61 protein-coding genes are annotated in these 53,240 nt (G+C 67.2%); 27 read left to right on the forward strand and 34 right to left on the reverse strand.

Translation table 11 applies throughout. The features are described from left to right. Positions 1-101: 101 nt before the first annotated feature. Positions 102-887, reverse strand: coding sequence for a hypothetical protein (locus ACFX59_RS11480; protein ID WP_387432400.1), 786 nt, complete (start codon positions 885-887; stop codon positions 102-104). An 82-nt stretch (positions 888-969) separates the two neighbouring features. Here ACFX59_RS11480 and ACFX59_RS11485 point away from each other — a divergent pair, with 82 nt between their 5' ends. After that, positions 970-1,848 carry a tyrosine recombinase XerC gene (locus tag ACFX59_RS11485; RefSeq protein ID WP_387432401.1) on the forward strand — a complete coding sequence of 293 codons (879 nt, stop codon included), beginning with the start codon at positions 970-972 and terminating at the stop codon, positions 1,846-1,848. A gap of 12 nt (positions 1,849-1,860) precedes the next feature. Here ACFX59_RS11485 and ACFX59_RS11490 read toward each other — a convergent pair whose 3' ends face one another. Further along, on the reverse strand, positions 1,861-2,466 hold the full coding sequence (locus tag ACFX59_RS11490; protein ID WP_309692871.1) for a DedA family protein: 606 nt from the start codon (positions 2,464-2,466) through the stop codon (positions 1,861-1,863). 113 nt (positions 2,467-2,579) lie between these two features. On the opposite strand from ACFX59_RS11490, the gene lepB reads away from it, so the two are divergent. Further along, positions 2,580-3,389, forward strand: coding sequence for a signal peptidase I (lepB, locus tag ACFX59_RS11495; RefSeq protein ID WP_387432402.1), 810 nt, complete (start codon positions 2,580-2,582; stop codon positions 3,387-3,389). After that, on the forward strand, positions 3,344-4,051 hold the full coding sequence (gene rnc, locus ACFX59_RS11500) for a ribonuclease III (RefSeq protein WP_387432541.1): 708 nt from the start codon (positions 3,344-3,346) through the stop codon (positions 4,049-4,051). The genes lepB and rnc overlap by 46 nt, the downstream gene beginning before the upstream one ends. 138 nt (positions 4,052-4,189) lie before the next feature. Here rnc and ACFX59_RS11505 read toward each other — a convergent pair whose 3' ends face one another. Further along, on the reverse strand, positions 4,190-4,411 hold the full coding sequence (locus tag ACFX59_RS11505; protein ID WP_307103021.1) for a hypothetical protein: 222 nt from the start codon (positions 4,409-4,411) through the stop codon (positions 4,190-4,192). A 134-nt stretch (positions 4,412-4,545) separates the two neighbouring features. Here ACFX59_RS11505 and era point away from each other — a divergent pair, with 134 nt between their 5' ends. Next, on the forward strand, positions 4,546-5,442 hold the full coding sequence (gene era, locus ACFX59_RS11510; RefSeq protein ID WP_387432404.1) for a GTPase Era: 897 nt from the start codon (positions 4,546-4,548) through the stop codon (positions 5,440-5,442). Between the two features lie 182 nt (positions 5,443-5,624). Here the strand turns inward: era and queG are convergent, their stop codons facing one another. Then, complete coding sequence (gene queG / locus ACFX59_RS11515) at positions 5,625-6,674, reverse strand: tRNA epoxyqueuosine(34) reductase QueG (RefSeq protein WP_387432405.1); 1,050 nt, start codon at positions 6,672-6,674, stop codon at positions 5,625-5,627. 40 nt (positions 6,675-6,714) lie between these two features. On the opposite strand from queG, the gene ACFX59_RS11520 reads away from it, so the two are divergent. From ACFX59_RS11520 to msrB, 3 genes are read left to right on the forward strand one after another with little or no spacing between them, the layout of a single operon-like run. Next, a complete protein-coding gene (locus ACFX59_RS11520) occupies positions 6,715-7,632 on the forward strand; it encodes an ATP-binding cassette domain-containing protein (RefSeq protein WP_309692885.1) in 918 nt (305 codons plus the stop codon). Next, entirely contained in the window at positions 7,629-8,852 is a 1,224-nt protein-coding gene (locus ACFX59_RS11525) for an ABC transporter permease (protein ID WP_387432408.1), read from the forward strand. Before ACFX59_RS11520 ends, ACFX59_RS11525 begins: the two co-directional genes overlap by 4 nt. Before the next feature lie 39 nt (positions 8,853-8,891). Then, positions 8,892-9,386 carry a peptide-methionine (R)-S-oxide reductase MsrB gene (gene msrB, locus ACFX59_RS11530; protein WP_387432409.1) on the forward strand — a complete coding sequence of 165 codons (495 nt, stop codon included), beginning with the start codon at positions 8,892-8,894 and terminating at the stop codon, positions 9,384-9,386. Positions 9,387-9,616: 230 nt separating this feature from the next. Here the strand turns inward: msrB and ACFX59_RS11535 are convergent, their stop codons facing one another. Then, positions 9,617-10,126 carry a CHAP domain-containing protein gene (locus tag ACFX59_RS11535; RefSeq protein WP_387432542.1) on the reverse strand — a complete coding sequence of 170 codons (510 nt, stop codon included), beginning with the start codon at positions 10,124-10,126 and terminating at the stop codon, positions 9,617-9,619. Between the two features lie 206 nt (positions 10,127-10,332). Then, entirely contained in the window at positions 10,333-12,195 is a 1,863-nt protein-coding gene (locus ACFX59_RS11540; RefSeq protein WP_387432410.1) for a M1 family metallopeptidase, read from the reverse strand. 99 nt (positions 12,196-12,294) lie between these two features. Between ACFX59_RS11540 and ACFX59_RS11545 the strand changes: the two genes are divergently transcribed. Then, the gene (locus ACFX59_RS11545; RefSeq protein WP_387432412.1) at positions 12,295-12,693 is read left to right on the forward strand and encodes an HIRAN domain-containing protein; all 399 of its coding nucleotides are present in this window, start codon (positions 12,295-12,297) and stop codon (positions 12,691-12,693) included. A 104-nt stretch (positions 12,694-12,797) separates the two neighbouring features. Here ACFX59_RS11545 and ACFX59_RS11550 read toward each other — a convergent pair whose 3' ends face one another. The 3 genes from ACFX59_RS11550 to ACFX59_RS11560 all read right to left on the reverse strand — a co-directional run bounded on the left by ACFX59_RS11550 (position 12,798) and on the right by ACFX59_RS11560 (position 14,338). Beyond that, positions 12,798-13,034, reverse strand: coding sequence for a hypothetical protein (locus ACFX59_RS11550; RefSeq protein ID WP_307103037.1), 237 nt, complete (start codon positions 13,032-13,034; stop codon positions 12,798-12,800). A gap of 249 nt (positions 13,035-13,283) precedes the next feature. Next, positions 13,284-13,664, reverse strand: coding sequence for a hypothetical protein (locus tag ACFX59_RS11555; protein WP_309692901.1), 381 nt, complete (start codon positions 13,662-13,664; stop codon positions 13,284-13,286). After that, positions 13,661-14,338, reverse strand: coding sequence for an EI24 domain-containing protein (locus ACFX59_RS11560; RefSeq protein WP_387432414.1), 678 nt, complete (start codon positions 14,336-14,338; stop codon positions 13,661-13,663). Before ACFX59_RS11560 ends, ACFX59_RS11555 begins: the two co-directional genes overlap by 4 nt. Positions 14,339-14,462: 124 nt before the next feature. On the opposite strand from ACFX59_RS11560, the gene ACFX59_RS11565 reads away from it, so the two are divergent. Beyond that, the gene (locus ACFX59_RS11565) at positions 14,463-15,455 is read left to right on the forward strand and encodes an adenosine kinase (protein ID WP_387432416.1); all 993 of its coding nucleotides are present in this window, start codon (positions 14,463-14,465) and stop codon (positions 15,453-15,455) included. 104 nt (positions 15,456-15,559) lie between these two features. On the opposite strand, the gene ACFX59_RS11570 is transcribed toward ACFX59_RS11565, so the two are convergent. The 8 genes from ACFX59_RS11570 to hisB all read right to left on the reverse strand — a co-directional run bounded on the left by ACFX59_RS11570 (position 15,560) and on the right by hisB (position 21,662). Further along, positions 15,560-17,098: an amino acid permease gene (locus tag ACFX59_RS11570; protein WP_307103046.1), complete on the reverse strand. Its 1,539-nt coding sequence runs from the start codon at positions 17,096-17,098 to the stop codon at positions 15,560-15,562. Between the two features lie 189 nt (positions 17,099-17,287). After that, on the reverse strand, positions 17,288-17,665 hold the full coding sequence (locus ACFX59_RS11575; RefSeq protein ID WP_387432417.1) for a histidine triad nucleotide-binding protein: 378 nt from the start codon (positions 17,663-17,665) through the stop codon (positions 17,288-17,290). Between the two features lie 16 nt (positions 17,666-17,681). Further along, the gene (locus tag ACFX59_RS11580) at positions 17,682-17,996 is read right to left on the reverse strand and encodes a phosphoribosyl-ATP diphosphatase (protein ID WP_307104744.1); all 315 of its coding nucleotides are present in this window, start codon (positions 17,994-17,996) and stop codon (positions 17,682-17,684) included. 32 nt (positions 17,997-18,028) lie between these two features. Next, complete coding sequence (locus ACFX59_RS11585) at positions 18,029-18,184, reverse strand: hypothetical protein (RefSeq protein ID WP_261269242.1); 156 nt, start codon at positions 18,182-18,184, stop codon at positions 18,029-18,031. Positions 18,185-18,983: 799 nt separating this feature from the next. After that, positions 18,984-19,745, reverse strand: coding sequence for an imidazole glycerol phosphate synthase subunit HisF (gene hisF / locus ACFX59_RS11590; RefSeq protein ID WP_387432419.1), 762 nt, complete (start codon positions 19,743-19,745; stop codon positions 18,984-18,986). Further along, complete coding sequence (hisA, locus tag ACFX59_RS11595) at positions 19,742-20,476, reverse strand: 1-(5-phosphoribosyl)-5-[(5-phosphoribosylamino)methylideneamino]imidazole-4-carboxamide isomerase (RefSeq protein WP_261269241.1); 735 nt, start codon at positions 20,474-20,476, stop codon at positions 19,742-19,744. Before hisA ends, hisF begins: the two co-directional genes overlap by 4 nt. Next, positions 20,473-21,078, reverse strand: a complete 606-nt coding sequence (hisH, locus tag ACFX59_RS11600; protein ID WP_387432422.1) for an imidazole glycerol phosphate synthase subunit HisH — start codon at positions 21,076-21,078, stop codon at positions 20,473-20,475. The genes hisA and hisH overlap by 4 nt, the downstream gene beginning before the upstream one ends. Continuing rightward, positions 21,075-21,662 (reverse strand): imidazoleglycerol-phosphate dehydratase HisB, encoded by a 588-nt coding sequence (hisB, locus tag ACFX59_RS11605; protein ID WP_309692922.1) that lies wholly within the window; start codon positions 21,660-21,662, stop codon positions 21,075-21,077. Before hisB ends, hisH begins: the two co-directional genes overlap by 4 nt. Before the next feature lie 72 nt (positions 21,663-21,734). Between hisB and ACFX59_RS11610 the strand changes: the two genes are divergently transcribed. Both ACFX59_RS11610 and fumC read left to right on the forward strand, forming a co-directional pair. After that, positions 21,735-22,220, forward strand: coding sequence for an SspB family protein (locus tag ACFX59_RS11610; protein ID WP_261269238.1), 486 nt, complete (start codon positions 21,735-21,737; stop codon positions 22,218-22,220). A 191-nt stretch (positions 22,221-22,411) separates the two neighbouring features. Beyond that, a complete protein-coding gene (fumC, locus tag ACFX59_RS11615) occupies positions 22,412-23,815 on the forward strand; it encodes a class II fumarate hydratase (RefSeq protein ID WP_387432424.1) in 1,404 nt (467 codons plus the stop codon). A gap of 73 nt (positions 23,816-23,888) precedes the next feature. Here the strand turns inward: fumC and ACFX59_RS11620 are convergent, their stop codons facing one another. After that, positions 23,889-24,515 (reverse strand): trimeric intracellular cation channel family protein, encoded by a 627-nt coding sequence (locus ACFX59_RS11620; RefSeq protein WP_354294292.1) that lies wholly within the window; start codon positions 24,513-24,515, stop codon positions 23,889-23,891. Between the two features lie 134 nt (positions 24,516-24,649). Here ACFX59_RS11620 and ACFX59_RS11625 point away from each other — a divergent pair, with 134 nt between their 5' ends. Both ACFX59_RS11625 and ACFX59_RS11630 read left to right on the forward strand, forming a co-directional pair. Continuing rightward, entirely contained in the window at positions 24,650-24,958 is a 309-nt protein-coding gene (locus tag ACFX59_RS11625) for a glycine zipper 2TM domain-containing protein (protein WP_058715332.1), read from the forward strand. 169 nt (positions 24,959-25,127) lie between these two features. Beyond that, the gene (locus tag ACFX59_RS11630; protein WP_387432426.1) at positions 25,128-25,691 is read left to right on the forward strand and encodes a glycine zipper 2TM domain-containing protein; all 564 of its coding nucleotides are present in this window, start codon (positions 25,128-25,130) and stop codon (positions 25,689-25,691) included. 58 nt (positions 25,692-25,749) lie between these two features. Here the strand turns inward: ACFX59_RS11630 and ACFX59_RS11635 are convergent, their stop codons facing one another. Further along, a complete protein-coding gene (locus tag ACFX59_RS11635) occupies positions 25,750-25,995 on the reverse strand; it encodes a hypothetical protein (protein WP_307103069.1) in 246 nt (81 codons plus the stop codon). Between the two features lie 96 nt (positions 25,996-26,091). Here ACFX59_RS11635 and ACFX59_RS11640 point away from each other — a divergent pair, with 96 nt between their 5' ends. Genes ACFX59_RS11640 through ACFX59_RS11650 form a run of 3 tightly spaced genes read left to right on the forward strand, consistent with a single transcriptional unit; the run spans position 26,092 to position 28,347 of the window. Then, the gene (locus ACFX59_RS11640) at positions 26,092-26,829 is read left to right on the forward strand and encodes a hypothetical protein (RefSeq protein WP_387432428.1); all 738 of its coding nucleotides are present in this window, start codon (positions 26,092-26,094) and stop codon (positions 26,827-26,829) included. A gap of 49 nt (positions 26,830-26,878) precedes the next feature. Next, entirely contained in the window at positions 26,879-27,253 is a 375-nt protein-coding gene (crcB, locus tag ACFX59_RS11645) for a fluoride efflux transporter CrcB (RefSeq protein ID WP_307103073.1), read from the forward strand. Next, positions 27,250-28,347, forward strand: a complete 1,098-nt coding sequence (locus ACFX59_RS11650; RefSeq protein ID WP_309692944.1) for an RluA family pseudouridine synthase — start codon at positions 27,250-27,252, stop codon at positions 28,345-28,347. Before crcB ends, ACFX59_RS11650 begins: the two co-directional genes overlap by 4 nt. A 110-nt stretch (positions 28,348-28,457) precedes the next feature. Here ACFX59_RS11650 and ACFX59_RS11655 read toward each other — a convergent pair whose 3' ends face one another. Then, on the reverse strand, positions 28,458-28,850 hold the full coding sequence (locus ACFX59_RS11655) for a glycine zipper 2TM domain-containing protein (protein ID WP_307103081.1): 393 nt from the start codon (positions 28,848-28,850) through the stop codon (positions 28,458-28,460). A gap of 164 nt (positions 28,851-29,014) precedes the next feature. On the opposite strand from ACFX59_RS11655, the gene ACFX59_RS11660 reads away from it, so the two are divergent. From ACFX59_RS11660 to ACFX59_RS11670, 3 genes are read left to right on the forward strand one after another with little or no spacing between them, the layout of a single operon-like run. Then, on the forward strand, positions 29,015-29,680 hold the full coding sequence (locus tag ACFX59_RS11660) for an HAD-IA family hydrolase (RefSeq protein ID WP_387432429.1): 666 nt from the start codon (positions 29,015-29,017) through the stop codon (positions 29,678-29,680). Next, positions 29,677-29,892, forward strand: a complete 216-nt coding sequence (locus ACFX59_RS11665; RefSeq protein WP_309699075.1) for a hypothetical protein — start codon at positions 29,677-29,679, stop codon at positions 29,890-29,892. Before ACFX59_RS11660 ends, ACFX59_RS11665 begins: the two co-directional genes overlap by 4 nt. Beyond that, entirely contained in the window at positions 29,889-30,572 is a 684-nt protein-coding gene (locus ACFX59_RS11670) for an ATP12 family chaperone protein (protein ID WP_387432430.1), read from the forward strand. Before ACFX59_RS11665 ends, ACFX59_RS11670 begins: the two co-directional genes overlap by 4 nt. 258 nt (positions 30,573-30,830) lie before the next feature. On the opposite strand, the gene gmk is transcribed toward ACFX59_RS11670, so the two are convergent. The 7 genes from gmk to rsmI all read right to left on the reverse strand — a co-directional run bounded on the left by gmk (position 30,831) and on the right by rsmI (position 34,819). Beyond that, positions 30,831-31,490, reverse strand: coding sequence for a guanylate kinase (gmk, locus tag ACFX59_RS11675; RefSeq protein WP_307103088.1), 660 nt, complete (start codon positions 31,488-31,490; stop codon positions 30,831-30,833). Between the two features lie 79 nt (positions 31,491-31,569). Further along, the gene (locus tag ACFX59_RS11680) at positions 31,570-31,779 is read right to left on the reverse strand and encodes a hypothetical protein (RefSeq protein WP_309699073.1); all 210 of its coding nucleotides are present in this window, start codon (positions 31,777-31,779) and stop codon (positions 31,570-31,572) included. Further along, positions 31,776-31,985, reverse strand: coding sequence for a hypothetical protein (locus ACFX59_RS11685; protein ID WP_387432431.1), 210 nt, complete (start codon positions 31,983-31,985; stop codon positions 31,776-31,778). Before ACFX59_RS11685 ends, ACFX59_RS11680 begins: the two co-directional genes overlap by 4 nt. Positions 31,986-32,074: 89 nt before the next feature. Then, entirely contained in the window at positions 32,075-33,037 is a 963-nt protein-coding gene (gene gshB / locus ACFX59_RS11690) for a glutathione synthase (protein WP_387432432.1), read from the reverse strand. Positions 33,038-33,111: 74 nt separating this feature from the next. Further along, the gene (locus tag ACFX59_RS11695; RefSeq protein ID WP_387432434.1) at positions 33,112-33,489 is read right to left on the reverse strand and encodes a YraN family protein; all 378 of its coding nucleotides are present in this window, start codon (positions 33,487-33,489) and stop codon (positions 33,112-33,114) included. 28 nt (positions 33,490-33,517) lie between these two features. After that, positions 33,518-33,886: an STAS/SEC14 domain-containing protein gene (locus ACFX59_RS11700; protein ID WP_387432436.1), complete on the reverse strand. Its 369-nt coding sequence runs from the start codon at positions 33,884-33,886 to the stop codon at positions 33,518-33,520. A 63-nt stretch (positions 33,887-33,949) separates the two neighbouring features. Continuing rightward, positions 33,950-34,819, reverse strand: a complete 870-nt coding sequence (rsmI, locus tag ACFX59_RS11705) for a 16S rRNA (cytidine(1402)-2'-O)-methyltransferase (RefSeq protein ID WP_387432438.1) — start codon at positions 34,817-34,819, stop codon at positions 33,950-33,952. Here rsmI and ACFX59_RS11710 point away from each other — a divergent pair. Then, the gene (locus tag ACFX59_RS11710) at positions 34,818-36,050 is read left to right on the forward strand and encodes a penicillin-binding protein activator (RefSeq protein WP_373424675.1); all 1,233 of its coding nucleotides are present in this window, start codon (positions 34,818-34,820) and stop codon (positions 36,048-36,050) included. The genes rsmI and ACFX59_RS11710 overlap by 2 nt on opposite strands. 98 nt (positions 36,051-36,148) lie before the next feature. On the opposite strand, the gene ACFX59_RS11715 is transcribed toward ACFX59_RS11710, so the two are convergent. Both ACFX59_RS11715 and hemW read right to left on the reverse strand, forming a co-directional pair. Next, positions 36,149-39,220 (reverse strand): carboxypeptidase regulatory-like domain-containing protein, encoded by a 3,072-nt coding sequence (locus ACFX59_RS11715; RefSeq protein WP_387432440.1) that lies wholly within the window; start codon positions 39,218-39,220, stop codon positions 36,149-36,151. A 379-nt stretch (positions 39,221-39,599) separates the two neighbouring features. Continuing rightward, on the reverse strand, positions 39,600-40,754 hold the full coding sequence (hemW, locus tag ACFX59_RS11720) for a radical SAM family heme chaperone HemW (RefSeq protein WP_387432441.1): 1,155 nt from the start codon (positions 40,752-40,754) through the stop codon (positions 39,600-39,602). Here hemW and ACFX59_RS11725 point away from each other — a divergent pair. After that, complete coding sequence (locus ACFX59_RS11725; RefSeq protein ID WP_387432443.1) at positions 40,753-41,376, forward strand: CAP domain-containing protein; 624 nt, start codon at positions 40,753-40,755, stop codon at positions 41,374-41,376. The genes hemW and ACFX59_RS11725 overlap by 2 nt on opposite strands. A 30-nt stretch (positions 41,377-41,406) precedes the next feature. Beyond that, positions 41,407-41,793, forward strand: a complete 387-nt coding sequence (locus ACFX59_RS11730) for a hypothetical protein (RefSeq protein ID WP_354294316.1) — start codon at positions 41,407-41,409, stop codon at positions 41,791-41,793. 132 nt (positions 41,794-41,925) lie between these two features. Here the strand turns inward: ACFX59_RS11730 and rdgB are convergent, their stop codons facing one another. Beyond that, positions 41,926-42,552 (reverse strand): RdgB/HAM1 family non-canonical purine NTP pyrophosphatase, encoded by a 627-nt coding sequence (gene rdgB, locus ACFX59_RS11735; RefSeq protein ID WP_387432444.1) that lies wholly within the window; start codon positions 42,550-42,552, stop codon positions 41,926-41,928. Beyond that, positions 42,549-43,265: a ribonuclease PH gene (gene rph, locus ACFX59_RS11740; protein ID WP_261269213.1), complete on the reverse strand. Its 717-nt coding sequence runs from the start codon at positions 43,263-43,265 to the stop codon at positions 42,549-42,551. Before rph ends, rdgB begins: the two co-directional genes overlap by 4 nt. A 289-nt stretch (positions 43,266-43,554) precedes the next feature. Between rph and hrcA the strand changes: the two genes are divergently transcribed. Continuing rightward, on the forward strand, positions 43,555-44,595 hold the full coding sequence (gene hrcA, locus ACFX59_RS11745; protein ID WP_387432445.1) for a heat-inducible transcriptional repressor HrcA: 1,041 nt from the start codon (positions 43,555-43,557) through the stop codon (positions 44,593-44,595). Between the two features lie 12 nt (positions 44,596-44,607). Continuing rightward, positions 44,608-45,153, forward strand: coding sequence for a nucleotide exchange factor GrpE (gene grpE / locus ACFX59_RS11750; protein WP_387432447.1), 546 nt, complete (start codon positions 44,608-44,610; stop codon positions 45,151-45,153). Positions 45,154-45,376: 223 nt separating this feature from the next. Here grpE and ACFX59_RS11755 read toward each other — a convergent pair whose 3' ends face one another. From ACFX59_RS11755 to ACFX59_RS11765, 3 genes are all read right to left on the reverse strand, one after another. Beyond that, entirely contained in the window at positions 45,377-45,835 is a 459-nt protein-coding gene (locus ACFX59_RS11755) for a vgr related protein (protein WP_387432448.1), read from the reverse strand. A gap of 70 nt (positions 45,836-45,905) precedes the next feature. Beyond that, a complete protein-coding gene (locus ACFX59_RS11760) occupies positions 45,906-47,987 on the reverse strand; it encodes a LamG-like jellyroll fold domain-containing protein (RefSeq protein WP_387432450.1) in 2,082 nt (693 codons plus the stop codon). 430 nt (positions 47,988-48,417) lie between these two features. After that, positions 48,418-48,849 (reverse strand): copper chaperone PCu(A)C, encoded by a 432-nt coding sequence (locus ACFX59_RS11765; protein WP_387432451.1) that lies wholly within the window; start codon positions 48,847-48,849, stop codon positions 48,418-48,420. A 179-nt stretch (positions 48,850-49,028) separates the two neighbouring features. Here ACFX59_RS11765 and dnaK point away from each other — a divergent pair, with 179 nt between their 5' ends. The 3 genes from dnaK to ACFX59_RS11780 all read left to right on the forward strand — a co-directional run bounded on the left by dnaK (position 49,029) and on the right by ACFX59_RS11780 (position 53,177). Further along, complete coding sequence (gene dnaK / locus ACFX59_RS11770) at positions 49,029-50,927, forward strand: molecular chaperone DnaK (RefSeq protein WP_354294323.1); 1,899 nt, start codon at positions 49,029-49,031, stop codon at positions 50,925-50,927. Between the two features lie 165 nt (positions 50,928-51,092). Beyond that, on the forward strand, positions 51,093-52,226 hold the full coding sequence (gene dnaJ, locus ACFX59_RS11775; RefSeq protein ID WP_387432453.1) for a molecular chaperone DnaJ: 1,134 nt from the start codon (positions 51,093-51,095) through the stop codon (positions 52,224-52,226). A 129-nt stretch (positions 52,227-52,355) separates the two neighbouring features. Continuing rightward, complete coding sequence (locus ACFX59_RS11780) at positions 52,356-53,177, forward strand: hypothetical protein (RefSeq protein ID WP_387432454.1); 822 nt, start codon at positions 52,356-52,358, stop codon at positions 53,175-53,177. Positions 53,178-53,240: the final 63 nt, after the last annotated feature.

The raw sequence follows: 53,240 nt of genomic DNA on the forward strand, positions 1-53,240 counted from the left end.
CTCACCCAAGCTGCGCTAGCCAGCAGGCTGGCAAGCTCCGCTAACCCTCTCCCCTGTCCAGGGGAGAGGGAAGAAGACGCCATCCCGAACGTCCATCGGCCTTATGCCGAGACGGGGGCGCTGGCGTCACGGGGCAGGAGTTTTTGGAAGTCCTGCCAGGAGTCCGTCATTTCCGTCAGTTCGTGGCGTTGCCGGTCGGTCAGCATATTTTGACGACCGGCATCCAAGGACTTGTTCACCAGCGCGACGATCTGCGAAACGCGTGTGTCCGCATCCTCGCCGCTGCGGGCGATGGTGAGGGTCGATGCGGCGAGGTCGGCCCGGATCGGGGTGGCGTCGGCCATCCTGTCGAACACCCGGCCGAGGATCGCGGTGGCCTCCTCCTTATGCTCGGGGGCGATCAGGCGGTCGGCGATCGCGGTCATCTTCATGTGCTTCAGCGCGAATTCGGCCGCATTGGTGGTGTCGCTGCGCTGCCCCTGCTGCGGCAGGACGCTCGTCAGCGCGGCGGTGAGGGCCTCTTTCGCTGATGCGCCGTCCTTCAGCATCCCATAGAGCGGAGCGACATCGGCCGCGAAGGGCGCGGTATAGGGATTGGTGACGAGCGTGTTGCCGGTATCGCCCAGATCGATACCCCCGCCGCGCCCGATTACGTCCTGGCGGGCGGCGAGCAGCGCCTTGACCGTCTTGTCATAGGTCACGGGGGCCTGGGGTTTCGCGACGGACCCCTTCTCCAAGGTCTCCAGGGCCTCGAACGCCTCGCGGGAGATCGAGATGGTGGTCGGTCCCTTCGGCTTGTCGAAAGGCGATGGCGGCGACGCCGGGGCGTCCTGGCCCGACAACGGGCTGAAGCGGATCGGAGAGGCGGACGAAACGGGCGAGATCATGGCCTTTATGACGGCCGTTTCATCTGAATCCTAACCGATTTATCTTTGCCGCCGCGTCGCCGCCTGCCATCGTTTCGCGCCTATGACCGCGCTGATCGCCGATTATTACCGCCATCTCACAGTCGACCTGCGACGGTCCGACCATACGGTGCGGGCCTATGTCGCCACGGCCGGGCGGCTGTGCGGCTTCCTGGGCGAACATTGGGGGGAGGCCCTGGACGGCGGGGCGCTCGCCCGCCTGACCGCCGCCGACCTGCGCGCCTATCTCGCGCGGCGTCGCGGGGAGGGGCTGACATCGGCCTCGACGGCGCGGGAATTGTCGGCGGTGCGCCATTTCCTGCGCTGGGCGGGGGCCGAGCCGCCGCCGATGAAGGGCCCGCGCCGCAAGCGGACGATCCCCCGCCCACAGGCCCCCGCCGACATCATGGCGCTGGGCGAGGATGTCGCTGAAAACGCCGCCGAGCCCTGGATCGCGGCACGCGACTGGGCGGTATTGATGCTGCTCTATGGCGCGGGGCTGCGGATCGGGGAGGCGCTGTCGCTGCCGGCGGGCATCTTGCCGCTGGGCGAGACGATCCGTGTCACCGGCAAGCGCAACAAGACGCGGATCGTGCCGCTGCTGCCCGAGTTGCGCGCCGCGATCGAGGCCTATGCCGCGCAGATGCCCTTTGCGGTGGCGGGCGACGAGCCGCTGTTCCGGGGTGCCAAGGGCGGGCCGCTGTCGCCCACGATCATCCGGCGCGCGGTCCAGGCGGCGCGGGAGCGGCTGGGGCTGGCGGCGCGGACGACACCGCACGCGCTGCGGCACAGTTTCGCCACCCATTTGCTGGGCCGGGGCGCCGATCTGCGCCAGCTTCAGGAACTGCTCGGCCATGCCAGCCTGAGTTCGACGCAAATCTATACCGAGGTCGATGCCGCAAGGCTGCTCGACATCTATCGAACCGCGCATCCTCGCGCCTGAGGCGCGGGCGGATCATCGCTCGCCGCGTGGCTTCCAGGTGAAGACCCGCCAGAGATAGCCGACTGCGATCGCCCCCGTCATCACGATGGCGGCGGGGCCGACATAGCGGTCGATCGCCTCGAAATTGGCGCCCAGCCAAAGCCCCGCATAGGCCAGGATGGCGTTCCAGATCGTGCTGCCTGCAAAGGTCCAGATCAGGAACTTGGCCAGCGGCATCCGCGTGATCCCGGCGGGAAGCGAGATCAGGGTGCGGAAGGCGGGCATGAAGCGGAACACGAACACCACCCAGCCGCCATGCCGAACGAAGAATTCGTGCAGCCGCTCGACATCGCGCCATTCCATCGTCAGCCAGCGGCCATGGCGATCGATAAAGGGGCGGAACCGCTCATAGCCGATATAGCGGCCGACCGCGTACCAGGCATAATTGCCCGCCGTGGTCCCCGCCGTGCCCCACAGGATCAGCGGAATCATCTCCATCTGCCCGCGCGCGACCGCCATGCCGCCCAGGCCCATGATGACCTCGGACGGGATGGGGGGCAGGATATTTTCCAGCGCCATCAGCAGGAAGATGCCGAAATAGCCGCCCCAGGCGATCAGGTTGAGGATGAAATCGGTCATGCTTGATGGACTGTACCGCCGAACGCAGGGGCGGTTCCCGTATCGCTGCGGCGAACGCGGCGAAAGGGGGAAGCCGCTTGACGAGGCGAGCGGGTTGCGCGAACCCGACGACCATGGCCGACACGTCCCCCTCATCGCCCAAATCGTCGGAAGCGAAGGATACGCTGCGCTTCTTCCTGAAGCTGGCGCTGTTCGTCTTCATCCTGCGCAGCTTCATCGTCACGTCCTTCGTGATCCCGTCGGAATCGATGCTGCCACGGCTGTTGATCGGCGATTACCTGTTCGTGACGAAGTGGAATTACGGCTATTCGCGCTGGTCCCTTCCGTTCGGCGTGCCGTTGCTGCCGGGGCGGATATTGGGCCGCGATCCGGCGCGCGGCGATGTGGTGGTGTTCCGCTCGCCGGGGCCCGATGATCATGACGTCATCAAGCGGGTGATCGGCCTGCCCGGCGATACGATCCAGGTGACGAACGGGCAGGTGATCCTGAACGGCCGTCCTGTGCCCAAGCAGCGCGTCGCCGATTTCGTCCTGCCGCTGACCCCCAATTTCGGGCCGACCGAGTGCGGCGCGGCCTATCTCGACTCGGTCGGCGGCCGGTCGGTCTGCCGCTATCCCCGGTTCCGCGAGACGCTCCCGGGCGGCAAGAGCTATGACGTGATCGACCAGGGCAATTTCCCCGATCGCGACGATACCGGCGTCTATACCGTGCCCGCCGGGCGGGTCTTCCTGATGGGCGACAATCGCGACGATTCGGCCGACAGCCGCTTCGCGCCGCCGATGGGCATGGGGGTGATCCCGATGGACCGGCTGGAGGGGCGCGCCGCCGTCACCTTCTTCTCGACCGATGGTTCGGCCGAATGGATCAAGCCATGGACCTGGGTGACCGCCGCGCGCTGGAGCCGGATCGGAGAAGGGTTTTGAGCGCGGTCGATGACTGGCTGAAGGCGATCTTCGGCCGCGCGCCCGCCGACACCGCGCCGTTCCAGCGTGCGCTGACCCATGGCAGCCAGGCGGCGGAGAATTACGAGCGGCTGGAGTTTCTCGGCGACCGGGTGCTGGGGCTGGTCATGGCCGAATGGCTGTGGGAGCAATTCCCGAACGAGCCCGAGGGGCAACTGTCGCGGCGTCTCAATTCGCTGGTGACGGGCGCCGTCTGCGCCGATGTCGCGCGCGACCTGGGGGTGCGCGAGCATCTGCGGCTGGGCAAGCAGGCGCGCGATGACGGCGCGTCGGACAGCGACAATGTGCTGGGCGACGTGATGGAGGCGCTGATCGGTGCCTGGTATCGCGAGGCGGGGCTGGACGCGGCGCGCGGCTTCATCCGCAAGGCCTGGGGCGATCGGGTGCATGCGCAGGGCAAGGCGCCGCAGCATCCCAAGTCGGCGCTGCAGGAATGGGCCGCCGCGCATAATCGCAAGGCGCCCGAATATGTGGTGACGGATCGCTCGGGACCGCACCATGCGCCGCGCTTTACCGTGGCCGTCCGGATCGGCCGCACAGCGGAGGCCAGCGCGAGCGGCGCGAACAAGCAGGAAGCGGAGACGGCCGCCGCCAAGGCGTTGCTGGCGAAGCTGAAGGCCTGAGTCGGGGGAAGGGCCGGGGCGTGGGCTTCGACTTCGCTCAGCCTGAACGGAGGTTGGGGAAGAAGGCCGTTTTAAACAACAGCCGTTCAGCCTGAGCGAAGTCGAAGGCCAAGCCCCGACCCCGCCCAAGCACCGAAATCAACGCCCCCTGGCGGCCGCCGCTTCCTTTCTGGCCTGAACCTTCGCGCGGTGGTGTCCGATCGCGCAGCCCGCGACCGCGCCCAGCACGGCATGGCCCTTGCCGACGAAATGCCCGGCAACGCCGCCGACCGCCGCGCCCTTGAGGCAGCCCTTGGCCGAGGCCGGGCCCGCCGCCGTCAGCAGGATCGCGGCCGACAGGGTGGTCATCAGGGTCTTCATGACACGCACTCCTTTGCGAAAACGGAGCGGGGATATGGCCGGTGACGAATGGCCGGGTACTGATCGCGATGTGACGATCCGTCCATGCGGGCTTTTCCTTGCAGGCAGGGCCGCTTCGCCTGTACCGCTGGGGCATGACTGAACAACGTTGCGGCCTCGTGGCCGTCGTCGGCGCGCCCAATGCCGGCAAATCCACCCTCGTCAATGCGCTGGTCGGCCAGAAGGTGGCGATCGTCAGCCCCAAGGCGCAGACGACTCGCGCTAAGCTGCTCGGCGTGGCGATCGAGGGGGATGCGCAGATCCTGCTGGTCGACACCCCCGGCATCTTCGAGCCCAAGCGCCGCCTGGACCGCGCGATGGTCGCCGCCGCCTGGGAAGGCGCGGAAGGGGCCGACATCCTGGCGCTGGTCGTCGACGGCAAGGGCGGGATCGGGCCGAAGGTGACCGCCATCGCCGAGTCGATTGCGCACCGGCCCGAGCCCAAGCACCTGATCCTCAACAAGGTCGACATCGCCGACAAGGCGCGGTTGCTGGGCCATGCCGAAAAGCTGAACGCGGTCGTGGCGTTCGACGAGATCTGGTTCGTCTCGGCGCAGACCGGCGACGGACTGCCCGAGTTGAAGGGGCATCTGGCGAAGCTGATGCCCGAGGGGCCCTGGCATTATCCCGAGGACCAGGTCTCCGACGCGACCGAGCGCGCGCTGGCCGCCGAGGTGACGCGCGAGCAGATCTATCTCCAGCTCCATGCCGAACTGCCCTATGCCAGCGCGGTCGAGACCGAGGCCTATAAGGAGCGCGAGGACGGATCGGTCGAGATCCACCAGCAGATCCTGGTCGAACGTCCCACCCAGCGCGCGATCGTGCTGGGCAAGAACGGCGTGCGGATCAAGGAGATCGGCGCCAAGGCCCGCGAGGAACTGTCGCGCATTTTGGGGCACAAGGTGCACCTGTATCTGCACGTGAAGGTGAAGCCGGGCTGGGACGAGGATCGCTCGGTTTACAAGGATATTGGGTTGGATTGGGTGGATTGATTGTTTGGGGTGGGGTCTCGGTGAGACACCAGGCCCTCCCCCATCCCCCCCGCTTGCGGGAGGGGCGTGCTTTAAGACTGATGGAGCGCATAAGCCACGAGCGTATCGCTTCTTGAAGCGCTGCCTAGTTGGGCTAGGCACGCCCCTCCCGCAAGCGGGAGGGGATGGGGGAGGGCCGGGGGCTAGGCACCAACCTCACCCAACCGCCCCAAGGCCCATTCTGCGGCTTCGACGACAACCGGATCGGCATCCCCCAACAACCCCCGCAACACCGGCACCAGCTCCGCCGCCCCGCTATTCCCCGCCGCGATCGCCGCATTGCGCACCATCCGGTTCCGCCCGATCCGCTTGATCGGCGACCCCGCGAAGACCTGCCGAAACTCGGCATCGTCCAGCGAGAGGATATCCCCCAGCTCCGGCGCGGTCAGTTCGGCGCGCGGATGGAACGCCATATTCGCCTGCGCCGCCGCCGCGAACTTGTTCCACGGGCACACCGCCAGGCAATCGTCGCAGCCATAGATGCGGTTGCCCATCGCCGCCCGGAATTCCTCCGGGATCGGCCCCGCATGTTCGATGGTCAGATAGGAGATGCACCGCCTGGCATCGAGCTGATAGGGCGCCGGAAACGCGTCGGTCGGGCACGCCCGCTGGCACGCATCGCACCGCCCGCAGGTGTCGCGCGCCACCGCGTCGGGCTCCAGTTCCAGCGTGGTGTAGATCGCCCCCAGGAACAGCCAGCTGCCATGCTCGCGACTGACGAGGTTGGTATGCTTGCCCTGCCAGCCCAGCCCCGCCGCTTCGGCCAGCGGCTTTTCCATGACCGGCGCGGTGTCGACAAAGACTTTGAGGTCGCAAGCCCCCTCCTGCGCCAGCCAGCGGCCCAGCGCCTTCAGCTGCCGCTTCACCACGTCGTGATAATCGGCACCCTGCGCATAGACCGAGATGCGCCCGATCCGCCCATGATCGGCCAGCCGCATCGGGTCCTCGGCGGGGGCATAGCTGACGCCCAGCGAGATGATGCTCTTCACCTCGGGCCACAGGCTGGCGGGGCTCTGCCGCTGGTGCGCGCGGTCGGCCATCCAGATCATCGATCCGTGCCGCCCCTCGGCCAGCCACTGGTGCAGCCGCTCGACGGTCCTGGGCGCGGCATCGGCATGGGTGATGCCGATCGCGGCAAAGCCCAGTTCGGCCGCCTTCGCCTTGATCCGGGTTTCCAGCTTGTCTTGCGCCACGCAGGCCCGCTACCACAGGCGATCAGGGAGGAACAGTTGCGTGGATAATCAGTGGGCGGTCACCGCCTCGGGCCTCGCCAAACGTTTCGGGGATCGCCGGGTGGTCGACGGGGTCGACATCGCGGTGCCGACCGGGGCGGTGTACGGCGTGCTGGGCCCCAACGGCGCCGGCAAGACGACCACGCTTCGGATGCTGCTCGGCATCATCGAACCCGATGAGGGGCAGCGCACGCTGCTGGGCCATGCCCATCCGCGCGATGCCAGCGACATGGTCGGCTATCTGCCCGAGGAGCGCGGGCTGTACCCGGCGATGAAGGCGCGCGAGGCGATCGCCTTCATGGGCGCGCTGCGCGGGCTCGACTGGGCAACCGGCCGTGCGCGCGCGGTCGAACTGCTGGAGCAGGCCGGGCTCGGCCATGCCGCCGACAACAAGATCCGCAAATTGTCCAAGGGCATGGCGCAGCTGGTCCAGCTGCTCGGCTCGGTCGTGCATCGCCCGAAACTGCTGGTGCTGGACGAGCCGTTCTCGGGGCTCGATCCGGTCAACCAGGAACGGCTGGAGGCGCTGATCCTGGGCGAGCGCGACCGGGGGGCGACGATCCTGTTCTCCACCCATGTCATGGCGCATGCCGAGCGGCTGTGCGACCGGCTGGCGATCATCGCAGGCGGACAGCGGCGGTTCGAGGGGACGGTGGACGAGGCGCGCGGCACGCTGCGTTCCTGGGTCCGGTATCGTCCGCGCGATCCCGCGCAGGTCCTGCCGCCGCTCTTGCCCGCCGATGCGGTGCGCGACGGCGAGGATTGGCGATTCCCGTTGCCCGATGAGGGGATCGAGCCGGTGCTCGGACGGCTGCTCGCGGCCGGGGCTGGGGTACTGAACCTGTCGATCGAGCGCCCCAGCCTGCACGAAGCCTTTGTCCGCATCGTCGGTGCGCCCGCCGAGGAGATCGCGGCATGAATTCCACCCGCCGCCTGATCCGCCAGACGATGACGATCGCGCGCCGCGATTTCATCGCGACCGTCTTCACGCCGATCTTCCTCCTGTTCCTGTTCGCGCCGCTCATCATGGTCGCGTTCAGCACCATCGGCGCGATGGGCGCCGCCCAGGCCGCCGATCACGGCGCCGACCATGTCCGCATCGTCGCGATCGTCCCTGACGCCCTGGCGGGCAGCTTCGTGGAGGCCGACCGGCGGTCGCGCGCCATCTTCCGCCGCGACGAGGAGCCGCCCGCGCTGGTCACCCTTGCCCCGGCACGCGATCCGGCGGCCCAGGCGCGCGCCGCGTTCGAATCGCGGGATTATGACGCGACCGCGGTGCTCTATGGCCCGCTCGACCGGCCGACCCTGCTCTATGGCGCACGCGGCTCGCGCGCGGCGGATTATCTGGCCGTGCTGGCGGGCAGCGCGCTGGCGGCCGAGCGGCTGGGCGGAGAATTGCCGCGCGTCACGCCGACCAAGATCAGCTTTTCGCGCCAGCGCGCGACGCTGGGCGGGCAGAACCAGACCGCGTTCCTGGCGGTGTTCGGCGTGTTCTTCCTGACCCTGTTCCTGGCGGGGCAGGTCGTCGGCACCATGGCGGAGGAACGCTCGAACAAGGTGATCGAGGTGCTGGCCGCCGCCGTGCCGCTGGAGGCGGTGTTCCTGGGCAAGCTGCTGGGCATGTTCGGGGTGGCGGTGCTGTTCGTCGGCTTCTGGGGCACGGTGCTGGGCCAGGTGACGAGCGTCCTGCCCCCGGCGTTCAGCGGGGTGGTCGGCGAATTGTCTCCTGCGGTTGGCCTGCCGATATTCGCGATCCTGTTCGTCAGCTATTTCACCATGGCCTATCTGTTGCTGGGATCGGTATTCCTGACGATCGGCGCGCAGGCGACGACGATGCGCGAGATCCAGATGCTCTCGCTGCCCATCACCATCGTCCAGGTCGGCATGTTCACCCTGACGCTGAGCGGCCTGTCCAAGCCCGACAGCTGGCTGGCACGGGTGGCGGAGATATTCCCGCTATCCTCGCCCTTCGCGATGGCGGGCATGGCGGCGGCGAGCCCCTCGCTCTGGCCGCATGCGCTGGCGCTGGCGTGGCAGGCGCTATGGGTGGCGATCTTCGTGACGCTGGGAGCACGGCTGTTTCGGCGCGGCGTGCTGCAATCGAGCAGCACGCGGCCCTTCTGGCGGCGCAAGGGCTGACCCCCTGTCATCGGGCGGCGGCCTTCCTATCTTGGGGGCATGAGCACGCAACCTGCTGATCGCCGCGCCTTTCTCTCGCTTGCCGGTCTGGGGCTGGCGGGGATGGGGCTGTCCGCCTGCGGCCGCGAGGCGGTGGCCGCCGAGCGCTATCCGGTGGCGATGAGCGACGCGGCATGGCGGCAGAAGCTCGGCCCGGCGGCCTATGCGGTGTTGCGGAAGGAAGGGACCGAGCGGCCCTATAGCAGCCCGCTCAATGACGAGCATCGCAGCGGCGTCTTCGGGTGCAAGGGCTGTGGCCAGCCGCTCTTTTCGTCCAGGACGAAGTTCGACAGCGGCACCGGCTGGCCGAGCTTCTGGGCATCCCTGCCCCGCGCGGTCGGCACCACGTCCGACCGGTCGCTGATGATGGAGCGCGTGGAGGTGCATTGCAGCCGCTGCGGCGGGCATCTCGGCCATGTCTTCGACGACGGGCCCAAGCCGACGGGTAAGCGTTATTGCATGAACGGCGTGGCGATGACGTTTCGGGCGGGGTGAGGGGGCGAACGGCCCTTCACACTGAGCGCAATCGAAGCATAGGCGCGCTGGGTGAGGTGTTCCCTTGGCCTTCGACTTCGCTCAGGCTGAACGGGGGTTTGGAAGAGGAATGGGGGCAGCTTCCGCCCCGTTCGACCTTATCCGGTCACGCTGTGCGACGTCGAAGCGTATGTCCCGCGTGATACGCCGGGCTTTCCCGGCCATCGCCGACGCGGGCCGGGCGGAAAATCTTACTGGGTCGGGGCCGCGAAGGTCAGGATGCCCGAGACCCGGCTGTCGGTGCGCGAGGCGATCTCGTTGGCGGGCATGGCGCTGCTCGGTGCATGGTCCGCATAGATGAAGCCCTTGGTCGGATAGGCCGACGTGCCTAGGTCGCCATTGGGGCCGTACCACACCTTGACCATCGACCAGTCATTGTCGGGCGAGACGTCGATCGCGCGGACATCGCGCTCGATGCCGCCGCGGCGCGACCAGTTGGCATGGGTGAGCAGGACTTCGCGGTTGCTGATGACCCGGCTGACCATCGCGACATGGCCGACGCGCATCCGGTGGGTCGCTTCGAAGGCGAGGACCGATCCTTCCTTCGGGGTGTGGCCGCGCTCGTAACGGCCCTCGGCCTGGCCCCACCAGGTGTTGGCGTTGCCGTGAAGATCGATGCCCGAAATCTCGCGGGCATAGGGTGCGCACTGCCAGAACTGCGCCGCAGCAGGGGTGGCCATCATCAGGCCGCACGATGCCATCAGCGCGAATCGCACTGCAAATGCCTTGAACTTCACATGACCCCCCGGTCGGAATGTCGGTGTGAGTGTCGATTAACCGGGGCTAAACGGGTTGGAAAGCGCAGGCGCAACCATATCCGGTGAACGGTGTTGCGGCGGCGATGACCTGAGAATCCGGCGGCGAAACGAGTTTTTCGTTCCTCGTTTCGCCGCGCGGCAGGCTCGTTTTATCGTCCGAGCAGGCGGTCGACCGTAACCTGGGTCACCGAATGATAGCCGGGACGCGCCTTGTCATAGATTCGCCTGGCCAGCGCCTGGCCCCATTCGCCCTGTCCCTGAAGCTGCTGGAACAGCGGCGCGACGAACTTGCGGCGGCCCTGTGCGGTCAGGAACTGCTCGGCCGACGCCTCGGCGGGCGGATAGCGGTTGGCGAGCGCGAGGCGCAGCCAGGCGAAGCGGATCTCGCTATTGCCCGTCCCGTTCCAGTGGAAACGGCCATCGAGCGCGGCGAGCCGTTCGGCGGACAGCTGGCGGGGCAGCTGGTCGAGGAAGCGGACATATTCCTGCGTCGTGACCTTGTCCGGCACCGCCGAGACCGGGCCGCCCGCCGCGAAGGCCTTGGCCGCCGCGTCGATCGCGGGGAAGGCGTCGGAGCGGACATGGACCGCATTGGCGGGAATGCCGGGCTGATAGACCCATTGGTCGACGCCGATCCTCGCGTCCTCGCCGGGCTTGAGCAGGTTCTGGCGCAAGTCGGCCAGGAAGCCGGCGCTCGTCTGCGGCTGGAAGGCATGGCGGTCGAAATAGCCGCGCAGATACGCGTCCCAGCGTGCGCGCCCGACGACGGACTCGATCGTCCGCAGGAAGGTCGCGCCCTTGTCATAGGCGATCTGGGTCATGCCGTCATCGGGGTCGCGCGCGGCATTCAGGTCGAGATGCAGCTTGGTGTCGGGCGACTGAGGGCCACCGGCTTCCTTCACCGCATTCTGCATGTCGGTCCAGGCCAGGTCCGCCTCCATCGCGGCGCGGCGCTTGCCGTACATCGACTCCATGATCCGGTTCTCGAAATAGCTGGTGAAGCCCTCGTTCAGCCAGAAATCGTCCCAGGTCGCGTTGGTGACGAGATTGCCCGACCAGCTATGCGCCAGCTCATGCGCGATCAGGCTGACGAGGCTGCGGTCGCCCGCCAGCACGGTCGGCGTGGCGAAGGTCAGCATCGGGTTTTCCATGCCGCCGAACGGAAAGCTGGGCGGCAGGACCAGCACGTCATAGCGGCCCCAGCGATAGGGGCCGTACAGCCCCTCGGCGGCGGTGACGAACTTGTCGAGCCCGGCAAACTCCCATGCCGCCTTGTCGAGCATCGCGGGCTCGGTCCAGATGCCGGTATGGGCGCTGAGCGGCTTGAACTTCAGGTCGCCGATGGCAAGCGCGATCAGATAGGGAGCGACCGGCTTGTCCATGCGATAGCTGGCGGTGTGGCGGCCATCGTTGCAGGACGTCTCGCCGGTCCGCTCGCCGCTCATCACTACGGTCAGCGCGCAGGGGGCGTTGACGGTAGCGTCCCAGGTCTGGCGGATGCCGGGCGAATCCTGGGTCGGAATCCAGCTGCGGTTGAGGATCGCCTCGCCCTGGCTGAACAGATAGGGCTGTTTCTTGCCCGCCGTCTGCTCGGGCGACAGCCATTGCAGCGCCTTGGCCCCCGGTGCGGAGGCATAGGCGATCTTGACCGTACGCTGGCCGTTCAGCGTGATGGTCAGCGGCGCGCCGTGCACCTTGTCGACCGTGCCGACCGTATAGGGCAGGGGCCGGTTCTGCGCATCGGTGACGGTGACGATGCGCAGGCCGTTGTCGTCGACGACCAGCTGCCGGGCATCCGGCCTGGCATCGACCGACAGGGTCGCGATGCCGCGCATCACATGGGTGTCGAAATCGGCATAGAGGTTCAGCGAGACATGCGTGACCCGCGCCTCCAGCGGTCGGGCATAGCTGTGCACGTCGCGCGCGTCGGGGCTGGCCAGGACAGGCGCGACGGTCGGGGCGGGGGCGGGGCTTTGGGCGGCGAGCAGCATCGCCAGGGCGGCAACGGACATGGATACTCCGGATGGGACAGGATGATTGCACTATAGCCCGCCCGGCCCGGATTGGGAGGGCTCTGGACCCGGGCGGCCGGGATACCCAGTTAGAAGCGCATGGATGAATTGACGCTGGCCGTGGTCGGGATCGACTTTCCCAATGAGGACAAGGCGGGGAGCAACCGGCGCTTCGAGCTGCTGGCATCGGCCGTCGGCGATCCCGTGACGCTGCGGCCCGAGCCGCGCAACCGGCACGATCCCCATGCGGTCGCGGTGTTCAGCGCGCGGGATGTCCAGGTCGGCTATCTCTCCGCCGAACGCGCGCCGCTGATCGGCGCCCGGATCCGGCGTGGTGAGGTGGTGCGCGCCGTCTTTCAGGGGCTGAGCGGATCGGTCGCCTATATCCGGGTCCGCTTCGGTGGCGAACCGCCAAGCCTGCCGCCTTTGCGCCCGGACGCGCCCTCACGGGGCGATGATTTCTTCCCCGACCCGGACGGCCCCGACTGGGGCGCCTGAGCCTCTGTCCCCGGGCAACAAAAAAGGGAGCCAAAACGGCCCCCTTTTCCGTGCATGTCACCATGCGATGATGGCCGGAGCGGGCCTAGACCCGCCCCCGACGATCAGTTGCTGTCCGAGTTGTCGTCCTTGACGATCGCGACGACGCCGATGGCGACCACGCCAGCAGCGATCAGCGCGGCGAGGATGCCGCCGCCGGCCAGCTTGTTACCCTTGGCGGTCGGAGCCGACGCGCGGACCGACTTGGCGACCGACAGGCTCGAAGCGGCGTTGGTCGGCGCAGCGGCGACCGGAGCAGCGACGAGGGCGGTGGCAGCAACGGCAGACAGGAACTTCATCATATATAATCTCCCATGGCGAACTACAGCCAAGACGCGGCGTTGTTCTTCGTCCCGATAGCGCATACGCTTCGATCCGCAAAATTGTTCCTGCAGCGCATCAATTTTTTGCAAATGCACGGAACCCTTTTGCAACACCCATAAATCATGAAGATTTGTTAACCACTTGGCGTCCCGGTCATGGGCAGGTCACGGCCATCGCCGGACCTGTGGTGCATTTCATCCACACCGGGAGCCGGTGCCGCCTGCCGGTCAGCGTCCGCCGTCACGCCTGGTCAGCGCCGCGACACAACTGGCACGGTCGATCGCGCTGCCATCGGGTTCGCGCGCGTCGATATAGGTGACGCGCGGCTCGGCCCCGTCCTTGGGGTAGAGATAGGCGTCGAGGACGCAGAAGCGGCCCTGATATTGCAGCTTGCGCGCGGTCCCCTCGCGCACATCGGCATCGGCCGTGCCGAACAGCTTGGTCAGCCCGGCGGCGTCCTGCCCCAGCACCCGCTCCAGCCCGACGCTGGTATAGGGCACCGGCACCGGGACCATGCCGCCGGTGCGGACCGGCGCGGCGGTCTGCGGTACGGTACAGCCCGCCAGCGCGATCGGGGGCAGCAGCATCAGCGCGAATGGGCGGTTCATGCCTTACGTCTCATGTGAAAGAAATGGGTCGCCATGCTCGCCCCCAGGACGGGGGCCAGCAGGTTCACCCCCGGAACCACGAACAGGGCGGCGGCGGCAAGCCCCAACAGGAAGCGCGCGGGTCCGGTCGCCTTGCGCCAGCGACGCATGGCGGCCCGGTCCATGTGCCGCGCCGCCACCATGTCGCCCAGATCACGCGCAAGCAGCCAGCCATTGACGACCAGAAAGGCCGCCGCCGTACCCACCCCGGTCGCCAGCAGGACGATATAGAGCGGCAGGAGGATCAGGTTGATCGCGATCACGCGCCCCGCCGACCCCAGGCCCATGGCGACCCCGCGCGCGAAGGGCACCGGCCGCGCGCTTGCCAGCCGGTCGGGATAATGGCGGGCCTCGACCGCGGCGACGATGTCGTCGGCGAACAGGCCGACCACCGCGACCGCCACCGCCCGAAAGGCGAGCCAGAAGGCCAGCAGTTCGACCACCACGATCAGCGCCGCCGACCATTCGCCCGCCTGCGCCCCCAGCCACCCGCTCAGCGCCGCGCGCACGCCCCACCACAAAGCGATCCCGGCGCCCGCGAACAGGGCGAGCGTGACCGCCAGCGAGCGAAACAGCACGCGGCGGATCGCAGGATCGCCAAGCTGGGCCAGCGACAGGAAAAAGGCGCGGATCATGGCGTCGGGAATGGCGCGGGGCCAAGGCTCGAGTCAATGCGCGGCGGCGTCCGCGCCTCCCTTGCGCGGGGGTAGCGCGCTGACTAGGGCGGCGGCATCACAGCTTTTTCCCGGAGTCCCTTTCTTGACCAACCCCACTTACGACGTGGTGGCGATCGGCAATGCCATCGTCGACATCCTCAGCCCGGCCGAAGATGACTTCATCGCCGAAAACGGCATGACCAAGGGCGCGATGCAACTGGTCTTCTCCCCCGAAGAGGCCGATGCGCTTTATGCCAAGATGGGGCCGGGGCGCGAGATTTCGGGCGGCTCGGCGGCCAATACGCTGGCGGGGATCGCGGCGCTGGGCGGCAAGACCGCGTTCATCGGCCAGGTCGCCGACGACCAGCTGGGTGAGGTCTTCGCGCATGACATCCGGGCGGCGGGCGTCCGCTACGACACGCCGGTCCGCGCCGGACAGCCGACGACGGGCCGCTGCATGATCTTTGTCAGCCCCGACGGGCAGCGGACGATGAACACCTTCCTGGGCGCGTCGCATTACCTGCCTGCCCAGGCGCTTGACCGCGCGCTGATCGCCGATGCCGCCTATCTCTATATCGAGGGCTATCTCTGGGATCCCGAAGAGCCGCGCGCCGCGATGCGCGCCGCGATCCAGGTCGCGCGCGAGGCGGGTCGCAAGATCGCCTTCACCGCCTCGGCCGAGTTCGTCATCGACCGTCATCGCGCCGATTTCCATGCGCTGATCGATGCCGGGCTGATCGACGTGATCTTCGCCAACGAGACCGAGATCGTCGCGCTGACCGAGACGGCGGATGTCGAGGCGGCGATCGCCTTCCTGAAGGACAAGGTCGAGACGCTGGTCGTCACGCTTGCCGAAAAGGGCGCGCTGGCGGTGCGCGGCGACGAGCGCGTGACCGTGCCCGCCCAGTCGGTGGACAAGGTGGTCGACACGACGGGCGCGGGCGACCTGTTCGCGGCGGGCTTCCTCCATGGGCAGACGCATGGCCGCGACCTGCAGGCCTCGCTGACCCTGGGCGCCGTCTGCGCGGCCGAGATCATCAGCCATTTCGGCGCGCGGCCGCAGGTCGATCTGAAGGCGCTCGCCGCCAGCCTGTAATCCGCCATCCGCCCCCGGGCCTTGGCCTGGGGGAATGGCAGCACCCCAAACAGAAAGGGCCGGAGGATCGCTCCTCCGGCCCTTTTCCATGGTCGTGAAACCGATCAGCGATCGAGCGGCCGGGCGACCTCCGGCTGCATAGCGGGGTCCTCGACCACGTCGATGATGCCGCGCCCGACATGGCTGCGCTTGCGGCTGTAGAGGAAGTAGATCAGCAGGCCGACCGCACCCCAGCCCGGCAGGACCAGGATCGCGATCAGCGGCAGCGAGAAGTACAGATAGGCGCACCCGATCATCGCGGCGGGGGCGACGATCCACACGGCGGGGGTGCGGAAGGGGCGCTTGCGGCCCGGATCGGTCCGGCGCAGCACCATCACCGACAGCGCCACCATGAAGAAGGCGAACAGCGTGCCCGAGTTGGAATAGTCGGCCAGCTTGCCGACCGGCAGGAAGGCCGAGGCGATGGTCGCGGCGATGCCGGTGACGATCGTCACGACGTGCGGGGTCCGATAGCGCGGATGCACCGAGGCGAGCTTTTCGGGCAGCAGGCCGTCGCGCGCCATGGTGAAGAACACGCGGGTCTGGCCGAACATCATCATAAGCACGACCGAGGGCAGCGCCAGCGTGGCGGCCAGGCCGATCAGGTTGCCGATCTTTTCCCAGCCGATGGTGCGCAGCACATGCGCCAGCGCCTCGCGCGAGCAGGACAGCGGCTCGGCCGCGCCGCCCGCGACGATCGCCTTGCAGCGATCGGCCAGTTCCGAGGTACCCGGCGACAGCAGGACGCCCGCGGCGTCCCGCACCGGCTGCGCGCCCAGCGGCGATCCGATCGCGCCCGCCGATACCAGCAGGTAGAAGATGGTGCAGAACAGCAGCGAGGCGATCAGGCCGATCGGCACGTTGCGCTGCGGATTCTTGGTTTCCTCGGCGGCGGTGGATACCGCGTCGAAGCCGACATAGGCGAAGAAGATCGACGCCGCCGCCCCCGCGACGCCGGTCAGTCCGGTCGGCATGAAGGGTTCGAAATGCGCGCCGTTCATGACCGGCACCGACAGCGCGATGAACAGGGTCAGCGCGGCGACCTTGATCGCGACCAGGATCGCGTTGACGCGCGCGCTCTCGGTCGTGCCGACGACGAGCAGCCAGGTGACCAGCAGCGAGATGATGACGGCGGGCAGGTTGATGTAACCGCCCGAGGAGGGGCCGTTGACCCATTCCATCGGTATGTCGATGCCCAGCAGGTTGCGGATCTGCCCCACCACATAACCCGACCAGCCGACCGCGACGGCGGACGCGCCGACCGCATATTCCAGGATCAGCGCCCAGCCGACCATCCAGGCGAGCAATTCGCCCATGACCGCATAGGTATAGGTATAGGCCGACCCCGCGACCGGCACCATCGAGGCCAGCTCAGAATAGCACAGCGCCGCCACCGCGCAGACGAAACCCGCCAGCACGAAGGACAGCATCATGCCCGGCCCCGCCTTTTGCGCGGCTTCGGAGGTGAGGACGAAGATGCCCGTGCCGATGACGGCGCCGATGCCCAGCATGGTCAGCTGGAACGCGCCTAGCGATCGTTGCAGCCCCTTCTTCTCAGCGGTCGCCAGAATGGCGTCCAGAGGCTTAACGCGCCCGAAAATCATGAATGTCCAATCCCCCCAAGGGAAGGGCCGCCCCGACAGGGGGCGCACCCGGCGTTCGGTGAATGATCCGGGAAGTTAGCTGCAATTTTATTACGCGCAATCCCTAAGACGCAGCCGATGCGGTCAGGGGAGGAGAAAGGCGTGCGTTTAAAGCCCCTGTCCCGGCAGGAGGAGGGGCAAGTGGCCCGGTCAGCGGGCCAGCATCGGGCCGAGCGGCTTGCCCGCCAGGATATGGACGTGGAGGTGGGGCACTTCCTGCCCGGCGTCCGGGCCGATATTCGCCAGCAGGCGGTAACCCGGCGCCACCGCGCCCGCCTCGCGTGCGACATGGCCGACCGCGCGGACGAAGCCCGTAATCTCCGCCTCGCTGGCGCGCGCCGAGAAATCGTTCCACGACACATAGGGGCCGCGCGGGATCACCAGAATATGCGTCGGGGCGTGCGGCGCGATGTCGTGGAATGCGACCGCCCATTCATCCTCATAGACGCGCTTCGAGGGGATTTCGTCGCGTAGGATCTTCGCGAAGATATTCTGGTCGTCATAGGGAAGCGTGGCGTCGATCGGCATGATAATCTCCGGGGGATCAGCGCGCGCGCGCGGCCTTTTCGTCGTGACCCGATATGCCCTCGCGCCGCGCGAGTTCGGCCCGGACATCGTCCAGCGACAGCCCCGCATCGGTCAGCAGCACGATCAGGTGGAAGAGCAGGTCGGCGGCCTCGGACACGATCTTGTCGGGCTGCGCCATGGCGGCGATGACGGTTTCCACCGCTTCCTCGCCCAGCTTCTGCGCGATTTTGGGCCGCCCCTTGGCGAACAGGCTGGCGGCGTAGGAAGTGGCGGCGTCGCCCTCGTCCCGGCGCGCGCGGATCGTGGCTTCGAGGCGGTCGAGCATGTCCATGGCGGCGTGGGTGGCGCAGGCGGCGGGCGGCGTCAATCCTTGCGATTCCGGCGACGCAGCGCACGCCGCAAAAACCAGATCGCGCCGATCGCAAAGACGAACAGCGCGATGTCCGACAACTCGGGATGGCTGCGCGGGCGGACGACGCCGCTATGGCCATTGGCCGAGGTCATGATGACGAGTGGCATGGGGGATGTTTAGCAGCCCGCTCGGCGGCGGTCATCGGGGGAGATTCCCACGCGAGGCTGCGAAGGTTTTTGGTTCGCGCGGAGGCGCGGAGGCGCGGAGGGTTTCGATTTGGGGCGGGCGCTGGCCCGTGCCCCCGATGTGGGAAGGTCTCCCGCCCGAAAGCGATGGCTCCGCAACCCCACCTCCGTTCAGCCTGAGCGAAGTCGAAGGCCACGGGAGTCCGGCGTGCCAAAGGGCAAAGCGGGGCTGCCGCGTGACCAATCTCTCCGCGCCTCCGCGCGAACCAAAAAACCTTCGCGGCTTCGCGGCTTCGCGTGAACCTCATGAACCCAGACCTGTGAACCTGCTTCGCGCAAGCGGTTGGTCCGCATCCTCCTACGGTTCGGAATGGCTGTGCGGGCGGACGCCGCCGTTAGGGGCGTTGGCCGGGGTCAGGATGGCAAGTGGCCTGGGGGCGCAGCTCTGTTCGGCGGCGGTCATCGGAGAGAGATTTTCACGCGAAGACGCGAAGCCGCGAAGATTTTTTTGGTTCGCGCAGAGGCGCGGAGGCGCGGAGGGTTTCGATTTGGGGCGGGCGCTGGCCCGCGCTTCGAATGTGGGAAGGTCTCCCGATCGAAAGCGATGACTCCGCAACCCCTCCGTTCAGCCTGAGCGAAGTCGAAGGCCACGGGAATCCGGCGCGGCAAAGGGCAGGACGTGCGCTTCGACTTCGCTCAGCGCGAACGGGAGACGGGATCGGTCGAAGGTGCACCAAGCCGACCGCCCGGAAACCAAATCTTCCGCGTCGTCGCGCGAACCTCAATGCGCCCGAACCGGCACCCCCGCCGCCGCGAGCGCGCGGTGGGCGTCCGCGATCGACGCATCGCCGAAATGGAAGATCGATGCCGCCAGCACCGCCGAGGCATGGCCGTCGCGCACGCCCGCGACCAGATCGTCCAGCCCGCCGACGCCGCCCGACGCCACGACCGGCACGCTGGTCCGGTCGGCGATGGTGCGGATCAGGTCGAGGTCGTAGCCGCCCCGCGTTCCGTCGCGGTCCATGGAGGTGACGAGCAACTCGCCCGCGCCCAGTTCTGCCAGGCGCAGCGCGTGCTCCACCGCATCGATGCCGGTCGCGCGCCGTCCGCCATGAGTGAACACCTCCCAGCCATCGGCCGTCCGCCGCGCATCGACGCTGGCGACGCAGCACTGGCTGCCGAATCGCTCGGCAATGTCCGAGACGACTTCTGGGCGGCTGACTGCGGCGGAGTTGACCGCCACCTTGTCTGCGCCTGCCAGCAGCAGCGCCCGCGCATCCTCCGTCGTGCGCACCCCGCCGCCGACGGTCAACGGCATGAAGCACACCGCCGCCGTCCGCCGCACCACGTCCAATATGGTGCCGCGCGCCTCATGGCTGGCGGTGATGTCGAGGAAGCACAGCTCGTCCGCCCCGGCCGCGTCATAGGCGCGTGCCTGCTCGACGGGATCGCCCGCATCGATCAGGTCGACGAAGTTGACGCCCTTGACCACGCGCCCGTTGGCGACGTCGAGGCAGGGGATGACGCGCGCCCGGACGGTCATGCGGCCGCCGCCACCGACAGCGCCGCCGCCAGATCGAGCCGCCCGTCATAGAGCGCGCGGCCGGTGATGACGCCTTCGACCCCGTCCTGATGATGAAGCGCCAGCATATGGATATCGCCGATCCCCGCCACGCCGCCGCTGGCGATCACCGGGATGCGCACTGCGCGGGCCAGATCGACGGTCGCGGGCACGTTGCAGCCCTTGAGCAGACCGTCACGGCCCACATCGGTAAAGAGCAGCGACGCGACGCCCGCATCCTCGAACCGGCGCGCCAGATCCTCGACCGACACGTCCGACACGTCCGCCCAGCCGCGCGTCGCGACCATGCCGTCCTTGGCATCGACCGCGACGACGATGCCGCCCGGATAGGCCCTGGCCATGTCGCGCACGAAGTCGGGATTCTCCAGCGCCGCGGTGCCGATCACCACGCGCGAGACGCCCAGGTCGAACCAGCGCTCGACATTCTGAGGGTTACGGATGCCGCCGCCCAGCTGGACGTGACCGGGAAAGGCTTTGACGATCGCCTGCACCGCCTCGCCATTGACCGACTCGCCTGCAAAGGCGCCGTCGAGGTCGACGACGTGCAAATGCTGCGCCCCCGCCTCGGCGAACAGCATCGCCTGATGGGTGGGATCGTCGCCGTACACGGTCGCGCGGTCCATATCGCCCTCGGCCAGACGCACCACTTGGCCGCCCTTCAGGTCGATGGCGGGGAAGACGATCAGGCTCACGGATGCCACTCCAGGAAACGTGTGAGGAAGGAGAGGCCATAACGCTGGCTCTTCTCGGGGTGGAATTGCGCGCCGACCACCGTGTCGCGACCAATCGCGGCGGTGACGGGGCCTGCGTGGTCGGTGGTCGCCAGCACATGCTCGCCGGTAAAGGCAAAACTGTGGAGGAAATAGGCCTCGCCCGGCACGATTAGCGGGTGGTCGCGCAAGGGGCGGACATCGTTCCAGCCCATATGCGGGACCTTCGCCGCCGGATCGGCCGGGGTGAGTCGCGCGACCCGGCCGGGAATCCAGCCCAGGCCGCGATGCTCGCCCATCTCCTCGCCCGTGTCGGCGAGCAGCTGCATACCAACGCAAATGCCCAGAAAGGGGCGGGCGCGGGTAAGGGCGGCCTCGCGCAGCACCTCTTCCAGCCCGTCGACCGCGCGCAGATTGGCCGCGCATGCGCCGAATGCGCCGACGCCCGGCAGCACGATCCGGTCGGCCTTGGCGATCACATCGGGGTCGGCGGTGATGACGACATCGCTCGCCCCCGCCGCGCGCAGGGCATTGTCGACCGAGTGGAGATTGCCCGACTCGATGTCGATCAGCGCCAGCGTCACAACATGCCCTTGGTCGAGGGGATGGCGTCGGCCTTGCGCGGGTCGATCTCGACCGCCATCCGCAGCGCACGGGCCAGGCCCTTGAACACGCTCTCGGCGATGTGATGGTTGTTGTGGCCGTGCAGCAGCTCGACGTGCAGCGTGATGCCCGCCTCCTGCGCGAAGCTGTGGAACCAGTGCTCGATCATCTCGGTCTGGAGCGTGCCCAGCATCGGGTTCGTGAACGGCACCTTCCACACCAGCCAGGGCCGCCCCGAAATGTCGAGCGCGGTGCGGGTCAGCACCTCGTCCATCGGCGACAGCGCCTCGCCATAGCGATAGATGCCGCGCTTGTCGCCCAGCGCCTTGGCAAAGGCCTGTCCGATCGCCAGCGCGCTGTCCTCGGTCGTGTGGTGTCCGTCGATATGCAGGTCGCCCTCGACCTTGACCGACAGGTCGATCAGCGAATGCCGCGACAGCTGGTCGAGCATATGGTCGAGAAAGCCGATGCCGGTGGCGTTCTGATAGACGCCGGTGCCGTCGAGATTGACGGTGACGTCGATGACGGTTTCCGCGGTGGCGCGGTGGACGGAGGCGGTGCGCATGGCCCCTCCCTTAAACACCTATCCGTCCCATGCAATCTTGACCCGCGATCAAAGGCCGCTAGTCCATGGGCCATGACCGAAGGATTGCCCGACAGCCTCATCCCCTATGACGACATCGTGCAGGAGGCCCTGCGCGCCGTGGTGGGGCGTGTACTCGGCCCGGTGGCGGAGACGGGGCATCTGCCCGGCACCCACCATTTCTACATCACCTTCAAGACCCAGGCGCCGGGCGTCGACATCCCGCAGCGGCTGGTCGAGCGATTCCCGGACGAAATGACCATCGTCCTCCAGAATCGGTTCTGGGACCTGACGGTGGACGAGAATCGCTTCTCGGTGGGGCTCAGCTTCAACCAGGTGCCGTCGAAGCTGGTGATTCCCTATTCGGCGATCACCCGCTTCCACGACCCGGAAGTGCAGTTCGAGCTGGGCTTCCATGTCGCCGACGATCCCCAGGGCGATCCCGATCCGCACGATTCGGCCGAGAATGACGAGCCGGTCGCCAAGCCGGTCGAGGACGGCAGCAACGTCGTCGCGGTGGATTTTAAGCGGAAGAAGTAAAGCGGAAGCGGAGAAGGACGAGACCCTTCTCCCTCTCCCCCTCGGGGAGAGGGCCGGGGTGAGGGGCTGGGGCTGGGCCTGCACTCCGCCTGTCTTGCCAAGCCCCAACCCCTCACCCAACCCTCTCCCCGGAGAGGAGAGGGCTTGATATTCACCGGGAACCCATTCCCTATCCGGTGAGTCCCTAGCCCATGACCCAGACCCCCACCGCTACCCGCACCGAAACCGATTCGATCGGCCCGATCGAAGTCCCCGCCCATGCCTATTGGGGCGCGCAGACCGAGCGGAGCCTCGAGAACTTCCCCTTTGGCACGCGCGAGCAGATGCCGATCGGCATCGTCCATGCGCTGGCCATCGTCAAAAAGGCCGCCGCGCGAATCAATCGCGGGCACGGGCTGGCGGCGGAGAAGGCCGACGCGATCGAGGCGGCGGCGCAGGAGGTGATCGACGGGCGGCATGACGACCAGTTCCCGCTGGTCATCTGGCAGACCGGCTCGGGCACCCAGTCCAACATGAACGCCAATGAGGTGATTGCGGGCCGCGCCAATGAAATCCTGACCGGCACGCGCGGCGGCAAGAGCCCCGTCCACCCCAATGACGATGTGAATCGCGGCCAGTCGTCCAACGACACCTTCCCGACCGCGCTGCACGTCGCCGCCGCGCTGGCCGTGACGCGGCAGCTTTATCCCGCGCTCGACCGGCTGCACGCCGCGCTCGATGCCAAGGCAAAGGAATGGGATTCGATCGTCAAGATCGGCCGCACCCATTTGCAGGACGCGACCCCGCTGACGCTGGGCCAGGAATTTTCGGGTTATGTCCAGCAGTTGGCCAATGCCCGCGCCCGGATCGAGGGGACGCTCCACCGCAATATCCTGCCGCTGGCGCAGGGCGGTACGGCGGTCGGCACCGGGCTGAACGCCCCCCATGGCTTTGCCGAGGCGATCGCCGCCGAGATCGCCGAGGCGACCGGGCTCGACTTCGTCACCGCGCCCAACAAGTTCGAGGCGCTGGCGAGCAATGACGGGCTGGTCGATCTGCACGGCACCTTGAATGTCCTCGCCGTGGCGCTGACCAAGATCGCCAACGACATCCGCCTGCTGGGTTCGGGCCCGCGCTCGGGACTGGGCGAGCTGGAGCTTCCGGCCAACGAACCGGGCAGCTCGATCATGCCGGGCAAGGTCAACCCGACCCAGAACGAGATGCTGACCATGGTCGCCGCGCAGGTGATCGGCAACAATGCCGCCGTCACGGTCGGCGGGCTACAGGGTCATCTCGAACTCAATGTGTTCAAGCCGTTGATCGGTGCGAATGTGCTGCGTTCGATCCATTTGCTGTCGGTCGGCATGGAGAGTTTCGCCGAGCGCACCATCGATGGCATGACGGTCAATCGCGACCGGATCACCGAATTGCTCGACCGCTCGCTGATGCTGGTGACCGCGCTCGCGCCTGAGATCGGCTATGACAATGCCGCCAAGATCGCCAAGCATGCGCATCACAAGGGGCAGACGCTGAAGGAGGCCGGGCTGGAACTGGGGCTGGTCGACGAAGCGACGTTCGACCGGGTGGTGCGGCCGGAGTTGATGCTGGGTCGGTGAGCTGAGGGGGCATGGCCTTCGACGTCTCTCGGACCGAGCGCGGTCGAAGGCCAAGAGGAATCCGTCCCCGATCCTACCCCTTGGCCGGATAGGCGGGCAAGGCGAGCCGATAGCGGATCGCCGCCCCGCGCAGGGCGAATCCTGCCAGCGCGGCGATCGGCCCCGCCCCCGGCACGCCGAGCGCGCTGAGCAGCACATAGCTGGTCGAGGCCAGCGCGGCGGCGGTGACGTAGAGTTCGGGCCGCATCAGGATCGACGGCTCCCCCGCGATCACGTCGCGGATGATGCCGCCGACACAGGCCGACACCACCCCCAGCATCGCGGCCGGGATCGGCGAGATGCCATAGCCGCTGGCCTTGGCCGCGCCATAGACGGCATAGGCCGCCAGCCCCACCGCGTCGAACCAGTCGAGTGCGCTGCCCCGCCACCAGCGCGCGGGCGTCGCCCAGACCGCGACGGCGGCGACCAGGCAGACGAGCGGCACGCGCGGATCATGCACCCAGAAGACCGGCGCATTGATCAGCAGGTCGCGTAGCGTGCCTCCGCCGACCCCGGTGATCAGCGCGAAGAAGACCAGCGTCACCATCGTCTGGCGATGCCGGGCCGCGGCCAGCGCGCCCGACACGGCAAAGACGGCCAGGCCCGCCAGGTCGAGCCAGGGCATGACGGCGGGCAGCATGGCGGTCGGTTCGGGCAGCATCGTGCGACCCTAGAGCGACGGGCCGGGGTCGGAAAGGGTAAGGCGAAGATGAATGCGGCGTTATCTCATGTTCATGCAACGGACAGTAGAATGCGGACGTTACGGCATCAGATCAAATTGGAAGGATATATCTCATGCGCAAATTGATGCTTGCTTTGGGCTGCACCGCCATGGTCGTCCCCTCGCTGGTCCTGCCGGCCACCGCCGCCGATGCGCAGCGCCGCTACAAGTATCGCGAATGGCGTGACGATCGCGGCCGTGTCCGCTGCCGCAAGCCGGACGGCACCACCGGCCTGGTCGTCGGCGGCGTCGCGGGTGCGCTGCTGGGCCGCACGATCGACACACGTGGCGATCGCACGCTGGGTACGCTGGGCGGTGCCGCCGTGGGCGCGCTGGCCGGTCGCGAGATCGAGCGCGGCACGAGCAATCGCCGCTGCCGCTGATCCGACGGCACATCGGGCTCTCAAAGGGGCGTCACCTGCGGGTGGCGCCCTTTTTCGTGGCCGGGCGGGGAGGGCGCCTGTCCCTCCGGTGAACGGCAAGTAGTTTTCGGTTCACGCAACAGTTTGAAAGATAACGGGTTTTATCGGCATCATCATCGGGAGTTGAGTTATGCGTTTCGCTCTGTTGTCGGTTGCCATGGCCGCCACCGTATTTGCCGCCCTGCCTGCCGAAGCGCAGCGCAATGGTTGGGAAGCGCGGCAGGAATATCACGAAGACGTTCGCGACGCGCGCCGGGACTATAATCGCGACGTCCGCAACGCCGATTCGCGCCGGGATATTCGGGACGCCCGTCGCGAATATCGCGAGGATGTGCGCGATGCGCGCAAGGATTATCGCCGCGACATGCGCAACGTCCGCTGGCGCAACTACGACTATAACCGGTTCGAGCCGGGCCAGCGCGGCTATTATCCCGAGCGCTATTATCGCGACGGCCGCTTTTATCAGCCGCGTACGCTCGGTCGCAACGACCGCATCTATCGCGGCATGAACGGGCGCTATTATTGCCGCCGCAACGACGGCACCACGGGTCTGGTCATCGGCGGCCTGGCGGGCGGCGCGCTGGGCAATGTGATCGCGGGCGGCGGTTCGCGGCTGCTGGGCACGGTGATCGGTGCGGGTGGCGGCGCGCTGCTGGGGCGGCAGATCGACCGCGGTCAGGTCCGCTGCCGCTGATCGGGCGGCCCGGACGTCAGGACGGCCCGGCGGGGACACCCGCCGGGCCGTTTTGCCATCAGATCAGGCCGCCGCCCAGCATCAGGCGCAGGCCGAAGATCAGGATCAGGATCAGGTTGAGGTTCCGCCCGCTGCTGCGCGACGACAGCGCGCCGATCGCCGCGCCGACGATCGCGATGGGGATGACGAACCAATAGCCCCAGGCGAAGAAGGGCAGGAACGGCACGATCCCGAGCAGAAGCGCGACGAGGCCGATGACGATCGAGAACAGGTTCAGCATGGAATCAAGATGGAGACCGGCCATGCGATTCACAAGTCGTAGCGAAGCTCATCCCGTCACGGGACGGCGGCGGCGGGCGCGTTAACGACCGGCTGGGATCGTCATGCTAGGGGTGACGCCATGATTGCCGTGTCGCCGCGAATCCTGATCCCGCTTGTTTGTCTGCTACTTGCCGCCTGTGGCGGCGGCGCGTCCGACGACGATGCGCAGCTGAACGCGCTCGACAACGAACTGGCCGCGATGAACGACGGCAGCCCGGCGCGCGATCCGCAGCTTCGCGAGGCGCTGGCGGGGCAGATCATGGTCGATCCCGGCCTGACCCAGAGCGCCAACGCCAATGCGGTGCGCCCGCCGAATCGCCCCGTGACCGACCAGCTTCCCGCGATGCCGCCGCCCGCCGATCCGGTCGATGCGCGCACCCTGAAGGCCGCGCCCGCGCCGACGCGCGACTGCCCCGAATGCCGTGCCTCGACCAAGGCCTACACGCTGGCTGCGCTGGCGGGGCAACAGGCGCGCAATGCCGGGTGTCTGTCGGGCCTGCGTTATGCGGCGGGCTGGGCCGGGCGATTGCCGGGGGCCTTCGCACTCTATCCGGGCAGCCGGCTGGCGGAGGCGGCGGGCAACGACGCCCCTGGCTGCGGCTTGCGTATCGTCAGCTTCCGCGCCGGGGGCGGGGTGGGCAAGGTCGTCGACTATTATTACACCCGCGCCGTCCAGGCGGGCTATACCGCCGAGCACAAGATGGACGGGACTCAGCATGTCCTGGGCGGCACGCGCGGCGAGGCGGCCTATATCCTCTATGCGACCCCCCGCGCGGAGGGCGGCAGCGATGTCGATCTGGTGGTCAAGGGCGGCTGATCGCTTGTCCTTTGCGCATCGCGCGGGGTTGCGCTAGGGAAAGCGGATTATGTCACCGCTTCTTCTCGTGATGCTGGGCGGCGCGCTGGGCTCGGGGGGACGGTATTTGACGGGGCGGGTGCTGACCGATGCACTCGGCCCCGGTTTTCCGTTCGGCACGCTGGCGGTCAACTGGATCGGATGTCTCGCCATGGGCGTACTGGCCGGGGTGCTGGCGCGCATGGGGGGCAGCGAAGGCTGGCGGCTGTTTCTGGGCGTCGGGGTGCTGGGGGGCTATACGACCTTCTCGGCCTTTTCGCTGGATACCATCACGCTGATCGAGCGGGGGCAGGGGGCGATGGCGCTGGGTTATGTCGCGCTGTCATTATTGGGTTCGCTGGCCGCGCTGTGGGCGGGGCTATGGATGACGAGGATTTTCGCATGACGGACTTTGTCCGCCAATTCACGGTCGGCTATGACGATGACGGCATCCGGCTGGATCGCTGGTTCAAGCGGCATCTGCCCGACACCAGCTTCACCACCGTCGCCAAATGGGCCCGCACCGGCCAGCTGCGCGTCGACGGCGCGCGCGCCACGCCCGGCGACCGGATCGTCGCGGGCCAGGTCCTGCGTGTCCCGCCCGCCGAGCCCGCCCCCGCCGAAAGCAGCAAGCCGACGATGCGGCCGCGCAACATCCTGTCCGAGGACGAGGAGTCGTTCGCGCGCGAGATGGTGATCCACAAGGACCGCGACGCGCTGGTCCTGAACAAGCCGCCGGGCCTGGCGACGCAGGGGGGGACCAAGACGACCACCCATGTCGACGGCCTGCTCGACGCGCTGCAATTCGAGGCGGAGGGGCGGCCCAAGCTGGTCCACCGGCTGGACAAGGACACTTCGGGCGCGTTGCTCGTAGCGCGCAATGCGCGCGCGGCGGCGTTCTTCGCCAAGGCATTTTCGGGGCGGACCGCCAAGAAGATCTACTGGGCGCTGGTCGTCGGCGTCCCCTCGATCGAGGACGGCACGATCGAGCTGCCCATCGCCAAGCAGCCGGGTACCGGCGGCGAAAAGATGCATGTCGACGAGGAGAATGGCCAGGCGGCGCGCTCGCGCTACCGGGTGATCGAGCGGGCGGGCAATCGCTGCTGCTGGGTCGAGCTGCAACCGTTCACCGGCCGCACCCACCAGCTGCGCGTGCACATGGCGGCGATCGGGCATCCGATCGTCGGCGACGGCAAATATGGTGGCGCGGCGGCGTTCCTGACCGGCGGGATCAGCCGCAAGATGCACCTGCACGCCCGGCGCATCCGGGTCGACCATCCCGATGGCGGCCGCATCGACCAGACCGCCGAACTGCCCAGCCACTTCGCCGAATCGATGAACCAGCTGGGCTTCGACGAGATTCGCGGCGACGTCCTGCCCCAGGACGAGGATCGCGGGCCCCCGCCCAAGGACGTGCTGAAGCAGCGCGCCAAGGCGCACGCCAAGCAATATCGCAAGGAACGCCGCGGCGAACGGCGCGGCCGGGGTTCGCGTTCGTAAACGCCTGCGGCAAAACAAGGTCTGCCAATAATGTGGAAAGCCCCGCCGACCCAGGGTCGACGGGGCTCTTCCTTGTCACGGCGGAGGGCGTGTGCCCTCCGCCTTCGCGATTAACGGCAATAGCCGGGATTGTTCGACTTTTCGATCGCGTGACCGGCCAGCGCACCCGCGCCGCCGCCCAGGATCGTGCCGAGCGTCCGGTCGCCGCGCGTGTCGATCGTCCGGCCCAGCAGGCCGCCCGCGATCGCGCCGACGATGGTGCCGGTGGTGCCGCTGTTGCAGCGCTGCGGACCACGGTTGTAATAGCCGCGGTCATAGCCGCCGCGACGGTCGTAATAGCCACGGTCATAGCGCGGGCCACGGTTGTAGCCGTCATAATAGGCATCGCCATAGGCGCGCTCATAGCGGTCGCCATAATAACGCTGCGCCGAGGCGGCGGTCGGAACCATCGCCGTTGCGCCGACGGCAAGGGCAGCGGCTGCGAGCGAGAGCTTCTTGAACATCGTCTTCTCCCTTGATCTTCAATCCGGCGGCGAAGGGACCAATCCCGTCGTCGTTGATGCTCTTCTGCCCGATTCGCCATGATGCGATGCTGAATGCGTTTGTTAGCTATCGTTCATGGACGAGGGCGCTTCCCCCGCCGCGACCTTGCCGATAGGACGGGCCGATGACGCGCCCGCGCCTTGCCCTGTTCGATTGCGACGGCACCCTTGTCGACAGCCAGGCCAATATCTGCCTTGCCGCCGTCGAGGCGTTCGCCCTGTCCGGCCTCACCCCACCGCCCGCACCGGCAATTCGCCGGATCGTCGGGCTGAGCCTGGTCGAGGCGATGCGCGTGCTCGCCCCCGACCAGCCTGACAAGGCGCATCACCGGCTGGCGAGCGATTACAAGGCGGCGTTCTTCCGCCTGCGCACCGAAGGCGCGATGGCGCCCGAGCCGCTGTTCGACGGCATCCCCGCGCTGCTCGACCATCTGGCGGCGGAGGGGTGGCTGATGGGCGTGGCGACCGGCAAGTCGGACCGGGGGCTTGCCCGCGTGCTGGCCGAACATGGCCTGGCGCATCATTTCGTCACGTTGCAGACCGCCGACCGGCACCCCTCGAAGCCCGATCCCGCGATGGTCTTCGCCGCCATGGCCGAGACGGGGGTGGCCGCGGCGGACGTGGCGATGATCGGCGATACGAGTTTCGACATGGCGATGGGCAAGGCGGCGGGCGCCTTCGCGGTCGGCGTGGCCTGGGGATATCATGACGTGCACGAACTGGTGAATGCGGGCGCGCAGGTCGTCGCGCAGGACGTGGCCGATCTGCCTGCGCTGCTGGTGCGGGCATGAGCGCCGATAGCCGCGCGCGGCGGCACTGGTTCATCATCACGGGCGTCCGCCTGATCGGCGTGGCGGGGGCGCTGTTCGGCATCGTGCTGGCCTCGCGCGGGGTGGCGTGGCCGCAAAAGGCGCTGGGCGTCGCCATCGTCCTGTCGGCCTTGGCGATGATCGCGGTCGTGCCTGCCGGACTGGCGCATCGCTGGCGGAGTGGTGCGGAATGAAGCGGTTCTGGACGAATGTCGGCGTCGATGCTGATCGGGTGGTCCGGCTGGACGATCGGCCGGTGCGCACGCCGGGCCGGGCGCCGCTGGCCTTGCCGACGCCCGCGCTGGCCGAGGCCGTGGCGGGGGAATGGCGCGCGGTCGAGGAGACGGTGGACCCGCGCGCCATGCCGTTGACCGGGCTGGCCAATGCCGCGATCGACCGGATCGGCGCGGACCCGGCGCCCTTTGCGCAGGGGCTGGCGCGCTACGCCGAAACCGACCTGCTCTGCTACCGCGCCGACTCGCCGCCCGAGCTGGTCGAGCGGCAGGACCGGGTGTGGAACCCGCTGCTCGACTGGGCCCGCGATCGCTACGACGTGCACTTCACGCTGGTGAGCGGGATCATGCACCGGCCCCAGCCCGATGCGACGGTCGATCGGCTGGCGCAGGCGGTGGCGGCGCTGGATGCCTTCCGGCTGGCGGCGCTGTCGCCGGTGGTGACGATCACCGGCTCGCTGGTCTTGGCGCTGGCGCTGCTGGAGGGCGCGGCGGAGCCCGATGCGGTGTGGATCGCCGCGCATGTCGACGAGGATTTCCAGGCCGAGATTTGGGGCGAGGACTATCTCGCCATCGAGGCGCGCGACGGCAAAAGACGCGAGTTCGACGCGGCGGTACGGTTTCTGGCGGCGCTGGGGTAGGGGCGTGGGCTTCGACTTCGCTCAGCCTGAACGGGGGTGGGGCGCGAGGCGGGGCCCTTTGCCGGTACGCCGCGCCCTCCGTTCGCACTGAGCGAAGTCGAAGTGCGCGGGACTCGTTTGCGGCCCGGCTTTCGCTTGGGCTTCGACTGCGCTCAGCCTGAACGGGGGTGGAGCACGGGGAGAGGCTCTCTGCTGGCACGCCCGCCCTCCGTTCGCATGGCGCGAAGGCGAAGGGCGCGCCCGGCACCCATCCCGTAGTTACTTCGTGGTCAGCTTCCGGATGAATCCGATCAGCCCGGTCTGGCGCGAGCGCTTCAGCCGTTCGGCCTGGAGGATGGTCTTCACCCCCTGGAAACACTGTTCGACATCGTCATTGACCAGGACATAGTCATAGCCGTCCCAGTGGCTGACCTCATTGGTCGCACGGGCCATGCGCGCGTCGATCACCGCCACCGAGTCGGTCGCGCGGCGTTCGAGTCGCTGGCGCAGTTCCTCCATCGAGGGGGGGAAGATGAAGACGCGGACCACGTCGCCGCCCGCAATCTGGAACAGCTGCTGCGCGCCCTGCCAGTCGATGTCGAACAGCACGTCCTTGCCGGCCGCCAGCATCGCCTCGACCTGTGCGCGCGGCGTGCCGTAGCGATTGTCGAAGACATGCGCCCATTCCAGGAACTCGTCATTCGCCACCATGTGGCGGAATTGCTCGAGATCGACGAAGTGATAGTCCTTGCCGTCCTCTTCGCCGGGACGGATCGGACGGGTCGTCGCCGACACCGACATCTGAAGGCCCGCATCGTCCGCCAGCAGCTTGCGCGCGATGGTCGACTTGCCCGCGCCGGAGGGCGAGGACAGCACGAACAACATGCCGCGGCGCTTCAGCTTGTGGGGATCGTCGGGATTGGCGGGCGAATTGGGCATGGCTGCCTTTGACGCACGCCACCGCAGCGCGTCAAGCCATGGCTGACGCGCTGCGACGGGTCGAAGGCGATCGGGCGCGTCAATAGCGCGTGGCGGTCGCCTTGCTGGCCTTGTGGCGGTCATAGGCCTTCTTGGCCGCATAGCCGCCGCCGAGCAGCAAGCCGAGCGGGCCCAGCCGCCGCATGCCGCCCACCGCCAGCGCGCCCAGCGCGGCACCCTTCAGCCCGTCATTGCCTTCGCGACGGCTGACTTCACGCCCGACCAGCGCACCGATGATTCGTCCGATCATTGCACCTCTCCAAAAACCCGGTCCTTGAGCTTGCCCGCGCCGCGCAGCACTGCCCAGCCCACCGCATAGGTGATGGCCAGCGGCAGCACGACCTTCAGGACATTGGCGGTCACCGCGCCGATGATCGCGCCGTCGGCGACGCCATCGTCGCCCGACAGACCGTCGATCGCGGAACCGACCAGCGCGCCGATAGTGGTTGCACCCATTGCTCTGCCCCTCATTGCTCAAGGCAGGAAAAGCGCGGGAGGGGCGATGGGTTCCGTGCGCATCGGCGGTCCTGCGCGCGACGTGATCCTCAGCCCTTGGCCGCGACCTTGGCCTCGATCGCGTCCCAGATCATGGCGGCGACATCGGTGCCGTCGAATTTCTCGATCGCGACGATGCCAGTGGGGGAGGTGACGTTGATCTCGGTCAGCCATTCGCCGCCGATCACGTCGATCCCGACGAACAACAGCCCGCGCCGCTTCAATTCCGGCCCCAGCACCGCGCAGATCTCGCGTTCGCGCGCCGTCAGCTCGGTCTTCTCCGCCGAGCCGCCGACCGCCAGGTTGGAGCGGATCTCACCCTCGCCGGGCAGGCGGTTGATCGCGCCTGCGACCTCGCCGTCGATCAGGACGATCCGCTTGTCGCCCTTCGCCACGGCGGGAAGGAAGGCCTGGACCATATGCGGCTCGCGATACGCGGTGTTGAACACCTCGATCAGCGCGGACAGGTTCGCGCCGTCGCGCCCGACCTTGAAGATCGCCTTGCCGCCATTGCCGTGCAGCGGCTTGATGACGATCTCGCCATGCTGGGCCAGGAACGCGCGCGCCTCGTCCAGCGAACGGGTGACGAGCGTCGGCGGCATGAATTGCGGATAGTCGAGGACGAAGACCTTTTCCGGTGCGTTGCGCACGCTGCGCGGATTGTTGACGACCAGCGTCTTCTCCGCGACCCGCTCCAGCAAATGGGTGGCGGTGATATAGCCCAGGTCGAAGGGCGGGTCCTGGCGCATCAGCACGACATCGGCCTCGTCGCCCAGGTCCAGTTTCACCGGCTCGCCGAAGCCATAATGATCGCCCGCGACCCGCTGCACGGTGACGGGATGCGCCTTGGTCCAGAGATGCCCGTCCGACCAGTTGAGGTCGCCCGCATCATAGTGGAACAGCTTGTGTCCCCGTGCCTGCGCCGACAGCATCAGCGCGAAGCTCGAGTCCCCGGCGATATTGATCTGGTCCATCGGGTCCATCTGGACAGCGACGGTCAGCGGCTTGGACATGGGGAGCGTTCCTTCCTTCGGACGGGTCTTTGGCAGGGGAGGTAATCCTTCGCCCGGCCCCTGTCACCCGCGCGTCACCCGCACCAGGCATTTTCGATGTGACGCGGCCGCGTACCCGGCGCGAGCAGGATGACGTCGATGCGGATATCGTCGCTCGGCCCCGCATAGGTCGCCATCAGGCTTTCCGCCGCCGCCGCGACCCGCGCCAGCCGCCGCTCGTCGATCGCGAAGTCCAATTCCGCGGCGGTCTTGCGCGTCTTGACCTCGACAAAGGCGACCAGCGATCCGCGCCGCGCGATCAGGTCGACCTCCCCCGCAGGCGTGCGGACCCGGCGGTCGAGAATGGTCCAGCCCTTCAGCTGCAGCCACCATGCGGCCAGGCGCTCGCCGCGTCGGCCCGACTCTTCGGCGGCACGGCGGTCCCGGCGGGGGCGAGGCGGAACGAGCGACATGCGCCCCTGCTAACCCATGACCCGGTGGTCAGGCGAGGCTTTCCTCCGGCGATACCAGCCATTCCAGGGCGGATTCGGGCGTTTCGAAGATGCGCAGATAGGGTTGCTTCATCAGGCGCAGGATCTGCTGCCGTGCGATCGCGCTGTTGGTCACCATGCCGATGCGGCTGGCACGCGGGAAATTGCGCATATTGTTGTGCACGACCATGACGGAATCGGACGGCTGGACGCGGATGACGCTCATATCGACGCGCAGGAGATAGCCGGGCACGAAGCCGCTGCGCCAGAAAGCGTCCGTCAGCTCATGGGCATAGCGCGCGGCGATCTCGGGCGTGAACAATCCTGTCCAACGTATGTCCAGCAGGTTGATGTCGTGATGAAAATCGAAGGCGTACATGAGGGAGCGGCTCCTGGCCCCGCCATGCGCCTGCGTCCCTTAGAAATTCCCTAACGCCGCATCCTAATCGTTTGAATCCCCGCTCTTCAGTGCCAGGGCACGGGCGTAGAGCGCCTTGCGGTCCAGGCCCAGCGCCTTGGCCACCTCGCTCGCCGCGCGGCCGACGGGCAGGCGGGTCAGCGCCTCGGCCAGCGCGGCGTCGGCGTCCTGCTCGGTGGCGGGCGGGGCCTCGCCCGGCGGCGCGACGACGATCGCGATCTCGCCCTTTGGCCCGCCCTCGGCATAGCGCGCGGCGAGGGTGGAGAGGGTGCCGGTCACCGCCTCCTCGAACTTCTTGGTGATTTCCCGCGTCACCGCCGCCTCGCGGTCGCCCAGCCCTTCCGCCAGCGCGGTCAGCGTCGCGGCGAGGCGCGGCCCCGATTCGTAGAGGACCAGGGTCGCGCGGATCCCGGCGATCTCGGCGATCGCATCGGCGCGCGCCTTTTCCTTGGGCGGCAGGAAGCCCGCGAACAGGAACCGGTCGGTCGGCAGCCCTGCCAGGGTCAGCGCGGCGATGGCGGCGCAGGGGCCGGGGATCGTCACCACCGCATGCCCCGCCGCGCGCGCATCGCGCACCAGCTTGTAACCCGGGTCCGAGATCAACGGTGTCCCGGCATCGGACACCAGCGCCACCGCCTGGGTCGCCATGCGCGCGATCAGGCCGGGGCGGACATGCTCGGCATTGTGGTCGTGATAGGGCTGCATGGGCCGCTTGACCCCGATATGGCGGAGCAGACCGGCGGTCACACGGCTGTCCTCGACGGCGATGACATCGGCGTTTGTCAATATGTTGGCGGCGCGCGGCGACAGATCGCCGAGATTGCCGATCGGGGTCGCGACGATGTACAGCCCGGGTTCGAGAGTGTGTTCGGATTGGGTCACGGGGATCGTCATGACAGAGGCAGGGCTGTTCGTACAACCGGGGGCCGCAGATTCGGGCGGCTCGCAATTTCACGGCTGGCGGATCGGGCGCGGCCTGGCGCTGGCGACGACGCTGTTCCTGGGAGCGTGCCAGACGATCGTCCCGCGCGGGCCCGTCGAACAGCCCCAGACCCGGCCCGTGCCCACGACGCCGCGCCCGTCGACCGAGGTCGAGCACGGCCTGCCGCGCGACACCGCGCGCCACCGCGTCGCGTTGCTGGTGCCGCTGTCGGGCGCCAATGCGGGCGTGGGCCAGTCGATCGCCAACGCCACGATGATGGCGCTGCTCGATGCGCAGGCGGACACGATCCGAATCACCAATTACGACACCGCGAACGGCGCGGCGGCGGCGGCGCAGAAGGCGATCGCCGAGGGCGCGCAGCTGATCCTGGGGCCGCTGCTGTCCGAGGATGTCCGCGCGGTCGCGCCGGTCGCGCGGGCGGCACGGGTGCCGGTCATCAGCTTTTCCAACGATGCCGGGGTCGCGGGCGGCGGCACCTATCTGATGGGCTATACGCCCGCCCAGTCGATCGACCGGGTGGTGGATTTCGCGCATGAGCGCGGCGTCACGACCTTTGCGGGCCTCGTCCCCAACGGCCTGTATGGCGAGCGCGCCTCGACCGCCTTTCTCCGCGCGGTCGAGGGGGCGGGGGGGCAGGTCGTCTCGCTCCAGCCCTATGGCCGGGTCGCGGGCGGGATCGCGGCGGCGGCGCAGCGGCTGAACGCCAAGGCGCCCTATGACGCGGTACTGGTCGCCGATGGCGGCGCGGCGGCGGCGGCGGCGGCCCCGATCCTGAAGCGCGGGTCGGGCGCGAACACGCATCTGCTGGGAACCGAGCTGTGGAACTCCGAATCGGGGATCGCCGCGCGCGCGCCGCTGAACGGGGCCTGGTTCGCCAGCGTGTCGAACACGCTCTACCGGCAATATGCGACCAAATACCGCGCCCGGTTCAGGACCGCGCCCTATCGCCTGTCGAGCCTGGGCTATGACGCGGTCCTGCTGACCGTGCGGATCGCCCGCGACTGGAAGATGAACGCGCCGTTCCCCGAAACCCGGCTGCGCGCGTCGGACGGCTTCTCCGGGATCGACGGCGCCTTCCGCTTCGGCCGCGACGGCGTGGCCGAACGCGCGCTGGAGGTGCAGGAAATCCGCGACGGCACCACGATCACCGTATCCCCCGCCCCGACCGGGTTTGGGGAGTGATGTCTTCCTGATCAAAAAAGGCCGGGACGATCGCTCGTCCCGGCCCGAAGTCGAAGCCTGTCTGCGCCAACGCGGCCCAGACAGGCTTCGGGGGTAAATCAGAAGGCGTACTGGAACTGGAACCGGGCGTTGCGACCGGCCTGATAGCCAGTGATCGTCTGGTAGTAGATCGACGCCGTACCTGCATTGTTGGTGCCGAACTCGTTGAAGTTGCTCGGCGTCTTCAGGTTCAGGAAGTTGAAGACGGTCAGACGGATCGTCGCGTTGGAGCGACCGATCGGCAGCTTCGTCGAGATGTCGAGATTGTCGGTGAACAACCAACGGCCATCGAATGCCGTGCCGCGCCGGACCAGCTGGACCGGGTAGGCGGTGTTCGGATCGGTGTTGATCGAGCCGTCCGGCTTGACCTGGCAATAGGCACCCGCCGCGCCATAAGCACGCGCATAGGGGTCAACATCGAGCGGCACGCGGCCGATACAGCCATATTTGCGCGGCGCGGTGGCCGAGAAGCTGAAGCCGAAGTTGAACCAGCCCAGCTGATAGCTACCGAACAGCTTGAAGACGTGGCGACGGTCGTTCGGCGTATAGCCGTACATGCCGCGCGTCAGGCCGGGCTGGTCGAAGTCCTGGGTCAGGCCGGTATCGCTCTGGCCGTTGTCGCTCTTCACGCCGCCTTCATAGTTGCCATAGGTCTTGCCATAGACATAGGACCCTTCGAGGCTCCACACGCCGTCGAACTCACGCCAGGCGCGGAAGGTCATTGAGCGGTGGAAGCGCTGCGCCTTGGGATAGCCCAGTTGTTCGGGGGTGAAGTTGACGGTCCGCAGCGTGGTTTCGCCGTTGATCGGATCCGACAGGGTGATCGAACCACCGCGACCCGGATTGATCAGCACATATTGATGGAAGCCATCCCAGGTATTGCCGCAGCCCGAGATGTTTTGCGCCTTGCAATAGTTGTTGACGGCCAAGTCGATCGCCGCGTCTTCCAGCACCTCGTTAAGTTTGGTGACGGTCAGGAACGCGTTGAACCGCCAGCGGTCGACCCGCTTTTCATAGCCGATGATGATTTCGTCGGCCGATTGCGGCTTCAGACCCTGCGCGACGACGCTGCGCGTGTCGGGTGCACGGCCGGTGCCGGTGACGTCGCAGTTGCGGATGCCCGTATCGGGGCAGGCCGCCGCACCGGCATAGAGCACCGGCGCGCCGAGGATCGGCACGTTGTTGGCGTCCAGGCCGTTGAAGACGTTCGTACGCCAGTAGAAGGTCTCACCACCCGCCAGGCGGATATTGGTGTTGGCCGCCACGGGGATAAAGAGCCGGCTGAAGCTGCCATAGATCTTGTCGGTCTGGTTGCCGATCGGATCGAAGGTCAGGCCGAGGCGCGGACCCCATTGGTTGCCCGACTTGTAGAAGGTCGCCCCATCGCCATTCTTGTTCTCGAACCGGTCGAGACGCAGGCCAAGGTTGAGGTTCAGCCGGTTGTCCATCAGCGACCAGCTGTCCTGCGCATAGAAGGCATCGTTGCGCGAGGCAAAGCCGCCGCCCACGGCGTAGGTCGACTGGCGCACATAGTCGGTGCCGATCGGCAGGCCATATTGGTCGCCCGCGCGAGCGCGGAAGATCGTGTAGCCGATACCGCCGCCGCTGCCGAGATTCTGAACCTTCGACGCCAGATCTTCACGGTCATAGCCAAAGCGGACATGGTGGCTGCCCAGCGCCTTGAAATAGACGTCGACGTCGGTGCGGTAGAATTTGCGGACGTCTTCGGCCGACTGGATCGCGCCGCCGGGGTTGGTCAGGCTGATCGGCGAGTCTGTGCGCGAATCGCTGACCGGCGGCAGATTGGTGCCGAAGCGGTTGATCGACTGGCCGAAGCTGACATTCTCGTTACGACCATAGGCCGCCGACACCGTCAGCCACTTGCTCATCACGCCGGTGTAGCGGCCGACATAGTTCTTGCCGCCGTAACGGCCATAGCTCTGCCCCTGATATGGCCCGTCGACTCCAGTCACCGGGTTCCAGCGATTGGCCACTGAGTTGGTGTTGCCATAGGTGCGGGTCGTGCCCTCGCCCGAGGTGTCGAAATAGGTGAATTCCAGGCGTTGGCCATTGGTGATGACCGCGTCGATCTTGCCGCCGAAGAAGGGAGAGGTGGTACGGTAGGCGTAACGCGAGGTACCGAGGAAGGTGTTGGTTGCCGGGAACCACTGACGTCCCGCAGTGATCGAGCTGATGTTGCGCGACTGATACAGGCCGTAGAAGAACAGGTGATCCTTCCACAACGGACCCGAAAGTTCCGCCGTCATCGACGTGGAATCATAGCGGCTATGCTTGTTGTCCGAATAGATGGTGTCCTTCGTGGCGCTCATCAGTTCGTTGGGGCTGGCGGTGAAGATGATGCCGCCATGGAACTCGTTCGAACCCGACTTGGTGGTCGCGTTGATGAAGCCGCCGGTCGAACGCCCGAACTCGGCCGCATAGCCGCCGGTCTTGGTTTCCACCGTCTGGTAGAAGTCGAACGGAACCGTCACCGCGCCCAGGCTCTTGCGGAAGTCGGTGATGTTCAGGCCGTTGATGAAGAAGGCGTTTTCGGATACCGCCGCGCCGTTGATCGACGGCAGGCCGCCAAACGCACCCGCGCCCGCATTGGCGCCCGGCGCCAGCAGGATGACCGATTGCAGGTCGCGACCGACCGGCAGGCGGGTGGCGATGTCGGCGACGTCGATGACCGCGCCAGTCGTGGTGCTGTCGAAGTCGGAGGTGCGGATACGCTTGCCCGACACCATGATCTCGCCCGCATTGCCCTCGACCTCGCCACCGAGCGCGAAGCGGTTCGACGACGATCCGGCGCGCAGAGCCACCTTTTCCTCGTTATAGGTCGTGAAACCCGGCGCGGTGATCGTGAAGCTGTAGGTGCCTGGCGGAAGTTCCGGGATCTGATAGCTGCCATCGCGATCGGTCTTGACGCTGCGGGTGAAACCCTGCGCGTCCGAGGTAACGGTGACGGTGGCACCCGCGATCGGCTTGCCCGATGCGTCGGTGACCTGACCGCTGGCGATGACGTTGACATAACCCTGTGCGGCGGCGGGTGCCGCCACGACGGTCAAGCTGGAAACGGCGACGATCCCGGCCGCTGCGGACAATAGGATGCCTTTGCGGCGACGCCGCATTGCTTCGATCCCCATCGATGTAAATCCCCCTTCATCGTGCCCGCCCGTTTATGGGTCGGACACCAGATCAAGGCCTGAACCTGTTCTTCAGGCCTCTGTCCGGCATCTAGGCAGAGCGCAAAACCGGGGTCAATATAGTATAATATATTGTATTATTGATCTAAAGCACCGATTAAACTGCTGGTTTGTCATACTAAATTTCAGAATCTGTCGAAAATAGACAAATTGAACCAACCCTGAACGGAAATTTCATTCACTTTCGGTTCAGTTGTTGCATTGTTACCACAGCAAGCCCGGCGGCCGGGTTTTTATTACCAAATGCGTACCATTCGTCGCAAAGCCAACGCGCTCGAAATCGGCATGGTGACGCTCAAAGTCGTCAGAGTACGATGTCGCGCAGGATGGCATCGAGCAGCAGAGCGCCATCTCCCGTCACGATCAGGCGCCCGTCGGCATGCCGGACAAGCCCCTGGCGAGAGAGTGTCGCTACGGCTTTCGCGTCGACCATCTCCCGACCCCCGGCCAGTGCGGTGATGCGGGGCAGGTCGACGCCTTCGCGCAGGCGCAGGCCCATAACCAGCGCCTCGGTCGCGCGGGTGACGGGATCGAGCGTTTCCTCGGTTTCGATGCCGTGGGCGTTGCGATCGACCGCCGCCATCCAGTTTTCGGGCTTCTTGCGGCGCACCGTCGCCACGCCCTCGCGGCGGCCATGCGCGCCGGGGCCGACCCCAACATAATCGCCATAGCGCCAATAGGTCAGGTTATGACGGCTCTCCGCCCCCGGCCTCGCATGGTTGGACGTCTCATAGGCGGGCAGCCCGGCGGCGGCGGTGCGCTGGCGGGTCGCCTCGAACAGGTCGGCGGCGGCGTCGCCGTCGGGGATGGTCAGCCGTCCCGCCGCCGCCTCGGTGTGGAAGCGCGTGCCTGGCTCGATCGTCAGCTGATAGAGCGACAGATGCTCGGTGCCATAGCCGATCGCGCGGCTCAGCTCGGCCTCCCAGTCGGGCAGGGGCTGGCCCGGGCGGGCATAGATCAGGTCGAAGCTGACCCTCCCGAACACCCCTTGCGCGGTCTGGAGCGCGCGCAGCGCCTCGTCCACGCCGTGCGCCCGGCCCAGGAAATGCAGCGCCTCGTCATCGAGCGCCTGTACGCCCAGCGAGGCGCGGTTGACCCCGGCGGCGGCCAGATCGGCGAAACGTGCCGCCTCGACCGAGGAGGGATTGGCCTCCAGCGTGATCTCGATCCCCTCGGCAAAGCCCCAGTGGCGCTCGGCGGCGTTCAGGATCGCGGCGACGGTGGCGGGGGGCATCAGCGACGGCGTGCCGCCGCCGAAGAAGATCGAGGTCAGCCGCCGGTCGGGCAGCGCCTCTGCCTCATGCGCCAGATCGGCGAGCAGCGCCTTTTGCCACGCCGCCTGGTCCACCGACTCGCGGACATGGCTGTTGAAATCGCAATAGGGGCATTTGGAGACGCAGAAGGGCCAGTGGACATAGAGCGCGAGCGGGGCGGGGGTCGGCGATATTGCGGAGGACATGATGCGGCCCGATATGGCGGCGATGCGTGCGCTTCGCCATCTCTTATCGATTCCCGTCTTCGCCCTGTTGCTGGCGGGATGCGGCCAAATGGTCCCGTCCTCGCGGCCGGGAACGGGGGAGCGTCCGCCCGCGCGCGTGGTCGAGGCGCGCCCCTCCGATGCGCCCGCACCGCGGGGGGCCGGATTGTTGCGCCAAGCGATGCTGGCCGGGCACCGCGCGGCGCGGGCGGAGATCGGGTTGCCGCCCCTGGCCTGGGACGACCGGCTGGCGGCGAGCGCGCTGGCCTATGCGCAGGACATGGCGCGCACCGGCCGCTTCCAGCATGCCGAACAGCCGCAGGGGCCGACCCGGCAGGGCGAGAATCTGTGGACCGGCACGCGTGGCGCCTATCGCTATGACGAGATGATGGGGCATTGGGTCGCCGAGAAGCGCGACTTCTTGAATCTGCCCGTGCCGCAATCGAGCCGGACCGGGCAGTTCGGCGACGTGGCGCATTATACCCAGATCGTCTGGGCGCGTTCCACGGCGGTCGGATGCGCGATGGCGAGCAACGCACGCGACGACTTCCTTGTTTGCCGCTATAGCCCGACGGGCAACGTCTTTGGCGAACGGGCATTCTGACTCGACGGACGCGGCAAAAGGAACGGCGCAATGGCGAATCCCTATGATCCGATGGCGTGGATCGCCTTCTGGAGCGCGCCCGCGCGTTTCGCGGTGATGGCCGGGGAGGCGATGCTGAGCGCGCAAAGCGTGATCGCGACCCGCATGGGGGCGATGGCGACGGGCACGTCTTCGGTCGCCGAAATGACGCTGATGGTCAGCGAGAAGGTGAAGGCGTTCGACCAGTCGGCGAAAGTCTGGAACCGCGATCAGGCGGCCCTGTCGCGTCTGTCGCGGCACGATCCGCGCGGCGGGATCATCGATGCGTGGGAGTCGATGGCCCGCGCCATGTTGATCGGCGCGTCGATGCCGGTCCAGGCGATGGCGCCGGTGCACAAGGCGGTGACCGCGAACCAGAAGCGGCTGGCCAAGGGGTAACAAATTTCCTCCCCTGCAAGGGGAGGGGGACCATGCGCAGCATGGTGGAGGGGTGTCACCCTCTCGATAGCGCGACACCCCTCCGTCAGGCCTTCGGCCTGCCACCTCCCCTCTCAGGGGAGGAATAGAAGGTCAGAACACCGCCTTGACCAGCTGGCCGAACGCATCGGCGCGGTGGCTGATGCGGTTCTTTTCGTCCTGGTCCATCTCGGCGAAGGTCTCGCTATAGCCGATCGGCTGGAAGATCGGGTCATAGCCATGGCCCTTGTCCCCGCGCGGCGGCCAGACGATGGCGCCGTCGACGCGGCCCTCGAACCATTCGACATGCCCGTCGGGCCAGCCGACCGCCAGCGCGCAGACGAAATGCGCGGTCCGGCTCATGTCCGGCTCTTCGTTCAGCCGATCCTCGACCGCGCGCATCGCCATGGCGAAGTCCTTTTCCGGCCCCGCCCAGCGCGCCGAGAACAGCCCCGGATCGCCGCCCAGCGCATCGACGCACAGCCCGCTGTCGTCCGACAGCGCCGGCAGCCCCGACAGGTCGGCGGCGGCCAGCGCCTTCAGCTCGGCATTGGCGACGAAGGTGGTGCCGGTCTCCTCGGGCTCGGGCAGGTCGAGGTCGGCGGCCGCGATCACCTCGACGCCGTAGGGGGCGAGCAGTTCGCGGAATTCGACGATCTTGCCCTTGTTGTGGCTGGCGAGGACCAGCTTGCCGGGTTCGAGCTTGCGGATCGCCTGGCGGCCGTTGCCTTCGCCGCTCATGCGCGGATCGCCCGGTCCTGCGCCGCGAAGATCTCGGTGCAGCCCATGCGCGCCAGACGCAGCAGACGCAGCAGCGCCTCCTCGTCATAGGTGGCGTGCTCGGCGGTTGCCTGAACCTCGGCGATATGGCCGTTCTCGATCAGCACGAAATTTGCATCGGCATCGGCATTCGAATCCTCGATATAGTCGAGGTCGAGGACCGGCGTGCCCTTGTGGATGCCGCACGACACGGCGGCGACCTTGTTGCGGATCGGGTCGCTGGTCAGCTTGCCCTCGGCCATCAGCTTGTTCACCGCCATGCGCAGCGCGACCCACGCGCCCGAAATGGCGGCGGTGCGGGTGCCGCCATCGGCCTGGATCACGTCGCAGTCGATGGTGATCTGCCGCTCGCCCAGCGCCTTCAGGTCGCAGACGGCGCGCAGGGAACGGCCGATCAGCCGCTGGATTTCCTGGGTGCGGCCCGACTGCTTGCCCTTGGCCGCCTCGCGGCTGCCGCGCGTATGGGTGGCGCGGGGGAGCATGCCATATTCGGCCGTGACCCAGCCCTCGCCCTTGCCGCGCAGGAAGGGGGGCACGCGCTCCTCGACGCTGGCGGTGACGAGCACCTTGGTATCGCCGAACCCGATCAGCACCGAACCTTCGGCGTGGCGGGTGAAATTCGGCTCGATGGTGATGGGACGCATCTGGTCGGGCATCCGGCCGGACGGGCGCATAGTCTTCTCCTTGTTCCTTGACCCCAGCCCTAACCGGCCCCTGCCGGTAGCGCCAGAGCGGACGGTGGCGATCGGAAGACACTCGCTTCTTCTCTCTGCGTCCTCTGCGCCTCTGCGCGACAAAATGGTTCACGCGAAGCCGCGAAGAGGGGACTGGCAATCTTCGCGCCTTCGCGGCCTCGTGCGAACAATCTCCTTTTTTGCGCGCAGAGGCGCAGAGGGCGCGGAGAAGAAGGGGCGTCTCCCGATCGCGGTTGAGCGGCGTGCGGGGAATGCCTACATTTCCGGCATGGTCACGCCACCGATCACCGAGCTGACCGACCGGGCGCGCGATATTTTTCGCGTGGTGGTCGACAGCTATCTCACCAGCGGCCAGCCGGTGGGGTCGAAGACCATCGCGCTGTCGGGGATCAACCTGTCGCCCGCCTCGATCCGCAACGTGCTCCAGGAACTCGAGGAGCGCGGGCTGCTCGCCGCGCCGCATACCAGCGCGGGGCGAATGCCGACCGATGTCGGGTTGCGGCTGTTCGTCGACGGCATGATGCATGCGATGGAGCCCAGCATCGAGGAACGCGCCGCGATCGAGGCACGTGCCGCGCGCTCCGGCCCGGTCGAGGAGGCGCTGGCGGCGACGACGGCGGTGCTGTCGGGCCTGTCGGCCTGTGCGGGGCTGGTGATGGTGCCCAAGCGCGAGATGAAGCTGCGCTCGATCGGCTTCGTGCCGCTCTCGCCGACCCAGGCGCTGGCCGTGCTGGTGGCGGAGGACGGCGCGGTCGAGAACCGGGTGCTGGAGCTACCGCCGGGCATGACGCCCTCGGCGCTGGTCGAGGCGGGCAATTACCTCTCCGCCACGCTCGCCGGGCTGACGCTGGGCCAGGCGCGCGAGCGGCTGGAACGCGAGCTGGCGGCGGGGCGCGCGGCGCTGGACGGCGCGGCGCGGGCGCTGGTCGAACAGGGGCTGGCGGTGTGGAGCGAGGATGGCGAGCGCCGCCCCATCCTGATCGTGCGCGGGCAGGGGCGGCTGATCGATGCGGCCGCCGCCGCCGATCTGGAACGGGTGCGCGACCTGCTCGACGATCTGGAGGGCAAGCAGGAGATTGCCAGCCTCCTCGATTCGGCGCGTGCGGGGGATTCGACCCGCATCTTCATCGGCGCGGAGAACAAATTGTTCGCGCTGTCGGGATCGTCGGTGATCGCGCGACCGTTTCGCGGGCTGGACGGCCAAGTGGTCGGCGTGGTCGGCGTAATTGGCCCCACGCGGTTGAACTATGCCCGCGTCGTGCCCATGGTGGATTTCACGGCGGCAACGCTTGCCCGGATGATGGGCTGAACAGGGATTATGATGAGCGAGAACACGACCAACGCACCCCAGAACGACCTGCGTGAGGAAACGGCCGAGGCCGCGCCCGAAGTGGCGGGGCAGGACCGTCTGGCCGAGCTGGAGAACCAGCTGGCCGAGGCCAAGCAGCAATATCTCTATGCCCAGGCCGAGAATCAGAATGTCCGTCGTCGCGCCGAAAAGGAAGCGGCGGACGCGCGCAACTATGCCGCAACCGCCTTTGCGCGCGACGTCCTGTCGGTCGCCGACAATCTCCAGCGCGCGCTGGCGGCGATCCCAGCCGATCTGCGCAGCGACGACAAGTGGAAGGGGCTGGTCACTGGCCTCGACGCCACCGGCCGCGAGCTGGACAGCGTGCTGGGCCGCCACGGCATCACTAAGATCGAGGCGATGGGCCAGCCGCTCGACCCCAACAAGCATCAGGCGATGATCGAAATGCCCTCCGACCAGGAGCCGGGCACGATCGTGCAGGAGATGCAGTCGGGCTATATGATCAAGGACCGCCTGCTGCGCCCCGCGCTGGTCGCGGTGGCGAAAAAGCCGGACTGATCGGTTCCAGAGGAATGGGGAAGGGGCGGGCCGGTTGGTCCGCCCTTTTTTGTTGAGGGATGCGCGGCTTTCCCTCCCCCATCCCCTCCCGCTTGCGGGAGGGGGGGGCTCGCGGTCACCGCAAGCGCTTCTTCGGGGGTGAACCCGACATGGCCACGCAACGCGCCCCTCCCGCAGGCGGGAGGGGATGGGGGAGGGCCCCCGCCCCAAAGGCAAACGCCCGCTAATCGCCCCGAAACGGCACCAGCGTCTGATACTGCGCCAATGGCGGCGCCCCCGCCACCACCGCGCCGCGCTTCAGCAGAAAGGCATGGCGGACGATCTCCGCCTGCTGCTCGATCCCATAGCGCGCGAAGGCCTGTCCCGGCTTCAGCGCATAATCGTAGCGGCAAAAGGGATGGCGCTTCAGCGGCAGGACAATGCCCCGCTGGTGCTGCCAGATATGCACCATCTCATGGATGAACAGCCCCTGCTCATGGAGCGGACAGGCGCCGAAATCCTCGCGCCACAAATCGCCCTTGGGGTGGAAATGGATGCAGCCGGTGGGCGCCATCACCGTGTCGCGCGGCTGGAAGAAGGCCCATTTGGTCGGGGACAGCCGCACCTTCGCATAATCGATCGCATCGCCGAAGACGGACCGGGCCAGTCGTTCCTCGCCGGGGGTGAGCGCGCGCTTGGTCATGGGGACCAGATGGGGCTCGTCTGGCGAAGAGGGAAGGGGCGGGCCACCATCGCGGTCCGCCCCCGATGCATCAGTTCCGCCGCGCGGTCAGCCACTGGCTGTTGGACAGCGGCTTGGCGACGATGCGCACCTCGCCGATATGGCCGAAATAGCCGTCCTTGCGCGCGCCGTCCCACCAGGCGGCACCCAGCACCCAGGGCATGTCGGCGGCCAGCGTCGCGATGCCGACTTGGCCCGCGCTGTTGCGCAGGACGGGTGCGCCGTCGACATAGAGGATCGTCTCGTTCGCCACCGGATCGTTGACGATCGCGATGTGATACCAGGTGTCGACCATCACCTCGCCCGACCAGTTGGCCTGCGGATAGGCGGTGTTCGAGGACGGCACGACCTCCCACTGGATCTCGCGCAGCGACGAGATGGCGAACAGCACCGGCGGCGATTGCCGGTCGCCCCCGGCAAAGCCCGGCAGATTGCCGCGATTGCCGTTGCGGGACAGGATATTGCCCCAGCGGTGGTTGGTCACCGTCCAGTTGGCGTCGATCTTGATGAACGCCTCGACCGTATAGCCCGCGCCGAAGGTCGCCGCGTTGATCGGCGCACTGGTCGCGGTGGCAAAGGCGCTGCTGCGCGCGGTCACCTTGTCGGTGTTGCGGAAGCGGACGCTGCCCGGTGCGGAGGACAGGCGGTGGCGGTCGGTCGACCAGACCACGTCCTCGACCATCGCCGGACCCGACAGCGGCACGCGCGCCATGGGGTTGCGGCCGGTCACGTCGGGCAGCGTCTCGCCGACCTGGACGATCTTGCCGTCGACGATGCCGCTCGCGACGCGCCAGTGCGCGGCGGTCTCGGCGATCTTGGGATAGTCGTCGGCGTCGCGCGGCAGCACCTCGGCGGGTGCGGCGGGCTCGGTATAGCCGTTCAGCAGCGCCGAGCGGACGCGCGGCAGGATCGGCACGCCCGCCGTCATCTCGGTATAGGCAAAGCCCGGCAGGAAGCGGGCGAAGCGCTTCTTGAAGTCCATGCTGATCGTGAAGCGGTTGTTCGCATCCTCCAGCACCGCGCGGTCGAACTGGTTGAGCGTCGCCTTCGGCTTCTGGACCACCCAGGGCGAGAAGCTCATCACGTCGATCTTGTTGGCCGAGAAGTCGATCTCGTACAGCCGCATCATCGCGTTGCCGCCCTGATAGGCCATCTGGTAATCGACGACCATCTCATGGACCGGATTGCCGAAGTCGTTGGTCTTGGTCAGCAGCGCGGCGCCGTGGTGATGGCCGTTCAGCGTCATGAAGATCTGGTCGTTGTCGCGGATCAGGTTGTTCCACAGCATCAGGCCGTAATCGGTCTCCAGCGGGCTCTTGCCGTCCTTGTCGATGTTGAGCAGCTGGTGGTTGGCCAGGATCACGGGCAGGGTCGGGTTGCGCCGGATCACGTCGCGCGCCCACAGGATGCCAGCGTCCGAGATGCGCCAGGACAGCGACAGCACCATGAACGTCACGCCGTACATCTCGAAGATGTGATATTCGTGGAAACCGGTGCGGTCGCGCTCGCGGAAGGTCGTCTGGGCCTGCGCGCGCGAGGTCGGGAACCAGTTGAGATAGGGCTCGGCCGACAAGGTACGCTGGCTGTCGGTGCCGTTCTGCTGGTCGGACGGGACGTGGTAATCGACATCGTAGAGGACGTCGTGATTGCCCGCCAGGATCGAATAGGGGATGCGCGCCGTCTCCAGCCGCTTCATCGCGGCATCGGCCACCGCCCATTGCGCGGGCTTGCGCACCTGGTCCACCACGTCGCCCAGATGGATGACGAAGGGGATCGAATAGGCCTGGGCGTTGTCGACGATCCACTGGGTCTGCGCGGCATAGGGCTCCGAGCCATATTTGCGCTGGAACTGGCGGTTCTCGTCATTGGTCGCATAGCGCGAATAGAATTGCGTATCGGGCAGCACCGCGATCGAGAAGCTGGTGGTGCCGACCGGCGTGGCGGCGGCCGTTCCGCCGGTCGTGGTCGGCCTGGCGTTCAGCAGCGCATCGTCGTCGCACCCCGCCAGCGCCCCCGTCAGCGGCAGCATCGACAGACCCGCAGCGCCGCGCAGCAGCGTCCGCCGGTCGGCGATCCGCCGCAGGCTGAACCGGGTGTCGTTCGTATCGGACATGGTCAAAATTCCCCCATTTCTGGCTCGTTCGAGCCAGCGGGGCGCGCTGTATGGCGCTTGTTTGACACATGAAGGACCGATTCATTACCGATTTAGGTCGATGCTCGAAAAATAAATCAGTCCGCCGTCATTTTCCGGTCATCGGGGGGAGGCGGATCGTCCCCAGAGCCGATCGACATTCACGATTGCTTCTTCTTCTTCCCCTCTCCCCTGGACAGGGGAGAGGGTTAGCGAAGCTTGCCAGCCTGCTGGCTAGCGCAGCTTGGGTGAGGGGTTGAGCGAGCCCAAAGGCTCGCGCGCTGCGCGCATCCACCCCTCACCCAGCTCCGACTAAGCCTTTGCTTTCGCAAACGCCAAGTCTGCGCAACCCTCTCCCCTCTGCGAGGGGCGAGGGACGGAAAGGCATGGCTGAATGTCGATCGGCCTTGGCTTATTCCGGCGCCGGATCGCCCGCTCCGATCACCCGCGCCCCCTGGCGCAGACGGGTGCCGTCGGAAAAGGACAGGAGCAGCGACAGGATCCGTCCGGGCTTCACGCCGGGGTTCATGTCGTACAGCATGACATGCCGTCCGCCGGGGGCGAAGGTGACGGTCCCCCCGGCGGGGATGGGGACGCTGTCGACCTTCTTCATCGCCATCCCGCCTTCATGCATCTCGCTGGTGATCGCGACGTCGCTGCTGACCGAGATCAGGTCGACGGCCTTGGCGCCACCATGGACGATGAAATAGGCGGCGGCGGGGCGGCCGGGCACGGCGGCCAGACGGACCCAGCCTTCCTCGGCGTAGAGTTCCGGCTTTTGCGCGCATCCCGTCAGCGTCGCCCCGGCAAGCGCACAAAGGCCCAGAAAAACGGCGCGACGCATGATGAACCCTCTCGTTTCGGCAAATCCCGAGACCACACTAGGTTCCATCCAATCTTGCGGCAACGGATCGCCCACCTATATCCGGCCAGTGAACGGGGTTTTCGGGTTGCCGCTTTCGGGACCGGCGAACCCCGGCATTGGACTTCCAGACTATGTTCTTGAGGGGCATTTAGAGACTTATGGCAAAAGTGATCGGCATCGACCTCGGCACCACCAACAGCTGTGTCGCTGTCATGGAGGGCGGCAAGCCCAAGGTCATCGAGAATGCGGAAGGCGCGCGCACCACGCCGTCGATCGTCGCCTTCGCCAAGGATGGCGAGCGCCTGATCGGCCAGCCCGCCAAGCGTCAGGCGGTGACCAACCCCGACAACACCATCTTCGCGGTGAAGCGCCTGATCGGCCGCCGCTATGACGATCCCGTCACCCGCAAGGACACCGAGCTGGTTCCCTACGCCATCGCGCGCGGTCCGAACGGCGACGCATGGGTGAATGCGGGCGGCAAGGATTACAGCCCGTCGCAGATTTCGGCCTTCACGCTTCAAAAGATGAAGGAAACCGCGGAATCCTATCTGGGCGAGACGGTGACCCAGGCGGTCATCACGGTTCCCGCTTACTTCAACGACGCGCAGCGCCAGGCGACCAAGGACGCCGGCCAGATCGCGGGCCTCGAAGTGCTGCGCATCATCAACGAGCCGACCGCGGCGGCACTGGCTTACGGCCTGGAGAAGCAGGACGGCAAGACGATCGCGGTCTATGACCTTGGCGGCGGCACCTTCGACATCTCGATCCTCGAGATCGGCGACGGCGTGTTCGAGGTGAAGGCGACCAACGGCGACACTTTCCTGGGCGGCGAGGACTTCGACAACAAGATCGTCGACTTCCTGGCGTCGGGCTTCCAGAAGGAAGAGGGCATCGACCTTACCAAGGACAAGCTGGCGCTCCAGCGTCTGAAGGAAGCGGCCGAAAAGGCGAAGATCGAACTGTCTTCGGCCCAGTCGACCGAGGTCAACCTGCCCTTCATCACCGCCGACCAGAACGGCCCGAAGCACCTGGTCAAGTCGATCACCCGCGCCGACCTTGAGCGTCTGGTCGAGGACCTGATCCAGCGCACGCTCGAGCCCTGCAAGAAGGCGCTGGCCGATGCGGGCATGAAGGCCGACGAGATCGCCGACGTGGTGCTGGTGGGCGGCATGACCCGCATGCCGCGCGTCCGTGAGGTCGTGAAGAACTTCTTCGGCAAGGACCCGCACACCGGCGTGAACCCCGACGAAGTCGTCGCCATGGGCGCGGCGATCCAGGCGGGCGTGCTGCAGGGCGACGTCAAGGACGTGCTGCTGCTCGACGTGACCCCGCTGTCGCTGGGTATCGAGACGCTGGGCGGCATCATGACCAAGATGATCGACCGCAACACGACGATCCCGACCAAGAAGAGCCAGGTCTATTCGACCGCCGACGACAACCAGAATGCGGTGACGATCCGGGTCTTCCAGGGCGAGCGCGAGATGGCGCAGGACAACAAGCTGCTGGGTCAGTTCGACCTGGTCGGCATCCCGCCCGCGCCGCGCGGCGTGCCGCAGATCGAGGTCACGTTCGACATCGACGCCAACGGCATCGTCAACGTCTCGGCCAAGGACAAGGGCACCGGCAAGGAGCAGCAGATCCGCATCCAGGCCTCGGGCGGTCTGTCGGACAGTGACATCGACCAGATGGTCCGTGACGCGGAGAAGTTCGCGGAAGAGGACAAGAAGCGTCGTGCCGAGGCCGAGGCCAAGAACAACGCCGAGTCGCTCATCCACACCACCGAGCGTCAGCTTGCCGACAATGGCGACAAGGTCGACGCGTCGCTGAAGTCGGAAATCGAGGCGGCCATCGCCGAGACCAAGACGGCGGTCGAGGGTGGCAACCCCGACACCATGAACGAGAAGGCGCAGGCCCTCGCTCAGGTCGCGATGAAGCTGGGCCAGGCGATCTACGAGAAGCAGCAGCAGGCCGAGGCTTCGCCCTCTGCCGATGCCGGTGCGGCCAAGCAGGACGATGTGGTCGACGCCGAATTCTCGGAAGTCGACGACACCAAGTAAGGCTGTCGGCCCGGTCTGCCTGTCGGCGGGCCGGGCCTTCGGTTGCTGTTGAGAATACCGCCTTTCGGGGCATGAAGTGGCGAAGCGCTTGGGCGTCCGCTCCGTCCGGCCTGACGGCACGGTCGGTCGGCGGGCCACGCACAGGCGGACGGGGCGAGACCGGGCATGAGCACGACGATCGACTATTATGAACTGCTCGAATGCGAGCGCACCGCGGACGATGCGACGATCAAGTCGCGCTACCGCAAGCTGGCGATGCAGTACCATCCGGACCGCAATGCGGGCTGCAAGGACTCCGAGGCCAAGTTCAAGGCGATCAGCGAAGCCTATGACTGCCTGAAGGACCCCCAGAAGCGGGCGGCCTATGACCGCTATGGCCATGCGGCCTTCCAGCAGGGCATGGGCGGCGGTGGCGGCGGCCATGGCGGGCAGGATTTCGGCGCCTTCTCCGATATTTTCGAAAGCGTCTTCGGCGAGTTCATGGGCGGCGGACGCGGCGGCGGGCGGCAACAGCCGCGACGCGGCGCGGACCTGCGCTACGACATGGAAATCTCGCTGGAAGAGGCGTTCCATGGCAAGTCGACCGAGATCACGATCGACGTCTCGGCTGCCTGCGACACCTGCGACGGCACCGGCGCCAAGCCCGGCACCAGCGCCAAGACCTGCCAGCATTGCGGCGGCCATGGCAAGGTCCGCGCGCAACAGGGTTTCTTCGTGGTCGAGCGGACCTGCCCGGTCTGTCAGGGCGCAGGCCAGATCATCGCCGATCCGTGCCCCGATTGTCGCGGCGACGGCCGGATCGAAAAGACCAAGACGCTGTCGGTCAACATCCCGGCGGGCGTCGACGAGGGCACCCGCATCCGCCTGACCGGTGAAGGCGAGGCGGGCGCGCGCGGTGCGCCTGCGGGCGACCTCTATATCTTCCTCCACGTCAAGCGGCACGCGCTCTTCGAGCGGGAGGGCACGACGCTGTTCGCGCGTGCGCCGATCAGCTTCACCACGGCGGCACTCGGCGGGGCGCTGTCCATTCCCGGCCTCGACGGGCGGATGCACGAGATCAAGATTCCGGCGGGCATCCAGTCGGGCAAGCAACTCCGCCAGCGCGGGGCGGGCATGCCCGTCCTGCAAGGGCGCGGCACCGGCGATCTGGTCATCCAGATCGAAGTCGAGACGCCGACCCGGCTGTCGACCCGCCAGCGCGAATTGCTCGAACTGTTCCGCGAAACCGAGACCGGGGACGAATGTCCTGAAAGCCAGGGCTTTTTCGCCAAGTTGAAGAGTGTCTTCGCGGGCGAATAAGCAAGGTTTTCCGTCGATTGATATTGTCAGACGGTGCGGGGCCGGGATGATCGTCCATCCTGGCCCTGTTGACTCCCGAGCAAGGCGGGAGTCATGATTGTCGCGCGACTTTGACAAGGAAGTCCTGCGATGCGTCACCTGCCTGGATGCTTGATCGCCCTCGGTGCGATGGTGTTGGCACCTGTCGCGGCGCAAGCCGTTCCATCCCGGAAAGTCGAAAAGATACTTCTCCCGGATGCGGGATCGTCCGACGAGATCATCGTCCAGGCGCTCAGCCTTCCGCGCGACGCCTTGCCCGTCAATGTCCGCTGGGCGCCGGTCGACAATACGCAGGTCAACATCGCCTATGAACGCGCGGACCAGTTCCTGGCCTGTGCTTTCGACAAGGCCAGCCGGGACTGGTTGCGCAAGGCGGTCGAAGGGCCCCCGTCGCTGGCCAGCACCGAATATGCGCAGGGCATGGTCATCGTCACCAACTGGGGATGTTACCCGCCGCTGGGATCCAGCCCGCCGTGGAACCCTGCGCTGGCGGGACAGGATCTCCTCCATCGCGGAATCCTGCTCGAGCGGACGTTGCGCGCCTTTGCGCCGGATGCGTCGCTCGATGCCGCGCAGACCTTCGACCCGGCGGTACGCACGCGCTTCCGCAAGGTGGAAACCGCCCATAACCGCTATCGGCAGAATCCGGAGAAATCGGGGTTCGTCGTAGCCGCCTGCCTGGTTCAGACCCAGCCGGTCCTCGCGACCCGGCTGTTCCACGCGCCGCAGGGCAGCGATCTGGTCCGGGGGCTGGAACAGGCGATGCTCGTCAATGCGCCCGAGTGCCTGGAGGGGGTGAAGAAGCTGAGCGTCGAGCCGACCACACTTCGGGTGTATCTGATCGATGCCTTTTACCGCTGGCTGCTCGCCGTGCGGAACGTGCCGACGCTGATCCCGGCCAGTGGGGCATAGGCGCGGCGTCCAGCCCCCAAGCAAAGCCATATTGCATTGCGGCGATGGTCGCGCTCCAATGGC

Origin of the sequence: Sphingomonas sp. NCPPB 2930, from assembly GCF_042867205.1 — a bacterium.
GTDB lineage: Bacteria > Pseudomonadota > Alphaproteobacteria > Sphingomonadales > Sphingomonadaceae > Sphingomonas.

Excerpts from the sequence above, each read along its gene's own strand:
- ACFX59_RS11480 (WP_387432400.1), bottom strand. The coding sequence starts at position 887 with ATGATCTCGCCCGTTTCGTCCGCCTCTCCGATCCGCTTCAGCCCGTTG.
- ACFX59_RS11485 (WP_387432401.1), top strand. The coding sequence starts at position 970 with ATGACCGCGCTGATCGCCGATTATTACCGCCATCTCACAGTCGACCTG.
- ACFX59_RS11490 (WP_309692871.1), bottom strand. The coding sequence starts at position 2,466 with ATGACCGATTTCATCCTCAACCTGATCGCCTGGGGCGGCTATTTCGGC.
- lepB (WP_387432402.1), top strand. The coding sequence starts at position 2,580 with ATGGCCGACACGTCCCCCTCATCGCCCAAATCGTCGGAAGCGAAGGAT.
- ACFX59_RS11505 (WP_307103021.1), bottom strand. The coding sequence starts at position 4,411 with ATGAAGACCCTGATGACCACCCTGTCGGCCGCGATCCTGCTGACGGCG.
- era (WP_387432404.1), top strand. The coding sequence starts at position 4,546 with ATGACTGAACAACGTTGCGGCCTCGTGGCCGTCGTCGGCGCGCCCAAT.
- ACFX59_RS11525 (WP_387432408.1), top strand. The coding sequence starts at position 7,629 with ATGAATTCCACCCGCCGCCTGATCCGCCAGACGATGACGATCGCGCGC.
- msrB (WP_387432409.1), top strand. The coding sequence starts at position 8,892 with ATGAGCACGCAACCTGCTGATCGCCGCGCCTTTCTCTCGCTTGCCGGT.
- ACFX59_RS11535 (WP_387432542.1), bottom strand. The coding sequence starts at position 10,126 with ATGGCATCGTGCGGCCTGATGATGGCCACCCCTGCTGCGGCGCAGTTC.
- ACFX59_RS11540 (WP_387432410.1), bottom strand. The coding sequence starts at position 12,195 with ATGTCCGTTGCCGCCCTGGCGATGCTGCTCGCCGCCCAAAGCCCCGCC.
- ACFX59_RS11545 (WP_387432412.1), top strand. The coding sequence starts at position 12,295 with ATGGATGAATTGACGCTGGCCGTGGTCGGGATCGACTTTCCCAATGAG.
- ACFX59_RS11550 (WP_307103037.1), bottom strand. The coding sequence starts at position 13,034 with ATGATGAAGTTCCTGTCTGCCGTTGCTGCCACCGCCCTCGTCGCTGCT.
- ACFX59_RS11555 (WP_309692901.1), bottom strand. The coding sequence starts at position 13,664 with ATGAACCGCCCATTCGCGCTGATGCTGCTGCCCCCGATCGCGCTGGCG.
- ACFX59_RS11560 (WP_387432414.1), bottom strand. The coding sequence starts at position 14,338 with ATGATCCGCGCCTTTTTCCTGTCGCTGGCCCAGCTTGGCGATCCTGCG.
- ACFX59_RS11570 (WP_307103046.1), bottom strand. The coding sequence starts at position 17,098 with ATGATTTTCGGGCGCGTTAAGCCTCTGGACGCCATTCTGGCGACCGCT.
- ACFX59_RS11575 (WP_387432417.1), bottom strand. The coding sequence starts at position 17,665 with ATGCCGATCGACGCCACGCTTCCCTATGACGACCAGAATATCTTCGCG.
- ACFX59_RS11580 (WP_307104744.1), bottom strand. The coding sequence starts at position 17,996 with ATGGACATGCTCGACCGCCTCGAAGCCACGATCCGCGCGCGCCGGGAC.
- ACFX59_RS11585 (WP_261269242.1), bottom strand. The coding sequence starts at position 18,184 with ATGCCACTCGTCATCATGACCTCGGCCAATGGCCATAGCGGCGTCGTC.
- hisF (WP_387432419.1), bottom strand. The coding sequence starts at position 19,745 with ATGACCGTCCGGGCGCGCGTCATCCCCTGCCTCGACGTCGCCAACGGG.
- hisB (WP_309692922.1), bottom strand. The coding sequence starts at position 21,662 with ATGCGCACCGCCTCCGTCCACCGCGCCACCGCGGAAACCGTCATCGAC.
- ACFX59_RS11610 (WP_261269238.1), top strand. The coding sequence starts at position 21,735 with ATGACCGAAGGATTGCCCGACAGCCTCATCCCCTATGACGACATCGTG.
- fumC (WP_387432424.1), top strand. The coding sequence starts at position 22,412 with ATGACCCAGACCCCCACCGCTACCCGCACCGAAACCGATTCGATCGGC.
- ACFX59_RS11620 (WP_354294292.1), bottom strand. The coding sequence starts at position 24,515 with ATGCTGCCCGAACCGACCGCCATGCTGCCCGCCGTCATGCCCTGGCTC.
- ACFX59_RS11625 (WP_058715332.1), top strand. The coding sequence starts at position 24,650 with ATGCGCAAATTGATGCTTGCTTTGGGCTGCACCGCCATGGTCGTCCCC.
- ACFX59_RS11630 (WP_387432426.1), top strand. The coding sequence starts at position 25,128 with ATGCGTTTCGCTCTGTTGTCGGTTGCCATGGCCGCCACCGTATTTGCC.
- ACFX59_RS11635 (WP_307103069.1), bottom strand. The coding sequence starts at position 25,995 with ATGGCCGGTCTCCATCTTGATTCCATGCTGAACCTGTTCTCGATCGTC.
- ACFX59_RS11640 (WP_387432428.1), top strand. The coding sequence starts at position 26,092 with ATGATTGCCGTGTCGCCGCGAATCCTGATCCCGCTTGTTTGTCTGCTA.
- crcB (WP_307103073.1), top strand. The coding sequence starts at position 26,879 with ATGTCACCGCTTCTTCTCGTGATGCTGGGCGGCGCGCTGGGCTCGGGG.
- ACFX59_RS11650 (WP_309692944.1), top strand. The coding sequence starts at position 27,250 with ATGACGGACTTTGTCCGCCAATTCACGGTCGGCTATGACGATGACGGC.
- ACFX59_RS11655 (WP_307103081.1), bottom strand. The coding sequence starts at position 28,850 with ATGTTCAAGAAGCTCTCGCTCGCAGCCGCTGCCCTTGCCGTCGGCGCA.
- ACFX59_RS11660 (WP_387432429.1), top strand. The coding sequence starts at position 29,015 with ATGACGCGCCCGCGCCTTGCCCTGTTCGATTGCGACGGCACCCTTGTC.
- ACFX59_RS11665 (WP_309699075.1), top strand. The coding sequence starts at position 29,677 with ATGAGCGCCGATAGCCGCGCGCGGCGGCACTGGTTCATCATCACGGGC.
- ACFX59_RS11670 (WP_387432430.1), top strand. The coding sequence starts at position 29,889 with ATGAAGCGGTTCTGGACGAATGTCGGCGTCGATGCTGATCGGGTGGTC.
- gmk (WP_307103088.1), bottom strand. The coding sequence starts at position 31,490 with ATGCCCAATTCGCCCGCCAATCCCGACGATCCCCACAAGCTGAAGCGC.
- ACFX59_RS11680 (WP_309699073.1), bottom strand. The coding sequence starts at position 31,779 with ATGATCGGACGAATCATCGGTGCGCTGGTCGGGCGTGAAGTCAGCCGT.
- ACFX59_RS11685 (WP_387432431.1), bottom strand. The coding sequence starts at position 31,985 with ATGGGTGCAACCACTATCGGCGCGCTGGTCGGTTCCGCGATCGACGGT.
- gshB (WP_387432432.1), bottom strand. The coding sequence starts at position 33,037 with ATGTCCAAGCCGCTGACCGTCGCTGTCCAGATGGACCCGATGGACCAG.
- ACFX59_RS11695 (WP_387432434.1), bottom strand. The coding sequence starts at position 33,489 with ATGTCGCTCGTTCCGCCTCGCCCCCGCCGGGACCGCCGTGCCGCCGAA.
- ACFX59_RS11700 (WP_387432436.1), bottom strand. The coding sequence starts at position 33,886 with ATGTACGCCTTCGATTTTCATCACGACATCAACCTGCTGGACATACGT.
- ACFX59_RS11710 (WP_373424675.1), top strand. The coding sequence starts at position 34,818 with ATGACAGAGGCAGGGCTGTTCGTACAACCGGGGGCCGCAGATTCGGGC.
- rsmI (WP_387432438.1), bottom strand. The coding sequence starts at position 34,819 with ATGACGATCCCCGTGACCCAATCCGAACACACTCTCGAACCCGGGCTG.
- ACFX59_RS11715 (WP_387432440.1), bottom strand. The coding sequence starts at position 39,220 with ATGCGGCGTCGCCGCAAAGGCATCCTATTGTCCGCAGCGGCCGGGATC.
- ACFX59_RS11725 (WP_387432443.1), top strand. The coding sequence starts at position 40,753 with ATGATGCGGCCCGATATGGCGGCGATGCGTGCGCTTCGCCATCTCTTA.
- hemW (WP_387432441.1), bottom strand. The coding sequence starts at position 40,754 with ATGTCCTCCGCAATATCGCCGACCCCCGCCCCGCTCGCGCTCTATGTC.
- ACFX59_RS11730 (WP_354294316.1), top strand. The coding sequence starts at position 41,407 with ATGGCGAATCCCTATGATCCGATGGCGTGGATCGCCTTCTGGAGCGCG.
- rdgB (WP_387432444.1), bottom strand. The coding sequence starts at position 42,552 with ATGAGCGGCGAAGGCAACGGCCGCCAGGCGATCCGCAAGCTCGAACCC.
- rph (WP_261269213.1), bottom strand. The coding sequence starts at position 43,265 with ATGCGCCCGTCCGGCCGGATGCCCGACCAGATGCGTCCCATCACCATC.
- hrcA (WP_387432445.1), top strand. The coding sequence starts at position 43,555 with ATGGTCACGCCACCGATCACCGAGCTGACCGACCGGGCGCGCGATATT.
- grpE (WP_387432447.1), top strand. The coding sequence starts at position 44,608 with ATGAGCGAGAACACGACCAACGCACCCCAGAACGACCTGCGTGAGGAA.
- ACFX59_RS11755 (WP_387432448.1), bottom strand. The coding sequence starts at position 45,835 with ATGACCAAGCGCGCGCTCACCCCCGGCGAGGAACGACTGGCCCGGTCC.
- ACFX59_RS11760 (WP_387432450.1), bottom strand. The coding sequence starts at position 47,987 with ATGTCCGATACGAACGACACCCGGTTCAGCCTGCGGCGGATCGCCGAC.
- ACFX59_RS11765 (WP_387432451.1), bottom strand. The coding sequence starts at position 48,849 with ATGCGTCGCGCCGTTTTTCTGGGCCTTTGTGCGCTTGCCGGGGCGACG.
- dnaK (WP_354294323.1), top strand. The coding sequence starts at position 49,029 with ATGGCAAAAGTGATCGGCATCGACCTCGGCACCACCAACAGCTGTGTC.
- dnaJ (WP_387432453.1), top strand. The coding sequence starts at position 51,093 with ATGAGCACGACGATCGACTATTATGAACTGCTCGAATGCGAGCGCACC.
- ACFX59_RS11780 (WP_387432454.1), top strand. The coding sequence starts at position 52,356 with ATGCGTCACCTGCCTGGATGCTTGATCGCCCTCGGTGCGATGGTGTTG.